The organism is Chryseobacterium jejuense, from assembly GCF_900100075.1.
Classification (GTDB): domain Bacteria; phylum Bacteroidota; class Bacteroidia; order Flavobacteriales; family Weeksellaceae; genus Chryseobacterium; species Chryseobacterium jejuense.
Map to the genome: position 1 here is coordinate 515,321 of NZ_FNEG01000003.1, position 57,671 is coordinate 572,991.

General features: G+C 36.9%; 50 protein-coding genes (2 of these 50 running past the window's edge). 14 read left to right on the forward strand and 36 right to left on the reverse strand.

Features of this window, described 5'->3' with window-relative positions:
* From BLS98_RS11515 to BLS98_RS11525, 3 genes are all read right to left on the reverse strand, one after another.
* Positions 1 to 1,342, reverse strand: partial view of an alkaline phosphatase gene (locus BLS98_RS11515; RefSeq protein WP_089736597.1) — the 5' portion only. Its footprint begins 53 nt before the window's first position; the window shows 1,342 of its 1,395 coding nt (coding positions 1-1,342); the start codon lies at positions 1,340 to 1,342; the stop codon falls past the left edge of the window.
* Between the two features lie 77 nt (positions 1,343 to 1,419).
* A complete protein-coding gene (locus BLS98_RS11520; protein WP_089736599.1) occupies positions 1,420 to 2,619 on the reverse strand; it encodes a GTP-binding protein in 1,200 nt (399 codons plus the stop codon).
* A gap of 6 nt (positions 2,620 to 2,625) precedes the next feature.
* Positions 2,626 to 2,964: a MerC domain-containing protein gene (locus BLS98_RS11525; protein ID WP_089736601.1), complete on the reverse strand. Its 339-nt coding sequence runs from the start codon at positions 2,962 to 2,964 to the stop codon at positions 2,626 to 2,628.
* 88 nt (positions 2,965 to 3,052) lie between these two features.
* On the opposite strand from BLS98_RS11525, the gene BLS98_RS11530 reads away from it, so the two are divergent.
* Complete coding sequence (locus BLS98_RS11530; RefSeq protein ID WP_089736603.1) at positions 3,053 to 3,445, forward strand: Fur family transcriptional regulator; 393 nt, start codon at positions 3,053 to 3,055, stop codon at positions 3,443 to 3,445.
* 20 nt (positions 3,446 to 3,465) lie between these two features.
* Here BLS98_RS11530 and BLS98_RS11535 read toward each other — a convergent pair whose 3' ends face one another.
* The gene (locus BLS98_RS11535; protein ID WP_089736607.1) at positions 3,466 to 4,464 is read right to left on the reverse strand and encodes a helix-turn-helix domain-containing protein; all 999 of its coding nucleotides are present in this window, start codon (positions 4,462 to 4,464) and stop codon (positions 3,466 to 3,468) included.
* A gap of 29 nt (positions 4,465 to 4,493) precedes the next feature.
* On the opposite strand from BLS98_RS11535, the gene BLS98_RS11540 reads away from it, so the two are divergent.
* Positions 4,494 to 5,762: a M24 family metallopeptidase gene (locus BLS98_RS11540; protein ID WP_089736609.1), complete on the forward strand. Its 1,269-nt coding sequence runs from the start codon at positions 4,494 to 4,496 to the stop codon at positions 5,760 to 5,762.
* A 49-nt stretch (positions 5,763 to 5,811) separates the two neighbouring features.
* Here BLS98_RS11540 and BLS98_RS11545 read toward each other — a convergent pair whose 3' ends face one another.
* The gene (locus BLS98_RS11545; protein ID WP_089736611.1) at positions 5,812 to 6,294 is read right to left on the reverse strand and encodes a hypothetical protein; all 483 of its coding nucleotides are present in this window, start codon (positions 6,292 to 6,294) and stop codon (positions 5,812 to 5,814) included.
* A gap of 178 nt (positions 6,295 to 6,472) precedes the next feature.
* Here BLS98_RS11545 and BLS98_RS11550 point away from each other — a divergent pair, with 178 nt between their 5' ends.
* Together BLS98_RS11550 and BLS98_RS11555 are read left to right on the forward strand one after the other, a co-directional pair.
* On the forward strand, positions 6,473 to 7,498 hold the full coding sequence (locus BLS98_RS11550; protein WP_089736613.1) for a serine hydrolase domain-containing protein: 1,026 nt from the start codon (positions 6,473 to 6,475) through the stop codon (positions 7,496 to 7,498).
* Positions 7,499 to 7,622: 124 nt separating this feature from the next.
* Positions 7,623 to 8,711 carry an alpha/beta hydrolase gene (locus BLS98_RS11555; protein WP_089736615.1) on the forward strand — a complete coding sequence of 363 codons (1,089 nt, stop codon included), beginning with the start codon at positions 7,623 to 7,625 and terminating at the stop codon, positions 8,709 to 8,711.
* A gap of 8 nt (positions 8,712 to 8,719) precedes the next feature.
* On the opposite strand, the gene BLS98_RS11560 is transcribed toward BLS98_RS11555, so the two are convergent.
* The gene (locus BLS98_RS11560) at positions 8,720 to 9,259 is read right to left on the reverse strand and encodes a GNAT family N-acetyltransferase (RefSeq protein ID WP_228425165.1); all 540 of its coding nucleotides are present in this window, start codon (positions 9,257 to 9,259) and stop codon (positions 8,720 to 8,722) included.
* 54 nt (positions 9,260 to 9,313) lie between these two features.
* On the opposite strand from BLS98_RS11560, the gene BLS98_RS11565 reads away from it, so the two are divergent.
* On the forward strand, positions 9,314 to 9,880 hold the full coding sequence (locus tag BLS98_RS11565) for a hypothetical protein (protein WP_139166106.1): 567 nt from the start codon (positions 9,314 to 9,316) through the stop codon (positions 9,878 to 9,880).
* Between the two features lie 1,946 nt (positions 9,881 to 11,826).
* On the opposite strand, the gene BLS98_RS11570 is transcribed toward BLS98_RS11565, so the two are convergent.
* The 12 genes from BLS98_RS11570 to BLS98_RS11625 all read right to left on the reverse strand — a co-directional run bounded on the left by BLS98_RS11570 (position 11,827) and on the right by BLS98_RS11625 (position 27,053).
* Positions 11,827 to 13,347, reverse strand: a complete 1,521-nt coding sequence (locus tag BLS98_RS11570; RefSeq protein ID WP_089736619.1) for a TSUP family transporter — start codon at positions 13,345 to 13,347, stop codon at positions 11,827 to 11,829.
* Between the two features lie 5 nt (positions 13,348 to 13,352).
* Entirely contained in the window at positions 13,353 to 16,226 is a 2,874-nt protein-coding gene (locus BLS98_RS11575; RefSeq protein WP_089736621.1) for a TonB-dependent receptor, read from the reverse strand.
* Between the two features lie 327 nt (positions 16,227 to 16,553).
* Positions 16,554 to 18,230 carry an assimilatory sulfite reductase (NADPH) hemoprotein subunit gene (cysI, locus tag BLS98_RS11580; protein ID WP_089736622.1) on the reverse strand — a complete coding sequence of 559 codons (1,677 nt, stop codon included), beginning with the start codon at positions 18,228 to 18,230 and terminating at the stop codon, positions 16,554 to 16,556.
* A 29-nt stretch (positions 18,231 to 18,259) separates the two neighbouring features.
* Positions 18,260 to 19,969 (reverse strand): diflavin oxidoreductase, encoded by a 1,710-nt coding sequence (locus tag BLS98_RS11585; RefSeq protein WP_089736624.1) that lies wholly within the window; start codon positions 19,967 to 19,969, stop codon positions 18,260 to 18,262.
* A complete protein-coding gene (gene cobA / locus BLS98_RS11590) occupies positions 19,959 to 20,804 on the reverse strand; it encodes a uroporphyrinogen-III C-methyltransferase (RefSeq protein ID WP_089736625.1) in 846 nt (281 codons plus the stop codon). The genes BLS98_RS11585 and cobA overlap by 11 nt, the downstream gene beginning before the upstream one ends.
* Positions 20,805 to 20,829: 25 nt before the next feature.
* Positions 20,830 to 21,741, reverse strand: a complete 912-nt coding sequence (cysK, locus tag BLS98_RS11595; RefSeq protein ID WP_089736627.1) for a cysteine synthase A — start codon at positions 21,739 to 21,741, stop codon at positions 20,830 to 20,832.
* 29 nt (positions 21,742 to 21,770) lie between these two features.
* The gene (gene epsC, locus BLS98_RS11600; protein ID WP_089736629.1) at positions 21,771 to 22,601 is read right to left on the reverse strand and encodes a serine O-acetyltransferase EpsC; all 831 of its coding nucleotides are present in this window, start codon (positions 22,599 to 22,601) and stop codon (positions 21,771 to 21,773) included.
* A 5-nt stretch (positions 22,602 to 22,606) separates the two neighbouring features.
* A complete protein-coding gene (locus BLS98_RS11605) occupies positions 22,607 to 23,845 on the reverse strand; it encodes a sulfate adenylyltransferase subunit 1 (RefSeq protein ID WP_089736631.1) in 1,239 nt (412 codons plus the stop codon).
* A gap of 105 nt (positions 23,846 to 23,950) precedes the next feature.
* Positions 23,951 to 24,859 (reverse strand): sulfate adenylyltransferase subunit CysD, encoded by a 909-nt coding sequence (gene cysD, locus BLS98_RS11610; RefSeq protein ID WP_262487350.1) that lies wholly within the window; start codon positions 24,857 to 24,859, stop codon positions 23,951 to 23,953.
* 11 nt (positions 24,860 to 24,870) lie between these two features.
* Positions 24,871 to 25,584, reverse strand: coding sequence for a phosphoadenylyl-sulfate reductase (locus tag BLS98_RS11615; RefSeq protein WP_089736829.1), 714 nt, complete (start codon positions 25,582 to 25,584; stop codon positions 24,871 to 24,873).
* A gap of 80 nt (positions 25,585 to 25,664) precedes the next feature.
* On the reverse strand, positions 25,665 to 26,081 hold the full coding sequence (locus BLS98_RS11620; RefSeq protein WP_089736635.1) for an RrF2 family transcriptional regulator: 417 nt from the start codon (positions 26,079 to 26,081) through the stop codon (positions 25,665 to 25,667).
* A 117-nt stretch (positions 26,082 to 26,198) separates the two neighbouring features.
* Positions 26,199 to 27,053, reverse strand: coding sequence for an AraC family transcriptional regulator (locus BLS98_RS11625; protein ID WP_089736637.1), 855 nt, complete (start codon positions 27,051 to 27,053; stop codon positions 26,199 to 26,201).
* Positions 27,054 to 27,142: 89 nt separating this feature from the next.
* Between BLS98_RS11625 and BLS98_RS11630 the strand changes: the two genes are divergently transcribed.
* Positions 27,143 to 28,123 (forward strand): polysaccharide deacetylase family protein, encoded by a 981-nt coding sequence (locus BLS98_RS11630; RefSeq protein WP_089736639.1) that lies wholly within the window; start codon positions 27,143 to 27,145, stop codon positions 28,121 to 28,123.
* Between the two features lie 43 nt (positions 28,124 to 28,166).
* Positions 28,167 to 28,553 carry a DoxX family protein gene (locus BLS98_RS11635; RefSeq protein ID WP_089736641.1) on the forward strand — a complete coding sequence of 129 codons (387 nt, stop codon included), beginning with the start codon at positions 28,167 to 28,169 and terminating at the stop codon, positions 28,551 to 28,553.
* Positions 28,554 to 28,625: 72 nt separating this feature from the next.
* Here the strand turns inward: BLS98_RS11635 and BLS98_RS11640 are convergent, their stop codons facing one another.
* The 7 genes from BLS98_RS11640 to BLS98_RS11670 form a co-directional block, all read right to left on the reverse strand.
* Complete coding sequence (locus BLS98_RS11640) at positions 28,626 to 29,120, reverse strand: GNAT family N-acetyltransferase (RefSeq protein WP_089736643.1); 495 nt, start codon at positions 29,118 to 29,120, stop codon at positions 28,626 to 28,628.
* A gap of 306 nt (positions 29,121 to 29,426) precedes the next feature.
* Complete coding sequence (locus BLS98_RS11645; RefSeq protein ID WP_089736645.1) at positions 29,427 to 31,571, reverse strand: M43 family zinc metalloprotease; 2,145 nt, start codon at positions 31,569 to 31,571, stop codon at positions 29,427 to 29,429.
* Between the two features lie 273 nt (positions 31,572 to 31,844).
* Positions 31,845 to 33,110 (reverse strand): NAD(P)/FAD-dependent oxidoreductase, encoded by a 1,266-nt coding sequence (locus BLS98_RS11650; protein WP_089736647.1) that lies wholly within the window; start codon positions 33,108 to 33,110, stop codon positions 31,845 to 31,847.
* A 16-nt stretch (positions 33,111 to 33,126) separates the two neighbouring features.
* On the reverse strand, positions 33,127 to 34,125 hold the full coding sequence (locus tag BLS98_RS11655) for a 4-hydroxyproline epimerase (protein ID WP_089736649.1): 999 nt from the start codon (positions 34,123 to 34,125) through the stop codon (positions 33,127 to 33,129).
* On the reverse strand, positions 34,122 to 35,606 hold the full coding sequence (locus BLS98_RS11660) for an aldehyde dehydrogenase (NADP(+)) (RefSeq protein WP_089736651.1): 1,485 nt from the start codon (positions 35,604 to 35,606) through the stop codon (positions 34,122 to 34,124). Before BLS98_RS11660 ends, BLS98_RS11655 begins: the two co-directional genes overlap by 4 nt.
* Before the next feature lie 16 nt (positions 35,607 to 35,622).
* The gene (locus BLS98_RS11665) at positions 35,623 to 36,528 is read right to left on the reverse strand and encodes a dihydrodipicolinate synthase family protein (RefSeq protein WP_089736653.1); all 906 of its coding nucleotides are present in this window, start codon (positions 36,526 to 36,528) and stop codon (positions 35,623 to 35,625) included.
* Positions 36,529 to 36,616: 88 nt separating this feature from the next.
* Positions 36,617 to 37,501: an AraC family transcriptional regulator gene (locus BLS98_RS11670; RefSeq protein WP_089736655.1), complete on the reverse strand. Its 885-nt coding sequence runs from the start codon at positions 37,499 to 37,501 to the stop codon at positions 36,617 to 36,619.
* Between the two features lie 186 nt (positions 37,502 to 37,687).
* Here BLS98_RS11670 and BLS98_RS11675 point away from each other — a divergent pair, with 186 nt between their 5' ends.
* Positions 37,688 to 39,082: an aminopeptidase P family protein gene (locus tag BLS98_RS11675; RefSeq protein ID WP_089736657.1), complete on the forward strand. Its 1,395-nt coding sequence runs from the start codon at positions 37,688 to 37,690 to the stop codon at positions 39,080 to 39,082.
* A 14-nt stretch (positions 39,083 to 39,096) separates the two neighbouring features.
* Positions 39,097 to 41,268, forward strand: coding sequence for a S9 family peptidase (locus tag BLS98_RS11680; protein ID WP_089736659.1), 2,172 nt, complete (start codon positions 39,097 to 39,099; stop codon positions 41,266 to 41,268).
* A 49-nt stretch (positions 41,269 to 41,317) separates the two neighbouring features.
* Here BLS98_RS11680 and BLS98_RS11685 read toward each other — a convergent pair whose 3' ends face one another.
* The gene (locus BLS98_RS11685) at positions 41,318 to 41,743 is read right to left on the reverse strand and encodes a hypothetical protein (RefSeq protein WP_089736661.1); all 426 of its coding nucleotides are present in this window, start codon (positions 41,741 to 41,743) and stop codon (positions 41,318 to 41,320) included.
* A 109-nt stretch (positions 41,744 to 41,852) separates the two neighbouring features.
* Between BLS98_RS11685 and BLS98_RS11690 the strand changes: the two genes are divergently transcribed.
* Positions 41,853 to 42,458: a DNA-3-methyladenine glycosylase gene (locus tag BLS98_RS11690; RefSeq protein WP_089736663.1), complete on the forward strand. Its 606-nt coding sequence runs from the start codon at positions 41,853 to 41,855 to the stop codon at positions 42,456 to 42,458.
* Positions 42,459 to 42,464: 6 nt separating this feature from the next.
* Here BLS98_RS11690 and mug read toward each other — a convergent pair whose 3' ends face one another.
* A complete protein-coding gene (gene mug / locus BLS98_RS11695; RefSeq protein ID WP_089736665.1) occupies positions 42,465 to 42,965 on the reverse strand; it encodes a G/U mismatch-specific DNA glycosylase in 501 nt (166 codons plus the stop codon).
* 235 nt (positions 42,966 to 43,200) lie between these two features.
* Here mug and BLS98_RS11700 point away from each other — a divergent pair, with 235 nt between their 5' ends.
* Complete coding sequence (locus BLS98_RS11700; RefSeq protein WP_089736667.1) at positions 43,201 to 43,518, forward strand: DMT family transporter; 318 nt, start codon at positions 43,201 to 43,203, stop codon at positions 43,516 to 43,518.
* Positions 43,519 to 43,662: 144 nt separating this feature from the next.
* Here BLS98_RS11700 and BLS98_RS11705 read toward each other — a convergent pair whose 3' ends face one another.
* From BLS98_RS11705 to BLS98_RS11745, 9 genes are all read right to left on the reverse strand, one after another.
* Positions 43,663 to 44,805: a serine hydrolase domain-containing protein gene (locus BLS98_RS11705; protein WP_089736669.1), complete on the reverse strand. Its 1,143-nt coding sequence runs from the start codon at positions 44,803 to 44,805 to the stop codon at positions 43,663 to 43,665.
* A 488-nt stretch (positions 44,806 to 45,293) separates the two neighbouring features.
* Complete coding sequence (locus BLS98_RS11710; protein WP_089736671.1) at positions 45,294 to 46,730, reverse strand: SusD/RagB family nutrient-binding outer membrane lipoprotein; 1,437 nt, start codon at positions 46,728 to 46,730, stop codon at positions 45,294 to 45,296.
* Positions 46,731 to 46,741: 11 nt separating this feature from the next.
* Entirely contained in the window at positions 46,742 to 49,765 is a 3,024-nt protein-coding gene (locus tag BLS98_RS11715) for a SusC/RagA family TonB-linked outer membrane protein (protein WP_089736673.1), read from the reverse strand.
* Between the two features lie 278 nt (positions 49,766 to 50,043).
* Positions 50,044 to 50,745, reverse strand: a complete 702-nt coding sequence (locus BLS98_RS11720) for a LytR/AlgR family response regulator transcription factor (protein WP_181575082.1) — start codon at positions 50,743 to 50,745, stop codon at positions 50,044 to 50,046.
* Entirely contained in the window at positions 50,726 to 51,799 is a 1,074-nt protein-coding gene (locus BLS98_RS11725; RefSeq protein WP_089736830.1) for a sensor histidine kinase, read from the reverse strand. The genes BLS98_RS11720 and BLS98_RS11725 overlap by 20 nt, the downstream gene beginning before the upstream one ends.
* A 177-nt stretch (positions 51,800 to 51,976) precedes the next feature.
* Positions 51,977 to 52,363 (reverse strand): DoxX family protein, encoded by a 387-nt coding sequence (locus BLS98_RS11730; RefSeq protein WP_089736675.1) that lies wholly within the window; start codon positions 52,361 to 52,363, stop codon positions 51,977 to 51,979.
* A gap of 476 nt (positions 52,364 to 52,839) precedes the next feature.
* Positions 52,840 to 53,343 (reverse strand): TlpA family protein disulfide reductase, encoded by a 504-nt coding sequence (locus tag BLS98_RS11735; protein WP_228425160.1) that lies wholly within the window; start codon positions 53,341 to 53,343, stop codon positions 52,840 to 52,842.
* Position 53,344: 1 nt separating this feature from the next.
* Positions 53,345 to 53,773, reverse strand: coding sequence for a rhodanese-like domain-containing protein (locus BLS98_RS11740; protein WP_089736678.1), 429 nt, complete (start codon positions 53,771 to 53,773; stop codon positions 53,345 to 53,347).
* 73 nt (positions 53,774 to 53,846) lie between these two features.
* The gene (locus BLS98_RS11745; RefSeq protein WP_089736680.1) at positions 53,847 to 54,122 is read right to left on the reverse strand and encodes a hypothetical protein; all 276 of its coding nucleotides are present in this window, start codon (positions 54,120 to 54,122) and stop codon (positions 53,847 to 53,849) included.
* 124 nt (positions 54,123 to 54,246) lie between these two features.
* Between BLS98_RS11745 and BLS98_RS11750 the strand changes: the two genes are divergently transcribed.
* The 3 genes from BLS98_RS11750 to BLS98_RS11760 all read left to right on the forward strand — a co-directional run.
* A complete protein-coding gene (locus tag BLS98_RS11750) occupies positions 54,247 to 55,353 on the forward strand; it encodes an SMI1/KNR4 family protein (protein ID WP_139166107.1) in 1,107 nt (368 codons plus the stop codon).
* A 133-nt stretch (positions 55,354 to 55,486) separates the two neighbouring features.
* On the forward strand, positions 55,487 to 57,157 hold the full coding sequence (locus tag BLS98_RS11755) for an FAD-binding dehydrogenase (RefSeq protein ID WP_089736684.1): 1,671 nt from the start codon (positions 55,487 to 55,489) through the stop codon (positions 57,155 to 57,157).
* A gap of 17 nt (positions 57,158 to 57,174) precedes the next feature.
* Positions 57,175 to 57,671: the 5' portion of an SDR family oxidoreductase gene (locus BLS98_RS11760; RefSeq protein ID WP_089736686.1), read on the forward strand. Its footprint extends 307 nt past the window's final position; the window shows 497 of its 804 coding nt (coding positions 1-497); its start codon is at positions 57,175 to 57,177; its stop codon lies off the right edge, out of view.

Here is a 57,671-nt window from a genome sequence, read left to right on the forward strand (position 1 = left end):
AAGGCTTTAAAAGCTGACTTCCCGGTCCGTATGCTGTTGCTTCTACATAATCTCCCGAATGGTCCATACTGATCCAGCCTACCGAATTCCGACTTTTCTGAATTTCAGAATAAAGTTTGAACGGTAATTTCTTATAATTGTAAAGTCCTTCTTCTTTTTCAAGTCCATTGTAAAAACTTTGTAAGTGCTTGGCTTCATCATCGTTCAGAATAAGTTTGTGGCCTTCATATATCCAATCTTTAATATCCTTGGCAGAATGATCTTTATGAATTTTATTCAGGATATATTCATTGGTATAGTGATAGTTTGAAATACTATTAAAGTTTTTGGTGGCATCCGTCCCATAAATGATTCCGGGATTGGCATTCCCATGATCTGTTGTGATGATTACTAAAGTATTTCCATCTTTTTCAGCAAAATCTATTGCTGTTTTCACAGCTTCATCAAATGCCAGCTGATCGTGAATCAATGCCGCTATATCATTGGCATGAGCTGCCCAGTCTACTTTTCCGCCTTCTATCTGAAGAACAAAACCTTCCGGATGATCCTTCATCTGATCAATAGCCGCATCTGCCATCTCTGCTAAAGTAGGTGTGTTTTGAAGTTCTTTAAGATGAGTCCTGTCAATGCTGTATGGTAAAGCTCCGGTATTGAAGATTCCTAAAATCTTGTTTCCTTTTTGAATGGTTTTGAGATCTATACCATTCTTCATAATTTGATAGTTCTTTTTTTTGTAAACAGAATAAAGGTCTTTTTTATCTTCTCTTTTTAAAGGATTAAAAAATTCATCTCCGCCACCCATCAGAATATCTATTCCCAGTTCTGCATACATTTCAGCAATTTGAGGTTCTGCATTTCTTTTGGTGGAATTAACACAAAAACCTGCAGGTGTAGCATGAGTAATGGTAACACTGGTAACACAACCCACTTTTTTTCCTGCTTTTTTATATTTCTGCCATATTGGAATATGGTTTTCTCCATTAGCACCGATATTTAATACCCCATTTTGCACTCTTATTCCGCCTCCGAAAGCTGAACTGGCAGCTGCGGAATCTGTTACGATTGAGCTTGCAGAAGCTGTATCCATTAATGCACGTGAAACTGTCTTCTCATGATATAAGTTGAGCCAACGGCTTTCCTTTCCCAATATGTTTCTGGAATAAAGATCTGCCATTGAAAGGGTTCCAAGGCTCATTCCATCGCTCACCATGAATATGATGTTTTTTGCTTTTCCGGCTCCCGGAGATGTAACCCTTTTTGTAGAACTCCAGAGTTCAGTGGGTGATAGTGATAATAATCCTGAAAGCAGTACTGAACCTTTTAGAAATTTTCTTCTATCCATATATTGTATAAATAATGCACTAATTTATTTCATATTTTCACTTAACGATACTTAGTTGCGTTAACAAAAGGTTAATTTTAAATATGTTGAGGGAAAGGGTCTTTAAATTCTGCTTTTCGATCAAATAATTCTTTTTCATGATCGCTGATAAGACAGGCAGTAAGATCTTGTAAGATTTGTTCTTTGTCCAGATCTTGTCCAATGAAAACCAGTTCATTGATTCTGTCACCCCAATTTTTATCCCATCTGCTTTCAATGAATTCCTGATTTTCTATAAAAGAAGCATATTGCGCTCTATGGCTCATAGGCATACTACTCCACCAAACTCCTGCTTTCTCCAGACGAAATGAACCTCCTGCCTGAGAAAAGTTCAAAGCATCATCAGGCCTGGAAGCCAGCCAGAAAAGCCCTTTGGCTCTTAATATACCTTCAGGATAATGATTAAGGTATTCCCAAAGCCTGTTGGGATGAAATGGTCTTTGATCTCTGAATACTAAAGAGCCTATTCCATATTCTTCTGTCTCAGGAGTATGATGATCAGTCTGCAGTTCTTTTTGCCAGCCTGCAGAAGCCTGTGCTCTATCAAAATCAAATAACTTTGTATTTAGAATATTTTGTGGATCAATTTGACCAAATTCTGATTCCAGAATGGTAGCCTCCGGATTTAATTTTTTTAGTGCAGATTTCAAAAATCCGAGCGTTTCCGGATCAATTAAATCTGTTTTGTTCAAAATAATAACATTGGCAAATTCAATCTGGTCGGTAAGAAGGTTAACAATGGTACGATAATCTTCCTCAATATCAGTGAGCCTACGGTCCATCAATCGTTCATTAGAAGAAAAATCTTTCATGAAGTTAAAACCGTCCACAATAGTTACCATAGTATCTACATAGCTGAAGCGGGAAAGATCTATTCCACTTTCTTCATCAATATAAGTAAAGGTTTGTGCTACGGGAATGGGTTCGCTGATTCCTGTACTTTCGATTAAAAGATAGTCGAAGCGATTTTCAGAAGCTAAACGTTCTACTTCAACCATAAGATCTTCTCTTAATGTACAGCATATACATCCATTGCTCATCTCAACCAGCTTTTCTTCTGTTCTTGAAAGGGTATTTTGGTTTTCAACAAGCCTTGCATCAATATTAACTTCACTCATATCATTGACAATTACAGCCACTTTTAAGCCTTGTTTATTGTGCAGAATATGGTTTAATAGAGTTGTTTTTCCGGCTCCTAAAAAACCACTCAGCACTGTTACCGGGAGTTTCTTTGTCATTTTTTCTTAATGTTTGTGATTCTTGAAATTGATAAGATGTGCTGTGATCAATCCTGCTGCTCCTACATAAATCAAAGGAAGATGCACTTCGAATATAAAATCTGCTGCTACAGAAACAGCAATAAGACCAATTGATATCCAAAATAAGAACTTAAGCCTGCGGTTGGTGATTTTTTTCGTTAATCTGTAAACGACAAGGGTTCCTATGGCAAGAAAACCAAGGTCAACATAGGGATTATGGGATATTCCGATGGGAATAATAAGCAATAAAGGAAAGACAATACAATGAATAAGGCATAAAACTGCCGCTGAGATTCCTACTGCATCAAGAATTTTAGACTTCATAAAGATCAGGATTTAAATTTGTTATTGTAACTTTGTTGCAAATGTAAATATAAAATCCTAAATAACGCAACTTTGTTGCATTAAAATAATGAAACAAGTCAGAAATACCCACGCCAAAACCGAAATTTTAAACCTTATCAACAGCTCCGAGGTTGCTTTAAGCCATTCTGATATTCAGAAGCAACTAGGCGAACTATGTAATAGAGTAACCATTTACAGAGTTTTAGAAAGGCTTGAAAATGAGGGCGCTGTCCATAGAATCATCAATGTGGATGGTGTGGTCAACTTTGCAAAATGCAGTGGTAAATGCAGCCATGAACAGCATTTTCACAATCATGTTCATTTTAATTGTAAAAAATGTCATTCTGTAACGTGTATTGAGAATGCGATACCGGAAATTAGCTTGCCAGATCATTTTATTGCAGAGGAATACAATTTTATCATCAGCGGTGTGTGCCCGAAATGTACGATTGAGGCATAAATAACTTTCGGATACATCCTTTAATTTCCTCTGTATGCAGAAGGCGTCATACCGGTGTATCTTTTGAAAAACCGACAAAACAGGGATGATTCGGTAAAATTTAGAATATCAGTAATTTCCATTACTGAAAGATTGGTTGTTTTCAATAAAGATTTGGCCTGTGCTATAACCGCTTCATTGATCCAAACCAGGATAGACTTTCTTGTCTGTTTACGTATTATGGTAGTGAGGTATTTACTGGTTAGATGCATTTTCTGAGCATAAAAGGAAACACTTCTTTCTTTTTTATGATGATGGTATAATAAATCAAAAAAAACAGCTGTTAATTCTTTAGCTCTTGTATGTTTTTGTTCCTGTTCCTGTTCACCATTAGTATTATATACATCTTTTATTTCCGCTAAAAGGGCTAACAACAGGAATTGAAGTATGTCTGCCTTACTCCTGCTTTCTTCTCTATAATAATGCATAGAAATACTTGTATGGTGTTGTCTAAAGACCTCAAAACCTTCATCATTTAACCTGATACAAGGTATTTGCCCTATTTCGTGAAAAAACATGTAATGATTGGAAAGAGAATCTCTGGAAATAAAATCAGGATCGAAAAAAATAGTGTCTATATGCAGATCATCCGATACCTCTATCGGTTCCATCATAGAGCCGGGAAGTACAACCATGAGAGTATAGGGTTCCAGTAGCCTTTTCTGAAAATTAATTTTCAGTTCTGCTTTTCCTTTTATACAGATTGCGCAGATAAAACCATTGACCGTATGCGGATAATTTGTTAATCCTTTTCGTACAGAATCTTCAGTTCTGTTTACCACAATTCCTTCTACATTCTGCAACCCAATTTTCTCAGACACATAAGTTATACTGTAATTTTCAACATCTTTCACGCTTTCCATACCATCAATTAAATTCCAGGTAAAGAAGATATTTATTTTCCAATAAAACAAACGTATTGCACATTTATTCTTCTTCTGGGATAATATCCTTCGATCATTGATCTGCTTACTTTGCATCAGCTTTAATAATTAATAAAGATTGAGTTATGAAAACAAAAATGGAAATACCATTGCCTTTATCATTGAAAGAGCGTGATCGTCGTTGGGAGATTGCACGCACCATCATGAGAAAAAATGAACTGGACACCCTGATCATTTACGGAGACAGAGAATCTGCAGCACCCGCCCCGTTTTGTATTGATCATTATTTTACCAATGACAGACTTGGGTCTGTTGTGATATTTTACAAAGAAGAAAAGCCAATTGTTATAACTTTTGCTTCTATGATGGTGGCAGATCATATGCAGGCTTCTCTTCGTGGAGATCAGCAATGGATTGAGCCTGAACAAATCTATGTTGGTAAAACTGGGTCCAATATTGGAAATATCCTTAAAGAAAAGGGCCTTTCAAATACACCTAAGATTGGAATCATTGGTTTGGAGGCTTATCCACCTTTCTATTTTGACGGAGCACTTCCCCATCGTACATGGAAAGGGATCATGGAAGCCTTTCCAAATGCTGAAATAAAATCTGTTTATATGGATTTTTTCAAAATGACTGCTCCAAAAAGTGATGAAGAACTGGCTTTAATTAAGCATGCTGCGCATATTGGGGAAGTTATGAGTGAAGCGATGCGTATGACTGTTAAGCCCGGAGTGAGTGAAGCTGAAGTAGCAGCAGCTATTACCTCGGCCTGTATTTCAATGGGAGGGTTTACGGCTGAAATATTAATGGGATCAGGACCTGAATATATTGGGTGGGGGCCGCCTGCCTGGCAATATCGGTCACAGCCTCCCCGAATTATTAAAGAAGGAGACATTGTTTTATCTGAGATCTTTGCATTGTATGGGATGTATGAAACTCAGCATCAGGCGGCAGTAGCGGTTGGAAATATACATCCAAATATTGAACGTGCAGCTCATGTCGCCCGCGAGTGTTATGAAGCAGGAGTGGATGTGTTGAAATCGGGAAAAACTTTTGGAGAAGTTGTTGATATCATGGAAAAACCACTTTTAGAAGCTGGCGGATGGCATGTACATCCTTTAATACACAGTATAAACCCTTATGGTCCTATTGGATTTGGAACAGCTCCGGGGATAGAAATATTACCACAAACTGCCCGATACGGAAATGTGGGTAGGTTACCCAATCCTGGAAGAGATTTAGTATTGCAGGAAGGAATGTGCTTTGCCTTTGAACCCAATTGTGCTTTTGGAAATCATCTTGCCAATATTGGAGGAACTGTAATTGTTGGTAGAGATAGAGGAATTGAACTCAATACAAATTCAACCCATCTGATGAGGGCAGAATATTAATAGAGGGAAAAGGTTAAAAAAATAATCCTTCCAACCGGAAGGATTATTTCTATAAAGGAGAAATATACACTTCTATTTTAGTTCCGTCATAGTTGAAAGTACCATCGGAATTAATTTTTCCAAGAACCCATTTCATATCTACCGGTACAGACCATGCAGAACCTAATGAAAACCCGTTTACGGATCTGATCTCATTACCATTTCCTGTTGTAATAGCTGAATGAAACCATGTTTTATCAATAGGTCTGTAGAAACCAATGGCTTTTCCTTTAGCAATGGGAGAATATCCATCCCATTTTTTCCCTCCAGGATAGTTGAAAGTTTCTAACCATTTTTGGCCTGCTGAACCTGCCAATTGATCTGGGCTAATGTGGGCTCCTCTCATGTACAGGGCATAAGCAACCACATCATGACATACTCCGTTACTGTACTTTGAAATATTTTCTGCTCCTGAAAGAACGGCATGAGCTACAGGTGCCCTTTCAGATAAAGATAGCTGAGCCTTCCTGGCTCCTTCTGGTGTTACTGACATATTAATACTGTTTGTTTGGTTAGCGTAAAGATAGTCATTTTAAAATTAATTGAAAATGAATGGGTTATAAGAAAAAATAGAAAATGAAGTTTGATGATTTTCAATATTTCAACCTGGCTTCAACTTTTGTAACTTTTTATGTATATGTCTGACGTATTGTATATTAAAATTCAATACCATGTTCAGAACACTATTGATGTATAGTTTTATCACTGCAATGTTCTTCTCCTGCAAAGAAAAGTCAGAAAAAGAGATTGTTCTCGACTATTACAAAGAAGGAAAATTTAATGGTACAGTTCTTATTGTTAAAGAAGGAAAAATAGTATGTGATACAGCACTGGGTTATAAACGTTTTGAAGATAAAAGTACTGTAACGAAAAATACACCATTTTGTGTGGCTTCCATTACTAAACCTTTTACAGCTGTTGGAATTATGCTATTGCAGCAGGGAAATTTATTGTCTTATGATGATAAGGCTAGTCAGTACATTAAAGATCTTCCAGGCTATGCACAGAATGTAAGTATACGGCAATTATTGAATCATACTTCCGGCTTGGCGGATTATGAAAATATTTTGAGGGTAGATAAAGATAAAATTATCAACCAGGAAGTCTTGGACTTTCTTAAAAAACAACCGGGGCTACGATTTCCATCAGGAAGCCAATTTGAATACAGTAACAGCGGTTATATTGTACTCGGTGAAATTATTGCAGCCATATCAGGACAATCCTATGGTAAATTTATTCAGGGTAAAATATTGAATCCTTTGAAGATGAATCATTCATTTATCTATGATGCTGAAACGATTCCTAATACTGAAATAGCAAAAGCTTATGATATGAATAAAAAGCCTGACGATTATTCACTCCTCACAACTGGAGATGGGAGCCTCTATTCTACTCCATGGGATCTGTATAAATTTGATACAGCTTTAAGAAAACATCAGCTTTTGAATCATGAAAATTCTAAACTTATGTATGAATTACCTATCCTAAAAGATGGGAAACCCAGCGAATATGGTTTTGGCTGGTTTGTTTCCGGCCATCATACAATGCATACGGGAGGAGTGAATGGTTTCAGGGGCGTGATCTGGAGAGATTTAAACTCTAATACTTGTATTATTGCACTTACCAATCAGGGTGATGCTTTTCCTGTTTATAAATTCCTGGATGCTGAGAAAAAAGCATTACAAAGGGATAAATAGCAAAATCTGTTTCCGAAATAAGATTGTTCTATCAATTTCATTTCCCTTCGTGTAAAAAATCTTTCTGAATATTCAAATGATCTTTCTAACTTAGTTCTTATAATCAATTATTTAAATACCAATCATGAGGTATCCAATTATATCAGTTATTACTTTATTATTTTCATTCATCGTATTCGGACAGAGTAAGAAGCCCAATAATGAATATAGTGAAGCCCGGGAAATCATCAAGGATCTAGACTCCATCGTAGCTCCAAATGGAATTCAGGAAAGGTATAAAGCCACCATCGGAGGTGTGAAACAATGGGTATATGTTCGTGGGCAGAATAAAGAAAACCCTGTGATTTTATTTGTACATGGTGGTCCGGCCTCTCCTATTGCTCCGGTGATGTGGATGTTTCAAAGGCCCATCGAAGAATATTTTACAGTGGTGAACTACGATCAAAGAGCATCCGGTAAAACATATAATGCCAATGATACATTAAGCCTGAAGAATACGATTAATATTAATCAATATGTGGATGATGCTATACAACTTGCTGAATTGATTAAAGAAAAGTATAAAAAGAAAAAAGTTCTTCTCATAGGACACAGCTGGGGAACCATTATCTCCATGAAAGCGGCACTGAAAAGACCGGATCTGTTCTATGCTTATGTTGGAATCGGACAGATTATCAATACCAGAGATAATGAACGGTTAAGTGTTGATTTCGCTGTAAAAGAAGCTACCCGACTGAAAAATGATACTGCTTTAAAGGAATTAGCTTCAATAGCACCTTATCCGGGAAATACTCCGATTACCCGGCAGAGAATCATTATTGCACGGAAATGGCCTCAGTATTATGGTGGCCTGACTGCCTATAGAAATAATTCCAGATATTTCTTTCAGGCTCCGCTTTTATCACCGGAATATTCCTATGATGATGCAGAAGCTATTGGGAAAGGAAGTTTATTTACTCTCTCAAAAGTGCTTACGGAGTTTCTTGATACAGATTTTAAAAGTGTTAAAACATTTCCTATTCCGGTTTTCATGTTTATGGGAAGACATGATTATACTACTCCATCAGAACCTACCGCTCAGTGGCTTAAGAATGTAAAAGCTCCTTTTAAAAAGGGAATTTGGTTTGAAAATTCAGCCCATCTGATTCCTTTTGAAGAACCGGGAAAAATGCTGGTTACTTTATTGAATGATGTTCAGCCTGTCTGTAAATAACAGAATCTTTATACTTCCAATTGAAAAAGGGCCATTGTGGCATTATGATAATGATCCGGACGGCCTTCTGTATCAGTCATTTTCTTATCTCCCAGATAGGTAAATCCACATTTTACGTAATAATCTGTTAGTCTTTGGTTTCCGGCAGTAGTATCCATTCTTACGTATAATTTGTCGTGTTGAGAAGCAAATTGTTTTGCCCATTCTACGATTTGCTCAACAAATTTCTGTCCGCGGAAATTAGGATTGGTAGCGATTCTATGAATGTATATTGAAGGATCTTCATTTTTTTCTTCCCAAACCTGATGATCTTCAAAGGTAATGCTCCATACACAAGCTACCTGTTCATCTACTGTAATTTTAAAATGCCGGTTTTCGTTGATTTCAGTTTCGATCATATTTCGATCAAATTTCGGCCATTGTACACCAGATACGGTTTTCTTAAAATCGGAAGCCATTTTGTATAAGCCAAGGACCGCCTCCATATCCTGCAAAGAAGTATTCGCTATCATTATTCCTGTTATGGTACGAAGATACGGAAAATGCATGGCACTCTTTCCTTATTGTTATTCAGAATGGGTATAAATACCGTTGGATTCTTTATGTTACGTTGGGAAACGCAAATAAAAATACTATTTTTATCGGCCAAAAAGAAAAGACCAAATATGCCGACTGATGCTTCTCATAAGCTGATTCCGATGACGACCTTCGTGCTTGAATATTATGCCCACGAAGGATATGCCGATCTTCAAACCTTGAGTTTGATGAATAATTATGCTAATTTTTTAAAACAATCCCTTACTTTGGGAATGTTTGTTCCTGTAGACCCTAATGGAAATGTATTAAAGGAACCCAAAAATTATGCTTCCTGGAAATCATTGGAGCATAATGACAACGATGATGAAAGGACAGATATGGCAGGTTTTGAAGAATACGGCGAATATCAGAAAGCAGAACGTAAATGCATGTTTGAAGGCTTCAGAGTAGATTATAACGGATATTCAAAAGTAAGAATCGTTGCTGCCTACGATACCTCTATAGAATTATCTTTCAATAAAAATGACTTGATCCCTACAGGTTTTAATGATGTAGAATCATTGACTGTTTTTGATGATATCTTTTTAACTTCTAATGCGTTACAATTGATTGGAATAAAGAGCAAAAAATAAACAGCCTATTATTTTTACAGTATAAAATACTGTTGATTTTGCTAAACTTCTATTTTTGTCACTTAGTAAGAGTCTCAATATGGTAAACCTAAAGATTTTTTAAAACGCAAAGTTGATGTTTGATTGCGTTAAATTTTAAGTCAGCAAAGGGCTCATCGATTTTCAATCGATTTCATGAAGCGTACTGCTACCATTAGCTTAGTCAGCGGCTTTGCCGTAATCTTTGCCTCCTAGAATCATAAGCTTATAAAATAAAATCTTTGCGTTACATTCAAATTATTATCATGATCTTTTATAAAATGCAAAGTTGATGTTAAATAGTTTTTTACTTAATACTTTTGTCTTGAAACAAAAGTATTCAAAAGTTCAAGACTGGAATCCTCCACTAAAAATTTCAATGTACTCCTAAAATTCCCAAACTCGTATGGATCCCTCGGTTCTGCTTCGATTCAAAATTGTAGCCATGCTCAGACAGTGGGAATTTTTTAACGGATTCCATTTAAATTTTCTTAACGTTCCTGATTCCTAGGTCAATTAAAGGGTTTATTAATTACTATTTTTCATTTAATTAACCCATTCCTAATCATTTTAATGGCTATTATTGGTTTATAGCTTCAATGAAATAGCTACTATGATCTTGTGGAACCTCCACTTTTGTCACTCTGTAGGAGTCTCAATATTATCGTAAACCTAAAGATTTTTAAAACGCAAAGTTTATTTGTGATTGCGTTAAATTTTAAGTGAGCAAAGGGTTTATCGATTTTCAATCGATTTGATGAAGCGTACTGCTACCATTAGCTTAGTCAGCGGCTTTGCCGTAATCTTTGCCTCCTGAAATCATAAACTCAGAAAATAAAACCTTTGCGTTACATTCAAATTATTATCATGATCTTTTATAAAACGCAAAGTTGATGTTAAATAGTTTTTTACTTAATACTTTTGTCTTGAAACAAAAGTATTCAAAAGTTCAAGACTGGAATCCTCCACTAAAAATTTCAATGTACTCCTAAAATTCCCAAACTCGCATGGATCCCTCGGTTCTGCTTCGATTCAAAATTGTAGCCATGCTCAGACAGTGGGAATTTTTTAACGGATTCCATTTAAATTTTCTTAACGTTCCTTATTCCTAGGTCAATTAAAAGGTTTATTAATTACTATTCTTCGTTATAATCAACACATTCTAAATCATTTTAATGGATCTATTATTGGTTCATAGCTTCAATGAAATAGTTACTACGATCTTGTGGAACCTCTATTTTGTCACTCCGTAGGAGTCTCAATATCGTAAACCTAAAGATTTTTAAAACGCAAAGTTGTTGTTTGATGCTGCTAAATTGTAAGTGAGCAAAGGGTTCATCGATTTTTAATCGATTTGATGAAGCGTGCTGTTACCATTAGCTTAGTCAACGGATTTGCCGTAATCTTTGCCTCCTAGAATCATAAGCATAGAAAATAAAATCTTTGCGTTACATTCAAATTATTATCATGATCTTTTATAAAATGCAAAGTTGATGTTAAAAAGTTTTTTACTTAATACTTTTGTCTTGAAACAAAAGTATTCAAAAGTTCAAGACTGGAATCCTCCACTAAAAATTTCAATGTACTCCTAAAATTCCCAAACTCGTATGGATCCCTCGGTTCTGCTTCGATTCAAAATTGTAGCCATGCTCAGACAGTGGGAATTTTTTAACGGATTCCATTTAAATTTTCTTAACGTTCCTGATTCCTAGGTCGATTAAAAGGTTTATTAATGAGTAATCTTCATTTAATCAATTAATTTTCAATTATTTTAAGGGTTGTTGTTAACTCGCTATTCCAATAAAATAGATGCTTTGATCTTGTTCAACTTAGTATTTCTAGAAGTTGATCCAAACAAATATTTGTGAAAAAATAAAGCAAGTACTTTTCTGGCTTTAATAACTTCCCTCTTCCTGCTTCAGGCTTCCTTACTTTAGAAATGTTTTGACAATGGTCACCAGGCTCATCAGAATAACAACTACTCCTACAACCACAAACATCTTCTTTGTAGGAAGTTTAGAAGTAAGCATCGCAGAAAACGGAGCGGTAAAAACGCCACCTAACAGGAGCCCCAAAACAATATTCCAATGGTGAATTCCAATGGTAAAGATAAAAGTGATGGCACTTGTTACTGTCAGTAAAAATTTAGCAACGGTTGAACTTCCCACAACATAGCGGGGAATTCTTCCTTCTTTAATTAATGTTCCGGTTACTAATGGACCCCAGCCACCTCCGGCAAAGGAATCTATAAAACCACCAACGAGTCCCAATATTCTCAGATTGGTTCTTTTTTTGGTTTTAATGCGGTTTTTACTCTTATCCTTAAAGGCATTTCTAAGAATATTTACTCCTAAATACAAAGTATAACAGGCAATGATGGGCTTTACAATATGCGCATAATGTTCTCCATAATGAGACAGAGTTAATGCTCCAATGATAGATCCCACGATAGCTAATGGAAATAACACCCAAACCATTTTTTTATTGACATTTCCCAATTTGTAATGGCTAAATCCTCCGGCAGCGGTTGTAAAAGATTCTGCAGAATGAATACTTGCACTTACAACAGGTGGCGGAACGTTCAGTAATAATAATATGGTAGTACAAATTACACCATATCCCATACCCATAGATCCGGCGACAATTTCAGCCATAAATCCGGCAAATAACATCCAGTAAAAGATGTGGCCATCTTTGCTGAGAAAAGTCTGAATGTCATCAGAAAGATCAAACTGATAAACAACAAGACCCAATATTCCCAAAAGAAGCATAACTCCTATAATGGCAAGGTAAATATTGGCTTTTCTCTGAGCTATTTTAGTAATACTGATGAGCTTTTCTATCTCCAGGTCATTTTTTGCAGGAGCTGCTTTTCCATCAGATAGATATTGGGTAGTAATTTTGTTAAGTTCAGTGACTTTGTGATTAAAATCTCCTTTTAACTGATTGCGGATGTTCTGCATATTATCCAACACTAGATCCATTTCATCCGGAATGGTTTCTGTGAAGGTTTCTCTGAGTCTTTTAGCAATAGTTGGTGATTTTCCATTCGTAGAAATCGCGATCTTAAGGCTTCCTTTTTTAACAATGGAACCTAAATAGAAATCACAAAGATCAGGCTTGTCTGCAATATTGACCAATACATTTTGTTTGTGAGCACCTTCACGGATTTGTGCAGCCAGTTCAATATCATTTACAGCGATAATCGCCACATCGGTATCATTAAAATCATCATCATGATAAGCTCTTTCATATATTGTAAGATTGATGAACTGATGCTGTAAGGCTCTCACTTCAGGAATGATTTCCTTTGCAACCAATCTTATGGAAGTTTCAGGAGAATTACCCAATACTGATTCCAGTTTTTCAAGGGCAATTTTTCCGCCTCCGATGATGAGTAACGATAATGTTTCAAGTTTTAAAAATACGGGATATAAGGAATTGCTCATCTTGATTACAGTTTTAAGTCATACGTAAAAGCGAGATAATATAAACCACCAATTTCAGGGCCGGCAGCATATTGGAAATAACGTCTGTTCAGGAGATTGGTTGCTCCAATTTTTACATTGGCGTGAATCTCAGGAATTTTCCAGCTAGCCTGAGCATCTATCGTATAGTAAGCAGGAATTTTGCCTGAAGCTAAAGGACTTTCCCAGTCAAAACTATTCTGCCATCTTGCCACAACCGTAAATCCAATATTCTTGATAATTTCTCTGTTTCCCACACTTACATTCACCATCCATTTTGGGGTATTAAAGGCTGTAATAAACAGATCTGAAGTAGTATTGGAAGCCAGATCGTTATAAGATACATTAGCATTGACATTGTAATTTTTAATCACATTATATCGGATACCAAAGGAAGTTCCATAGCTTTTATAAGTACTGTTACTATTGGTATAAACTCTGTATCGGTCTTGCTTGCTTCTGTCCAGCATAGCAAGAACGGCTGTATTACTTCCAACCTGACTGTTTTTAGGAACGGCTACTTCTACCTGTCCAAGAAACCCTTCATAAATGTTGTAGTAAAAATCCCAGTCCAGCGCCAGTTTATTATTAAAGAACACCGATTTATACCCTATTTCAAAGGAATTGATCTTTTCCGGCTGTAATTTTTGCAGATTGGCAACGGCTAATAACTGTTTATTGTCCTGTGCGGCCTGACTTTGGCTTTTTCCACCGTCTACATCAGCATTCACTGCAGCAGTAAACCTATCAATTGATGCTAAGGTGTAAGAATTTTCCAGATAGCCTAATCCGTCATTTACTTTTGTCAATCCACCTACTCTTCTTACATTTCCGTTATTCACAAACGAAAGAGCTTCAAATAAGGATGGAAAACGGTACCCGTTTTGAAAGGATGCTCTGAAATTGTGCTGTTTAACAGGAGAATACACAATGCTGATTCTTGGATTAAGTTTGGCTTCAAATTCAGGATTTCTGTCGATACGGAGTGCCGCATTAATTTTTAATTTTTCATCAAAAAAAAGCTTGGTAATCTGTGCAAAGGCCCCGTATTTCTGATAGATAACATCCTTTCCGAAAGTTCCGTCGGATAAAGGAATATTTCTTTCAGTAACAGGTCTGTTAAAATCTACAAAATTGTTTCCATCTGGAGTTATGCGGTACAAACGATAATCTATTCCGGCTAAAAGACTAAAAACCTTTACAAACCTGGTGAAATCATAAGTAAGTTCACCCTGATAAAATCTGGATTTCTGTTCCAGTTTGGCACCTCCTGTTGCAGGAGCTCCAGCGACTCCTCCATTGGCTGAATCCCAGTTGTTGATTCCAATGATGGTATTTTTTAGCTGCTCAAAGGCTGTTGTTCCGGGTACTGCTCTATTTTTATCAGCTTCACGACGGGCAAGAATAAGAGCTTCATTCAGGTTGGTTCCTGCATTAAGATTATTTTGAAGAGCCGTTTGAAAGATATTCTTCCAGTTATTGTTGGAAAGATTGGTCAGATCAAGATTATCAGCCAAAGGTTTCAGATTATAGGAGTCTCCGGTATTTTCTATGGAAACATAGGCCCTGAAAGTAAGTTCTTTGCCGGTAAGCTCTATCTTATGATTTTGAACCGTAGCATTTTGTAAACGGATTTTATTTCCTCTTTGAAAAGTTCCGTCCAACAATCCGTAACGGTAAACGTAAGAAGCTTTCCATTGATCTCCAAAACGATAGTATAATCCGGCATCAAATTTTATATTCTTAACCTCCGGACTTACCAGATCTTTTTCCAGATATCCTGTTCTGGAAACATTGAAGGTTGTAGGTTTTCCGTTATAATCTACTTTTACCGCTACCCTGTTGTTTCTTTCATCCCCATATTTATTCCAAAGATCTTCTGCCGGATTATTAGCTAAAGAAAAATTAGGATTGGCGGTAATCAGTGAATTAGGGTTCTGATCGGTTTGATTATTGGAGATCCAGTCTGTTCCAGTAAAATAGGAAGCATTCACTTTAACTGCAAAGTTTTTATTGAATACTTTGGCAAATCTGATAGCACTTTCCCCCAGAGAACTAATCTTATGATTGTAGTTATCTACATGATTCACTCCGCCACGGAAATAAACGCTTATTCCTTCAGAAGTAAATGGATCTTTGGTCTGAAGGCTTGCCAATCCATTGATGGCATTCATTCCGTACAATGCGGAAGCGGCTCCCGGAGTGACTTCCATAGACTGGATATCCAGTTCTGTTGGGCCAATCGCATTTCCCAATGGAACTCCTAAAGTTGCAGACTGTACATCTACCCCATCCACCAACTGCATAAATCTGAAGTTGTTTGGAGAGTTAAATCCTCTGGAATTTGGGATTTTCAAGGTAAGGCTGGACGTTAAAAGCTGTAGTCCTTTTACATTTTCAAGGGTTTCATAAAAGGATGCTGCCGGACTTTCCCTGATCGTTTTAATATCAATTTTTTCAATAGCGATCGGAGATTTCAGTATTTTTTCCGGAATACGGGATGCTGAAATAACGACATCATCAATAATGGTATTCTGAGGATTCAGCCCAATGGTAAGTTTGTTGGAAAGCGAAAGAATCTCCACAGTTTGACTGGAAAATCCATCTTTATTAATAATCAGACGAAAAGGAATGGTTACTCTTGTTCTTATTTTAAAGTTCCCGAGCTGATCTGTTGATGCGGTGTCCTGCGTATTTTCAATCTGTACTTTTACAGCATCAAGCCCTTTTTGGGTACCTGTATTTCTGATGATTCCGCTTAATTCGATAAGCTGCTGTGCTTCTGCCAGATTGCAGAATAAAAATGTAAATAATATAACTCCTGTTTTAGGCAGGAAATATCCCTGTCTTTTGTTTTTCATTGTTCTTCTATTTTAGGTGAGTAAGAATGGAGCTGTTTGAGATTTTTACCACAAAAGGACAAAAGATGTTAACCACCCCGTCAAAAATTCTTTGAATTTTTGCCACCCCTCCAGAGGAGGGGAATATGAAGTCCTTCAATTGTAATGCTTGTGAAAGTTGGTGGTTTTCACAAAGCTTTTGTGACTTTTGTGGTTAAAATAGAGTTCAAACAGCTTGAATATGTTGTCAGTATTTAAAATCAACAACACATACACATTCGTTCACCTAGAAGAAATGGTTGATGTTTTTTTAGTTTTTTCTGGTCATAAAAAAGGCTAGTCATATTTTCAGTTTAAGGTTTGTAAATAACGGTATGAAAAATCACCAAATGTTTCTTCTGTATGTTTTTCCTGAACATAGATTCCGAAAAGCTCATCCAGAGTAGTCAGAATTTCTTCTTCGCCAATATTTTCTCTGTATTTTGTATTTAATCGCATTCCCAAGCGGTCTCCTCCAATGTGGAGATTGTATTTCCCGTAAGCTGTTCCTACAAATCCGATTTCAGCATTGGGAGATCTTCCGCATCCGTTAGGACATCCGGTCATTCTGATGGTAATATCATCTTCTATAAGGCCATGCTTTTCTAGAATAGGTTCTATTTTGGTAACCAGCGACGGCAAATAACGCTGTGCTTCCGCAAGAGCTAATGAACACGTATTTAAAGCAACACAAGCCACAGAATTTTTACGTAAAGCACTTGCTTTTTCAGTAGCATCTGAAATTCCATATTCCTTTAAAAGACTTTCTATAGTTGCTTTATCTTCTTCATTAATATCAGCAACAATCAGGTTTTGATTACATGTAAATCTGAAATTGACATTAGCCGTTTGAGCAATCTTTAACAATCCGGATTTTAAAGGATACCTTTCAATGTCAAGAACTCTTCCATGTTCCACAAACACGGTATAAAACCATTTTCCCTCATGATTCTTCGTCCATCCGTAACGGTCTTTTCTCTGTTCGAACTTAAATGCTCTGGCAGGTTCAAAACTGAATCCCGTTCTTTGTTCTACCTCGGTTCTGTACTGATCGATACCCAGTTTATCAATCGTATATTTTAACCTTGAAAGTTTTCTGTCACTTCTATTCCCGAAATCACGCTGTACAGTGATAATTTCATACACTGCTTTTAAAGCTTTTTCTTCTGAATCTACGAATCCAAGAACAGAAGCTAATCTTGCATAGGTTGCTTCATTGCCGTGAGTTGCACCTAATCCACCTCCCGCAGCAATATTGTATCCTACAATCTGATTGTTTTCAATGATGGCAATCAAAGCAATATCATTAATAAATACATCTACATCATTATTGGGTGGAACGGCAATTCCGATCTTCAGCTTTCTGGGAAGATATCTGTCCTGATATAAAGGATCTTCTTCTGTTTTTCGGTCTACAAGCAGTTCATCATCAATCCAGACATCATAATAAGACTTAGTTTTCGGAAGGCACATTTCACTTATTTTACCTGCCAACTCATACGTTTGCTGATGCAAAGGTGATTCTGATGGGTTTGCTGTACACGTTACATTTCTGTTCACATCACCACAAGCCGCAATAGAATCAAGGTGATTCAGGTTGAAATTCTGAATGGTTGGTCTTAAATGAGATTTTAAAATACCATGCAGCTGAAGCGTTTGTCGGGTTGTTATTTTGATGGTTCCGGTAGAATGGTCATTGGCAATATCATTCACGCCAATCCATTGGTCTGATGTTAAAAATCCACCGGGAAGTCTTAGTCTTATCATGTAGGAATACAACCATTCCAGTTTTTTGGAAACACGCTCTTCCCTTCTGTCCCTGTCGTCTTGCTGGTACATTCCATGGAACTTGATTAGGGTTTGATCGTCTTCTCTTATGGCTCCTGTAAAATCATCGGCAAGGCTTTCCTTTAAGGTTCCTCTGAGTCCGTTGCTTTGGGTTTTAATTCTTTCTACTGGGGAAAGATTATCTTTATGGTTCGTCATTATTTTTCTTTTAAGGGTACAGGTATTTTTTAATAGACATCTTTAGCATATCGGCCGTTGAGTTCCATTTCTTCCAGATAATGAACAGCTTCTTCCTGACTGCGTTTTCCATGATGCTGAATAATATGTAATAGTGTATTTTCTACATCACGGCTCATAGGATCCTTGGTTCCGCATACGTAAACAGAGGCTCCGTTTTCAAGCCAGTAAAAAACTTCCTGAGCTTTTTGTTCCAGCTTATGTTGAACATATACTTTTTCTGCTGTATCTCTTGAAAAGGCAAGATCCAAATGAGTTAAGCTTCCTGTTTTAAGAAAATCCTGAAGTTCTGCCTGATAAATAAAGTCTGACACAAAATTTCTATCTCCGAAGAACAGCCAGTTCTTTCCTTCTGCTCCAACAGCATCACGTTCCCAAAGAAATGATCTGAAAGGGGCAATTCCGGTTCCGGGGCCAATCATGATAATATCTTTATCCGGTTCCGGTAATCTGAAATGTCCAGCATCCTGAATATAGAACTCAACCCCTTCGCCTTCACTGAATTCGCTGAGGTAACCGCTGCACAGACCGTTGTGTTTCTGGTGGTCAATAAAGAATTCCGATCTGGCAACGGTAATATGAATTTCGTTTTCTCCATGGGCTTCCGGAGAAGACGAGATGGAATACAGACGGGGTGCCTGAGCCGTTAATATCTGAATTACTTCTTCAAATTCTTCCGCGTTTTTCACAGGATAAATTCTGAGCAGATCAAGAAGGCTTAAGCGAACTTCCGGAATGGAATGTCCCGTAATCTTTGCATATTGAGTGACTACAGTTTTCAATAAGTAGCTAATATTAAGATGCTTTTGCAAAAGTTCTTCCACCGTATCTGTAATTTTTGAGGTTTCGATTCTTTTTCTTGAATCAATTCCTGTTACAGCAATAATTTCATCCACTACAGACTTGGCATTGAATGGAATAATGCCCAATGCTGCACCGGGCTTATAGCTTAAAGCCTCTTCAGTTTCTATTTCAATGTGATAGGTTTCTTTTTCAGAGGTGATATCATTCAGATTAATAATGGCTGATACTTTCCCCAGATATTTCTTTCTTCCTGTTGAAGTTTTTTGAGCAGGTGTATTTTTAACACTGCTGGCTGAGGTTTTATTCACCGCTTCAAAAACATGTTCTATCCAGTTTTGGGCATCCTCTTGGTAGTCTATATCACATTTTTTTAATGGAATGATTCGCTGTGCTCCAAGGATTTCAAACCTAGTATCTACATCCTCTCCTGTTTTGCAGAACAGAGGATAACTACTATCTCCCAATGCGAGAACCCCAAATTTCAGAGCACTGAGGTTGATTTCATTCTCATAAATATAATCATAGAACTTCTTGGCCAACACGGGTGGATCTCCTTCTCCCTGAGTGCTGATGACCACAAAGAAAAATTCTTCTTTTGAAAGGTCTTTAGGCTTGTATTGGGATAAATCGGCTAACTTCACCTGAATTCCTTTCTTTTTGATAATTCCTGCAAGTGATGTAGCTAACTTTTTACTGTTTCCGGTTTCTGTACCATAAGCTAAGGTGATTTTCTTCACCGTATTTTGTTCCGGCAGAGTAACTTGTAAAGGTGGCTGTACAGCGGTAAGAGGTGTACCTGCTAATCCTGCGAGGTATCCGCTTGCCCAGATGGACTCATCTCTGGAAAAATCACTGGAGATTTGTTTAAGGATGTTTAATTTAGTTTCAGACAGCATATTCGAAGAAATTTTGAGTTTTGGGTACTAAGCTTCCATTTTCAACTGATTTAAAATAAAGACCTTCCTGCTCTGCATTTTCCAGCCAGGAAAACTCTTCATGAAGGTTCACCACTTTTCCTATCACCACCAATGATGGTGAAGCGAAGGATTTATTACCCAGTGTTTTGCTAAAATCCTCAAAAGATGAGGTATACACTTTCTGGTAAGGGGTTGTAGCCTGTTCAATCACCGCAATTTTTTTCTCGCTGGAAATATTCAATTGGTTGAATTTCTCTACAAGATCGGTCAGGTTGCCTTTAGACATATAGAATACAAGGGTGTCTTGGGTGGCCGCAAGTTCTTTCCAATAGTCTTTGGTAAGAATTTCAGACTTATAATACGTAAGAAAACGAACAGATGTTGAATATCCTCTGGCTGTTAAAGGCATTCCTGCATAGGCCGCAGCTCCTAAAGCAGCCGTAATTCCAGGGATAATCTCAAATGGAATATGGTTTTCTTTCAACGCCTGTAATTCATCCAGAATATTAGAAAAAATAGAAACATCTCCACCTTTAAGCCTTACCACAGTTTTATTCTGCAAAGCATGGTCTACCATTAAAGTATTGATAAGAGACTGAGGCGTAGACGCATTTTTACTGCATTCTTTTCCTACATAAATAAGCTCTGTGTCTTTGTTTACGTAAGTTTCTAAGATCTCAGGACTTACGAGACGGTCTGCAAGAACAATATCTGCTTTGGCAATAGCTTTTACAGCTTTTACTGTGATTAAATCAGGGTTGCCAGGCCCTGCACCGATAAGGTAAACCTTTGGTGATTTTATAGTTGTATTCATTGAAATCGGTCTTAGTTAAAGGATTTTAGAAGAGTCCCTCAAGAGAAAGATACCTTTCTCCGGTATCGTAATTGATGGTCAGAATTTTAGCTCCCGCCTGTATTACCGGTAAATGTTTTGCGATAGCGGCTAAAGCAGCTCCTGTGGAAACTCCAACAAAAAGGCCTTCTTTTTTGGCTGCATTAATGGCATATTCATAGGCTTCATCCTTTCCTACTGTAATCACTCCGTCTAAAAGGGTAATGTCTAATATAGAAGGGACAAATCCGGCTCCCAGCCCTTGCAATGGATGTGGTGCAGGACTTCCGCCGCTTAATACCGGTGAAAGTTCCGGTTCTACCGCAATTACTTTAAGGTTAGGATATTTTCCCTTTAATGCCTTAGCAATCCCTGTAATATGTCCGCCGGTTCCTACTCCTGTAATCACATAATCCAACCCATCTGGGAAATCTTTTAAAATTTCCTGAGCTGTTGTTTCTACGTGAATTTTTACGTTGGCAGGATTATCAAATTGTCTAGGGATCCATGAATTGGGAGTTTCTTCTGCTAATTCGTTAGCTTTCTCGATGGCTCCTTTCATGCCTTTTTCTCTTGGCGTAAGCACAAATTCAGCACCATAGGCTTCCATGATTTTACGACGTTCTATACTCATGCTTTCCGGCATTACCAGAATAAGCTTATATCCTTTTACTGCGGCTACCAATGCCAATCCTATTCCTGTGTTTCCACTGGTAGGTTCAATAATGGTGCTGTCTTTATTTAATAATCCTTTAGCTTCCGCATCTTCAATCATGGCTAAGGCAATTCTGTCTTTGATGCTTCCGCCCGGGTTGCTTTTTTCCAATTTAATCCAGATTTCATAATCTGAATTGAATAAATTATTGATCTTTACGACTGGTGTATTTCCAATGGTTTCTAGTGCATTCTGAAATTTCATATCAATACAATTTTTTGTTTTTTCTGTTTTTATATTACAAAGGTTAATGATTCCGGTAAGGGGTTGTTATCCTTTATTCTTATTTCACTTTTATTATAAACCAGGGAATTGGGTGGTACATCCTGTGTAATCCATACATTTCCCCCGATAATGCTATCCCTTCCTATGGTAGTATTTCCGCCTAAAATGGTGGCTCCCGAATAAATAATGACATGGTCTTCAATATTGGGATGCCTTTTCTGGTTGGCTTTTTCTTTGGAGACATTCAATGCACCAAGGGTTACTCCCTGATATATTTTGACATGATCGCCAATAACGGTAGTTTCTCCAATGACAATTCCTGTTCCGTGGTCGATGAAAAAGTATTCTCCGATCACTGCGCCGGGATGAATGTCTATTCCTGTTTTGCTGTGTGCATATTCTGAAATAACACGAGGTAAAACAAGTACTTCCTGATTCCAGAGCTGATGCGAGATTCTGTAAACATACGTTGCAAAATATCCCGGATACGCAAGGTATATTTCTTCTAAAGAGTCTGCTGCCGGATCAAATTCAAGGATGGATTGTGCATCCTGAACGAGATGACTGTAGATCTGTGGCAAAGCATCAAAAAAAGCATTTACCTGTATTTCGGTAAGGTCTTCGTCTTTTGTAATGGTATTAATTAGGACAAAAAGATGAGCGTGTAGCTTATCAAAATCCTGTTTCAGCCGATCGGGCGTATTGATGGGCTGAGGAAGAAACAATACTTTATACAATTCTGTAACAAAAACCTTTACTCTTGCTCTGTCAAAGAATCCATGGGTTTTATCCTGTTTGCTCTGATGAATTCTTTCGATGAATTGGTTTGAAACTGACATTTTATTTACTGAATTATGCAGGCTGCCGCTGTTGAATTAGATGTTTCATCTACTAAAATGGCAGAACCTGTTCTTTTGTTATTGATAAAACTATCATAAACCAAAGGCTGTGCTGTTCGGAGGGTTACTTTTACCACTTCATTCAGCTTTATGTCGCCTTCAGCTTTTTCCTGAGTAAGCGTATTCACATCAATTTTGTAATCAATTTCTTTTACTACGGCTCTTATCAGTCTGCTGTTTTGTTGTAGTAAATATTTGTTACCTGGTTGCAGTGATTTCTGATCCAGCCAGCATAACAGCACTTCAAGGTCTTTTTCAATGACAGGGAGTTGTTCCTCTGTAGCAAAAACATCACCTCTGCTGATATCCACATCATCTGTTACATGAATAACAACTGGCTGTCCTTCAAAAGCTTCTTCCTTCTCAACTCCGTTGATCTCGATTTTAGCAATTTCACTGGTAATTCCTGCCGGAAGAATATGGATTTTATCTCCTTTTTGAAATTTCCCGCTTAAAACCTGCCCTGCATATCCTCTGTAATCATGCAGCTCTTCAGTCTGAGGACGAATTACATACTGAACCTGAAAACGGCTGCCGGTATTTAATTCTTCATTCAGGGTTACATTTTCCAGATATTCTAAAAGCGAAGGTCCCTGATACCAATCTGTCTGAGATGATCCGGAAACGATATTGTCTCCTTTCAACGCAGAGATTGGGAAATAGCTTACATCATTTAATCCAAGACTTTCTGCAATTTTAGCATAGTCTACTTGGATGGTTTCAAATACTTCCTGTGAATAATCTACCATATCCATTTTATTGATGGCTACGGCTACTTTCTTCAGTTTTAATAATGAAGCTATGATGGAATGTCTTCTTGTTTGTTCAATTACGCCTTGTCTGGCATCGATCAGAATGACCATCAGATCAGAGTTGGACGCTCCGGTAATCATGTTTCTGGTATATTGCACATGGCCGGGAGCATCAGCAATAATGAACTTTCTCTTGGAGGTTGAAAAATATCGGTAGGCAATATCAATGGTAATTCCCTGCTCTCTTTCAGCCCGTAAGCCGTCTGTTAAAAGGGCAAGGTCTACGCCGTCATCATTTTTGTTTTTAGAATGTTTCTCCAGTACTTCTAACTGGTCTTGTAAAATACTTTTACTATCGTATAGCAGTCTTCCGATAAGGGTACTTTTACCATCATCTACGCTTCCTGCTGTTATAAATCTTAATATATCCATCTGTTTTTGTTTATGAGTAATGAATAATGGGCAATGAGTAATGGTGAACATCATAAGTAAAAAGCTGTCAATCTAATTACTTATTACTCATTGCTAATTACTTATCTAAAAATAGCCTCCTTTTTTACGGTCTTCCATAGCTGCTTCCGTCACACGGTCATCAATTCTGGTTTCTCCGCGTTCGGAAATTCTGGTGGCTACAATTTCTTCAATCACGGCATCTATGGTGATGGCTTTAGATTCTACTGCAGCGGTACAGGTCATATCTCCTACCGTTCTGTATCTTATCTTTTTTATGGTGATTACATCATCTGTTTCTAATGTGGCGTGATGAGAATTGGCAATCCATTGTCCGTTAAGGTCTACTACTTCTCGGTCATGTGAAAAATAAATAGAAGGAAGCTCAATTTTTTCTCTTCGGATATAGTTCCAGATGTCAAGCTCTGTCCAGTTGCTGATGGGGAATACTCTTACATTTTCTCCTTTATGGATTTTCCCGTTGAAAATACTCCATAATTCAGGGCGTTGAAGTTTAGGATCCCACTGTCCGAATTCATCACGAACCGAGAAAATTCTTTCTTTAGCTCGAGCCTTTTCTTCATCTCTGCGGGCTCCTCCGATACAGGCATCAAATTCAAATTCTTCAATGGTATCCAGTAAAGTGAAGGTTTGTAACCAATTTCTGCTTGGAAATTTCCCTTTAGGTTCCGTTAAACCTTTCTTTTGGATGGTATCTTCAACCTTGCGAACTACCAGATCAACTTCTAATTCATTCACAAGTTGATCTCTAAAGTTCAATACCTCCGGAAAATTATGTCCTGTATCCACATGAACAAACTTGAAAGGTATCTTTCCGTAACGGAATGCTTTTGAGGCTAAATGAGCCAGTACAATACTGTCCTTTCCACCGCTGAACAGAAGTGCCGGACGTTCAAATTGTCCTGCGACTTCCCTTAAAATGTAAATAGATTCAGCTTCCAACTGATCCAGATAATCTAAATGATATGTTGACATGTTTTTCTTTTTTATTGATGAATATGTAGACCGCATTCTTTTTTATTGGCATCTTCCCACCACCAGCGGCCTGCTCTGAAGTCTTCTCCTTCCTGAATAGCTCTTGTACAAGGTTCACATCCGATGCTTACAAATCCTTTTTTATGGAGATAATTGTAAGGCAGCTGATTGTTTTTTACATAATCTGTCACCTGCTCAGTACTCCAGTGAAGAAGCGGATGAAACTTAATGATCTGATTATCTTCATCCCATTCCAAGGCCGGCATATTCTGTCTGTTTGGAGAATGCTCAGCTCTTAAACCGGTGATCCAGATTTTATATCCTTTTAATGCAGATTTCAAAGGATGTACTTTTCTGATGGTACAGCAAGCTTTCCTCTGCTCTACGGATTGATAAAAAGAATTAGGACCATTATCTGATACAAATTTTTTCAGTTCTTCAGTGTCCGGATAATACGCTTTGATTTCTTTTTTGAAGAAGGCTTTTGTAGAAGCCCAAGTTTCGTACGTCTGCTCAAAAAGTCTTCCCGTATCCAATGTAAAAATGTCTACGTTCAGATTTTTTATCAAATGAGTGATCACCTGATCCTCGTAGCTGAAGCTGGTTGAAAATACTACTCCATCAGGAAATTTTTCTGTCAATAATTGTAAAAAGCCAGCTTGAGAAGCCTGTACATAGGTTTCCTCTTTCAGTTTTTCGAACTCGTTTTTCAGACTGTTTTCCATTTCCATTCAAATTTGTTGATGCAAATATATATAAAATTCTACAACTCCTATCAAAATGGTAGAATTTAAATGAAAAAAAATTATTTTTTGTTGATAAATGAGGTCAGAGTGGCCTCCATCATGCTTGTTCTAGTCTTTTCGCGAACGATGATTAGTTCATTTCTAAGGTAACATTCTGCTTCATCTACACAATCATCACATGCTTCATAGAAATTTAAAGATACACAGGGTGTCAATGCAATAGGTCCGTCAAAAATACGGTAGATATCTGCTAAAGATACTTCATCTGGTGATTTTAACAGGTAATATCCCCCTACTTTACCCTGCTTGCTGTTAACAAGTTTAGTTCTTTTAAGTTCAAGAAGAATTTGCTCCAGAAACTTTTTGGGAATGTTCTCATCCTGTGCAATAATAGAAGTGGACAGATAGCCTTGATTGTAATTTCTTGCTAATCTGACCATTGCTTTTAGCGCATATTTGCAACGTTTGGACATCATAATCTACGCAAGGTATAACAAATTATCTGATAAATGAAATGTTTTTACGGAATGAAAACCACAGCCGTGAAATAATCTTTATGTAAGGAATGGTTTATCAATCGAGCTTCACAGTCTTTATGTTGTTTTATTTTCTTTTTTAAAGACAGACGGAGACTTGCCTCTATAGGTTTTGAATATTTTATTGAAATGGCTAACATCATTAAAACCAAGTCTATCTGCAATTTCACTAATGTTGTAATTGCTTTGAAGCAGAAGTTTTTCAGCAGCCTTTACCTTATATTGAATGATGTGTTGTTGAATGGAAAAACCAGTCTCCTTTTTGATGTAGATACTTATATAATTGGGGGAAAGCAAAAATTCTTTAGCTAGGTTTTCTATTTTCATTTTGTCTGCATCCAGAAAATTAACATTGATATAGTATAAGATCCTGTCTATTCTGCTAAGATTTTTAGAAACCCATTTTTGATTGGTGGCATTGCTCATGGTATTTCTGGTGAGAATGGTAAAAATCGTTGAAAAAAGATCTGCTGCAATTTCTTTATTATATAAGTTTTTATGGCTGAATTCATGCAAAAGAATACGGGATAACTGAAGAAGATGCGCTCTGTCTGTTTTGCTTTTAATCACAGATTCATACACAAAAGACCGGTCCTCCATCAGTAGCCGGAGAATTTTTTGAAGTTCATTGTTCTTGTTCATCAAAAGGTTTTCCCAGATATATTCTTCCGTAAATTTTATATAGATGAAACTGGTTTTATTTTGAATAGTAAATTCATGAGCATCACTGGGTCTTAGAAGAAATACATCTCCTTTTTGATAGGGAAATGTAATGCCGTTCAGATGGTGGGAACCTTTTCCATTTTCTATGATAATCAGTTCATAGAAGTTATGATTATGGTATTCAATGTCCCAAATTTCCTTTTCGATCCGGAAAACGTTGAAGGAATTGAAGTTGACAATTCTTTTCATGAATAATGGATTTTTACAAATTTAAGATTAATTATTACAATAATAACGAATGGTTTATGAGCCAATTTTGCAGTATAAATACATGTAAAATGAAATATATAAGACAATCAGTAATGGTACTTGCCGCAACGGTATTTTTTAGTTCAGGTTTTAAAGCTAATGACAAGGTTGGAAAAGGAAATCCGGAAGAGAAAAACCGTATGGTAGTAAAGAAGCATTGGCCTAATGGTGCTCAATTGGTCATTTCTGTATCCATGCAGTTTGAAACGGGAGGTCAGCCTGAAGGAGCGGAAAGTCCTTTCAGTAATACTCCACTTCCTAAAGGGCAGCCGGATCTTCCTGCAGAAAGCTGGTATCGCTATGGTGGAAATGAAGGAATTTACCGTATGCTGGATCTATGGAAAAAGTATAACATCAAAGTAACCTCTCATGTAGTGGGAACTGCTGCCGAGAAATATCCGGAAATTGCAAAAGCCATTGCCAATGGTGGTCATGAGATTGCGGCTCACGGGATTTCATGGGATAACCAATGGAATAAAAGTTATGATGAAGAATTACAGTTTGTAAAACAGGGTGTAGATGCTGTCGCAAAAATTACAGGACAGAAAGCTGTGGGATACAATTGTAACTGGCTGAGAAGAAGTCCGAATACCCTGAAAGTATTACAGGAACTAGGTTTCCTTTATCATATTGATGATCTCAGCCATGATGAACCTTTCATTACCAAGGTAAAAGGAAAAAACTTGGTGGTAATTCCCTACACGCTTCGTAATAATGATATTGTGAATATTGAAGGGAAGCACTGGAGCCCGGATCAGTTTCTTGCCCAGCTGAAGTTTGAATTTGACAGGCTTTATGAGGAAGGAGCAACCAAAAGAAGAATGATGAGTATCAGCTTCCATGACAGGATTGGTGGAACACCTGCGATGGTTCATGCCATGGAAGAATTTATCAAATATACCAAAGAAAAGCAGGGCGTGGTTTTTATGAGAAAAGATGATATTGCTAAAATGGTGATGAATGATCCTGATACTCCGGTTGATAATAGTGAAGCTAAGTTCAATAATTAACAAGTGATTTTTCAAATTAAAACAACCACTCAAACCTACTTTTATGAATAAAAAAACAGCTTATTTTTTCCTTCGTTTATCTATGGGGATCAATTTCTTCGGACATGGACTAGTGAGACTAACCAAACTTAATGATTTTGCTGACGGGATGACGAAAAGCTTTGAAAAAAGCTGGCTCCCTCAATTGTCTGTGCAAATGTTCAGTACAGCACTTCCCTTTTTAGAATTCATCATCGGGGTGCTGCTTATCATTGGCTTTAAGACGAAAATTGCGGCTATGGCAGGCGCTTCACTGATTATCCTGCTGTTATTTGGCAGCAGTACAGTTGAAAATTGGGAAGCAATGGGCATTCAAATGATCTATGCAGGATTATTTTATCTCCTGATTTCGAGAATGGATGATAATGTTCTTTCTCTGGATAGAAAATAGGTAGTGATAAAAGACAAAGCAAGCTTGGAGTGATCTCAATCTGCTTTGTCTTCTTAACTTTTTAGTCTATTCTTAGCCTTTTGAATATAAAAAATAAGCAAGTTCCCTATCTCCTTCTATCAAATTTTCATTTCTGTTAAATCCACATTTAAGAAGTACTTTTTGAGAACCAATATTATCAAGATCTGTTACGGCAACAATATCTTTCTTTTCATCAGTTGCAAGACAGTGGCTGATAAGTGCTTGGCATATTTGGGTTCCAATTCCTTTTCCCCAGTAGTTTTCTCCAAGGATATATCCGATTTCTGTTTGGTTGGGATTATGATGGAAAACTCTGGCCAGACACATTCCAATAAAATTATCATTCTGAGCATCAAATATTCCCCATCTGCTGAATGGTCCTTCTTTATAATCTGATAATGCTTTTTCAAACATTACTTTAAATTCTTCAGGAGATTTGTAAGGCAGATAACGGGTAACATTTTCATTGGTAAACAGATCCAAAAATAAATGGAGTTCCTGAGGAGTAAATTCCTGTATGATGATGGTATCGTTTTTATAGTACATAAGAATAATTTGCGTTTGAAATTAATACATAAAATTATATTAAATAAACTCATTATTGCTGATAAAAAGCGGATAATATCCACCATAAAATAAAAATGGGCTTAAAAAATTAAGCCCATCTTATATTCAACAAGTGAATATCTAACATATCAATACTAAATTATTTCATTAAATGCATCTGTTTAAAAAGCTTTAAACCAGTTTGTAACCGCTTTGAAGTAGTAATCAGGAGGCTGGTGGCCAAGAAGGGTTCCATTTCCAGAATACTGCCCATCTTCAATATTGTATCGATATAGCGTTTTGATCCTATTTTTTAATGAATTTTTGAGAAGATTTCCCTAAAGAAGTTTCAATATCAATTAAATAAGTTCCGCTTAGGAAGTTTTTAACATCAACCTTATCACCAATAACTTTAGCATTCATTTTTCTTCCAAACATATCATAAACAGAAATTGACTTAATTTTCCCTTTTGTTTTAATATTTAATACATCAGAAACCGGATTTGGATAGATGGATGTTTCTGAGTTTGTTGTATCAACGTCTGCAGTGGATGATAATAATGCACAAGGGGTTGTAATGCTGCCATTGGGTTGTGTATTGTATGCAAACCCAGTTACAGAATAACCTGAACCATTGGCCCCAACAATCAGTTTGAAGTAGCCGTTAATATTGTAGCCTTCGAATTGGTTTCTAAAACCAACATAAGCGGTTTGGCCAGACCAGTTAGTGTATGTAGGGGTGTACACGTCAAGTTGTCCGGGAGTACCAGTTGGGTAACCTATATTATTTGCATTAGTTATAGTGGTGCAAGCCGGAATTAAACTAATATTTCTTGTTCCTGTTTCGCAAACTAATCCTTTCCAATAGGTTTCCAATTTTAATTGATTTGCTCCATAGTACCAAGCGCCATACCCTGCATCATCACTAAGTTCCGGGTTAATGATAAAATATTTCCAAGTTGCCCCGGAGTTGGTTGTAACTGTTGTAACAGTTGGGTTGGCATAACTTTCCAGAGGAGTTCCTGTAACTATTTTATAGGGATCTTTGTAAGAAAAAGTTAATGCCAAAGCTGTAGTTGATCCTAATGAAGTTACGCCTCCTGTTATAGCCGGATTTAGGAATGTAATTGATGAATTCAGGATTTGGCTTTTAGGATGACTGGTTGCTGCACCATTTATGGTAAGTGTAGCAGTAGTAGGGCTTGTAACTGCTATAGCTGCTGTTAGTCCTGCTGGTAATGAAGAAGTGAAATGTGTTCCTGAAGTAAGAGTTGTTCCATTGGGTACGGCAAATGTTGTTCCGTTTAGCGTAATCGTTGATTTAGGGGCAGATGCTACTGTTCCATCTAATGACACGGCTCCATTATTGTTTAAGTTCTCTGTAAATGTACTGTTGCTAAGGGTTAATTTAGGTGGAGTATTGGTAACTCCGGTTGCTGCTAAGTTGGCAGGCTGCCATAAATTTATTCGCGAAGGATGGTTTAATGCTGCTAGCATTCTGTCAACTTGTCCATTGGTAAACATTTTATAACAACCGGAAGAACCATTGTATCCCATATAGTTTTCAACGTTTACTTTTTGTCCAAGACAATTGTTTCCAGTTGTACATCCTAATCCGGAAGAAGTATTTTCTACAGGGGTGTCAGCAACTCCATCACCATCGTTACTTGGGTTTGCCGTTGAACATGGAATATTAAACGTGTGTTGAAGATTTAACCAATGCCCAAATTCGTGAGTAAATGTATCAGAAAACTCGTTTGAGGCTACTGTACCAGCAGCATTAAATATATAACGTCCATTATAAACAACTCTGGCTGTATTTACTGACGCCATGTATGAATCCGGATACCAGGCAACTCCCGATTGATATAAGTCCTTATCAGCATATAGATCATTTTGGATATACACATTCATATACTTTGCATTATCCCATGCATCTGCGCCAATTTCTGTATCATATCCACCTCCATTGCCATATCCGCCTTTGAAGGGATGAAAAATCACTCCGCTTGTTGCTTTTCCAGTTGGATCAATTTTAGCTAATCGAAATTCAATATTTAACACTCCTCTGATAGATTGGAAGTCGGGATCTACAGTATTTGAATCGGTGTTAATTCCATTGAAATTTAAATTGATTTGTTGCAGTAAGTCAACTACTTTTTGGTGATTTACTTTTACATTACTTTGAGATTCTCCATAAACATGGAAAACCACAGGGATGATGTAGGTTGGATTGCTAGCCCTATTATTTAATGAATTTTTGTTTGATCCCCTTTTTTTTATGAAATCTTTGGTATATCTCTCAAAATTTTCATAATCAGCCTTAGATTTAGGGTGCAGTTCAAAATGTTTTTTCATCATTTCATCTGCTTTACACTCATGAGGTCTGTTTTCTTGAGCAAAACCTATTATTGGAAATAGGGACATAAGTAATAATGATTTAATTTTCATGATTTTTTGGATTTGGGTGTTAATAAATTATTTTAATAATCAAATTGTTTTAGGTTTAATCAACCTGTTTAATTGGATCTAGAATGATTTTAACTTGTCTGTAAATTTTGATAGTCAATATCTCCCATGCTTTTGCCTACAGCTTTGCCATCCTTTATCATAAAGTTCTGTGTGATAATGCTTATCCCATGACTGTTAATTTTCTGGAAACTCTTTCTTTAAAAAAAATTAAACAGGTTTAAATAATAATTTTGTGTGTTATGTGATGTTTTTTTAACTAAATCTTTCAGGATTAAAAATTCTGATATCAACAGTTGGTTTCTCTTCATTGGCAAGCTCAGAAACTGTTTTTCCGAAAATAGGCCCGAGACTTAAGCCCATCATTCCGCCACCACCTGCAATAATCAGGTTTTTTAGTTTGGAAGACTGTCCCAGATAAGGAAGCCCATCCGGTGCGCAAGGCCTGTATCCGAACCATATTTCAGATTCTTTTGGTAATTTAACTTGAAAATCAGGCATGTATTTTGGGATAGAACTTACGATTCCTTCTACTCTCTTCATATTCACTTTATCATGATGAGAAGCCAGCTCCATAGTTCCTCCAAAACGGATTTGTCCATTCATTGGGGTTACCGCTACTCTTGCTTCCAGTAATAATGCTGCATGTTCTAATCTGTTGACTGGATTTTCAGGGGTATGCATGAAAGAATATCCTTTTCCTGGCATCAGTTGAATTTTAATCCCTGCTTTTTGAGCCAATTCGGGTAAAAATGAACCTCCGGTCATAATGAAACGATCAGCCGAAAACTTTTTGCCATTGGCGATTACTGCTTTAATGGTATTTCCTGCAATTTCGTAGCTTGTTACCTTATGTTGTGTATGGAAAATGACTCCATTGTTTTTAAGGTAAGAGATCATTTGTTTCATCAACTTCATGGGATTCATGTGACCATCACATTTGTAGTTGACACCTCCTATAACATCAAGCTGAACATTAGGTTCCAGGGTCTGAATCTCTTTTTTGTCAAGGATGTCAACAGGAAGCCCCAAATTGATGGCTTTATAGGCTAATTCTGTTTCTTCTTCGGCTACTTTTTCTGTTTTATAGAGCATCAGAATTCCGTTTTGATTCAATTCAAAATCAAATTCTTCTTTTCCTGCAATTTCATTGTAAAGGCTGCTGCTTGCGAGATTAAGATCTCTGATTGCCTGTGCAGAACGGTCTACATGGTTCTGGTTTGAGTGTTTCAGAAATTTTAATCCCCAGGAGAGTAATTGAGTACTTAGTGAAGGCTTCACATAAAACGGACTTTTACTGTCAAACATCCACCGAATACCCTGTGCAACAACTCCGGGTGCGGCCAATGGGGTAAAATGACTGGGTACAATCATTCCTGCATTGCCGTAAGAGCAATTGTTGCTAAGGTCATTCTGTTCCAGAATTTCTACCTGCCAGCCTTTCTGTAAAAGATAATATGCTGAACTTAGCCCTGCGATTCCTGCACCTATAATCAGTGCTTTGCCTTTATTTTGTGTCATAAATTCGTTACAAACTTTACATTACCTGAAATCCCAGCCAATAGGGATCTTCATCATCAATAATAATCTGGTTATAGCCGGTAATCCTTGCCCAGCCTTCTACTGAAGGAATAATAGCTGGTTTGCCATCAACAGTAGCAGTTCCTTCTATTCTTCCTATAAATTGGGAACCGATATAGCTTTCATGGATGAATTCTTCGCCTTCTTTTAACTTACCTTTAGCATACCATTGAGCCATTCTTGCAGAAGTTCCTGTGCCACAAGGAGAACGGTCTAAAGCATTTTCACCTACTAATACGGCATTTCGTCCGCTGGCCTTAGGATCTGTAGGGTTTCCAGTCCACTGAATATGGCTTAATCCAGAGATGTGCTCATTTTCAGGATGGATAAACTCATATTTTTCATTCAGCAGCTTTCTGATGATCTTCCCATAGTGAATAAGCTGGCTTGCCGTGAAATCAGAAATATCTCTAAAGTTTTCCTGAGGATCAATGATGGCATAGAAATTTCCTCCATAGGCTACATCAGCCTTTATCAATCCAAGGTCAGGGCATTCCACTTCAAGATTTTCAGCATAAAGGAAGGATTTTACGTTGGTCAGCTTTACAGATTTTACCTTTTTCCCTTCCTGTATATAATCTATGAGAATAAGTCCGGCAGGGGTTTCAAGGCGTAGTTTTCCCGGAATTTTAGGAACCACTAAGCCTTCTTCTATGGCAATGGTAACCGTTCCGATGGTACCATGTCCACACATGGGAAGGCAGCCGCTGGTTTCAATGTATAACACTCCGATATCATTTTCTTCATCAAGAGGTGGATACAGAATGCTTCCGCTCATCATATCATGGCCGCGGGGTTCAAACATTAAACCTTTTCGGATCCAATCATATTCTTTCATGAAGTGAAGCCTGCGCTCCATCATGGAATTTCCTTTTAAAATAGGCCCACCTCCTGCAACCAGACGTACAGGACAGCCACAGGTATGGGAGTCTATGCAAAAAAATGTTCTGTTCATACGGCTTCTAATTGTAATGATCCTGAATTCACTTCTCCATCTACAATTCTGCTGATTTGTAGTGGATTTTCATTTTTAAGTTCTTCCGGTAAGAATTCATCCGGCCAGTTCTGAAAAGAAATGGGGCGAACAAAGCGCTTAACGGCATCGGGTCCTACAGAAGTAAAGCGTGCATCAGTTGTAGACGGAAACGGTCCTCCATGCTGCATGGCATAAACCACTTCTACTCCGGTAGGCATTCCGTTGAATAACAGTCTTCCGCATTTATCTTTCAAAAGATTAATAAGTTCAGTATTCTCATGTACATCATCTGGAGTTGCTGCTACAGTAATGGTTAATTGTCCTTTTAATTTTTGAGCAATTTGTATACGCTCTTCCTTGCTTTCACAAGCCACAATGATTCCAAAAGGTCCGAAGACTTCTTCACTTAGTACAGGATTATTGAGGAAGATGTGAGCATTGGTTTTTATAATGGCAGCACTTCCTTTGCCTTCTTCTTTTGCTGTTGAGGCGATTACTTCAACATCAAGTTGTGCTATTGCGGTTGCTTTATGATTTTCAAAACTTTCATAGATGCCATTGTGAAGCATGTTAGCTGGTGTTATTACCTGAATTTCCTGTTTTACTACTGCAATAAAACGATCCAGAGATTCTCCTTTCACTGCAATAAAAACTCCAGGATTAGTACAGAACTGTCCTACTCCTAATGTTAATGAGCTAATATATTCTTTAGCTAAAGCTTCTGCTTTATTTTCAATCAAGTTTTCCAGTGCAAATACCGGATTAATGCTTCCCATTTCTGCAAATACCGGAATAGGATTTTCGCGACGGCTGGCAATATCAAATAAAGCTTTCCCACCACTGAATGAACCGGTAAATGCTACTGCCTGAATATTCTGATGCTGGGTTAAATACGTTCCAATCTCATAGGATGTTCCGGTAATGTGGCTGAAAATTCCTTCAGGCCATCCGAATTCTTTTACGGCATTTGTTATAGCATCAGCCATCATTTGAGACGTCTGAGGATGCGCCGGATGTGCTTTTACAATCACAGGGCAACCTGCTCCTATGGCACTTGCTGTATCTCCACCTGCTGTGGAAAAGGCAAATGGAAAATTACTGGCACCGAAAACAACCACAGGTCCTAAGCCTATATTGTATTTTCTGAGATCTCCTTTCTGCTTCTCAGGCTGAGCAAGATCAATTCTTGGCTCAATATAAATTCCTGAGGCTACAGCTTTTGCATAATTTCTCCATTGGCCTACTGTTCTTGCTTTTTCACCGGTAAGTCTTGCCAACGGTAATGAAGTTTCGGTATGAGCCGTAGTTAAAAGCTCTTCTCCTAAAGCTTCAATCTGATCGGCAACGGCATTCATGAATGCCGCTCTCTCTTTTATGGTTGTATTCTTCAGGAACTGATACGCTTCAGAAGCCATCTGAATACTTAACTCAATGTTTTCTTTTGATGTTTCTTCAATCATAGCTTTTGTTCTGGTGTTAATCTAATGTTGGACGATTCGCTCTGCCCTCTTCAATAATCTTATTCACTTTTTGAGCTTCTTCACCCTGAAGTTCAAGGCGTGGTGCTCTTACATATGGATTGCTGATTCCTTCAGCGGTAGCAGCCAGTTTGATATACTGAATAAGCTTTGGATGAATATCTAACTCTAATAATGGCATAAACCATCTGTAAATGGCTACTGCTTTATTATATTCCCCTGCTTTGGCATAATTATACATGGCCATTGTTTCATTAGGGAAAGCATCTACAAGCCCTGCTACCAATCCATCGGCTCCAAGCATTAATGTTTCAAGGCAGATGGTATCTACCCCACCAAGTATTTTGATTCTTTTTCCGAAACGGTTAATCATTCTGGTTACGTTGGCCAGATCTCTTGTAGATTCTTTAACAGCCTGAATGGTTGGGTATTCAATAAGCTCATCAAACATTTCCAGTGTTACATGAATTCCGTAATCAACAGGATTGTTATAGATAAGGATCGGAAGATCTGTGGCAGTAGCAACCGCTTTAAAATATTCTACCACTTCACGACTATCGGCTTTGTAACGCATAGGAGGAAGAAGCATTAATCCATCAGCTCCTAATTCTTTTGCTTTTTGAGCAAAATTGACTGCATTTTTGGTTGTATTTTCAGAAAGGTTAAGGATAACGGGAATTCTGTCCGCTGTAATTTTTTTAGCATATTGAAGAAGTTCAAATTTTTCTTCAGTTTCCAACACACTGGCTTCTCCTAATGTTCCGGCAAGGATAATCCCATGAACTCCGGCTTTAATCTGGGCTTCTGTATTAACAGCAAACATTTCAAAATCAATATTTCCTTCTTTTATAAAAGGAGTTAATACAGCAGGATAAATCCCTTCCCAGTTTAGTTTTGTACTCATATCAAATAATATTTATTCAAAACTAAGTGAATTTCAAAACGGTAAATGTTAATATTTTAATGAGTTCTGACCGTATTTTAACATGTAGTTATTCGTGGTCAAAAGTTGCTTCTTTATAATGCTTCAGATATTCTTTAGGAGAATATTTCATAATGGATTTAAAAACGCGGTTGAAATTGGTTAAACTATTGAATCCGCTGTTAAAGGCAACAGAGGAAATACTGTATCTGCTGCTTGACGTTAATAATCTGCAGGCCCTCTGTACTCTTAATTCATTAAGATATTGAATATAAGTAATCCTGGTGTGTTTTTTAAAGGATCTGCAGAATGCCTGCGGAGTCATACAGGCTTCTTTAGCAATGGTATCAAGAGTAAGTTTATGCTGGGTGAAGTTTTTCTTAATATAGGATTGGGCATCTATAATTCTCTGGTCATTGTCAGAAATATGATTAGGTAGATTCTTTTCTGAAGATAATGGGATATGAAGATGCCTGTTCTGCATCAGATGGTTTAGAATCTTTATAAAATCTATAATCTGTTCTACTCCTTGTGTCTTTTGCAAAGCAGCCATACTTTCTCCTACATTTGCTTTTAATTTTGAAGCGACCTGAAATCCTATTTTTGAGTGTTCAATAAAATTTTTCAATTCTTCAAACTCTGGCAAGTCAAAAAAAGCAGATATTTTTTTATTGGGATCAAAGAAAATAGAGATAGCATGAACTTTTTGTTTTTCATTTTCAGCAAAATCACCTTTGAAAACGTGAGATTGATTAGCTCCCAGATAGAAAATATCTCCGGGCTCAAAGGTGAAAAGGTTTTGTTCTATGGCGAGAGTACCATGTCCCTTAAGGATCCACATGATCTGTGTTTCGGTATGCCGATGGAAATAAGGATAGAAATTAGGCATAATATCTTCCTGAATACGGATACTTTTGTTGGTGTCGGCAGGGACTGAAAACTGAAGACTCTTCATACAATCAATACTTTATAAGACCAATGAATGGGAAGGTTAAAATATTGCCGAATTTAAGCAAAATATGAACATTAAATATCATATTAAAATACAAACTTTACATCTTCATAATTTTAATGAATAAAGGACTTCAAATAGTACAAAATCGTAACTTTAAACTTTTAAAATAAAAAGTATTCATAATATATGTTTTCAGCACAGACTTATCAAGACAGAAGAGCCGTATTGCAGGGCAATGTGGCGAGTGGAATTCTATTGTTTTTAGGAAATATAGAGAATCCTGTAAATTTTGAGCATAATCCTTATTATTTCCGTCAGGACAGTACGTTTCTGTATTATTTCGGGATTCAGGAGCCTAAGATTGCAGCGATTATTGACATTGATGAGAATAAGACGATTGTTTTCGGAGATGAACTGAGTATTGATGATATTGTATGGATGGGCAGGCAGGAAACGTTGAAAGAAAAGAGCCTGAAATCCGGAGTACAGGAAAGGTTACCGTATGCAGAGCTTTCTCAATACCTTCTGAAAGCACAATCCTCTGGCAGAAAGGTACATTATCTTCCACCCTATCAGCCTTCTAATAAAATTGTATTAACAGATCTTTTAGGGATTAAAATAGCAGAGTTGCAGCCTTCTGTGGAAATGATAAAAGCTGTTGTAAAACAACGTTCTGTAAAAGAAGCTCAGGAAATTGTACAGATAGAAGAAGCGGTTAACGTGTCTAATGAAATGCACCTTTTGGCGATGAGAATAGCTAAGCCGGGTGTTAAAGAATATGAGATTGCTAATGCTATTCAATATCTTGCTGCTAACAAAGAATGTCAGATGTCTTATCCTCCGATTGTTACTATAAATGGAGGCATCCTTCACAATCATTATCGCCTTAATACCCTGAAAGACGGAGATCTTTTTCTTAATGACTCCGGTGCTGAAACGGCTATGGGCTATGCAGGTGATTTAACCAGAACATTTCCTGTAAGCAAAACCTTTAGTACGAAACAAAAGGAAATCTATGAGATCGTTTTGAATTCATTTAATAATGCTCATCATCTTTTGAAACCGGGAGTTAAGTTTAAAGACATTTATCTGAAAGCTTCTGAATATCTGGTGGAAGGACTTGTTGACTTGGGATTAATGAAAGGAAATCCTGAAGAAGCAGTGAAAAACAATGCTCATACCCTATTTTTCCAGTGTGGATTAGGGCATATGATGGGATTGGATGTGCATGATATGGAGGATCTTGGAGAGCAATATATCGGTTATACAGAGGAAGAGCCAAAAGATACTCAAACATTCGGCCTTAAATCTTTACGTTTAGGAAAAGCTTTAGAATCCGGATATGTGGTAACGGTGGAACCTGGTATTTATATGATTCCGGAGCTGATTGATATCTGGCAGTCTGAAAATAAAAATGCGGAATTTATTAATTATGATAAAGTAAATGAATACCGAAACTTCGGTGGCGTTCGTGTAGAAGATGATTTCCTGATTACAGATGATAGCTACAAACTTCTTGGAAACGGATTGATTACTACGGTTGATGAAATTGAAAACTACAGAGCCGAATATTTAGCTTAATTGAGATCATATCTATGAAAAATATTAAAAAAATAACGGCTATTGCCTTATACTTCCTGTGTCTGTCACCATTGGCAGCCCAAAAAACACAATGGACTCCTGATGGTAACGCTTATTACTCATTTACCCAAAATGGTGTTGGGATTATTGATGTGTTGAATCCTGGAAAAGATCAGGCTTTTTTAAGCAATAATGAATTGATTCCTTCGGGAAGCTCTACGGCTTTAGAAGTACAGAGTTTTCAGGTTTCTCCTGATGGTAAAAGTCTGTTACTTTTCACCAATACCCAGAAAGTATGGCGAGACAATACCCGTGGAGATTACTGGATCTTTGATAAAAATACCAAGAAACTTACTCAGCTTGGAAAAGACCTGCCAACATCATCCTTAATGTTTGCTAAGTTCTCCCCTGATGGTAAAAAGGTAGCTTATGTGTCTAAGCATAATATTTATATTGAAGATCTTACCAATAATCAGCATACTAAAATTACCAATGATGGTACAGACCGAATGATTAACGGTACTTTCGATTGGGCTTATGAAGAGGAATTTGGGACTCAGGATGGTTTCAGATGGTCTCCGGACGGAAGTAAAATTGCATACTGGAAACTGGATGCAAGAGGAACAAAAAACTTTCTGATGATTAATAATACGGATAGTTTATACTCATTTACCGTTCCTGTAGAATATCCGAAAGTGGGTGAAAACCCCTCAGGATGCAGCATCTGGTTCTATGATCTTGCTTCAAAATCTTCTAAGAAAGCAGATATAGCTGGTGACGAGGTACAGAATTATATTCCGAGAATGGAATGGGTACTGGATTCTCAATCTATTATTCTGCAGCAATTAAACAGAAAACAGAATCAGAGTAAAATTATGGTGGCTGATGCTCAGTCAGGAAGTAGTAAAACCATTCATACGGAGACAGATCCTGCATGGATAGACATCAAATCCCGTTGGAATGACAATGATCCAAGCGGTTGGGACTGGATCAATAATGGTAAAGAGTTCTTATGGCTTTCTGAAAAAGACGGCTGGAGACATATTTATAAAATAGATATGACCGGTAAAGAAACTTTGCTTACAAAAGATGCTTTTGACGTTATAAAACCAGAGTTTTTTGATGTTCCAAATAAACAGATCTACTTCTTAGCGTCTCCTACTAATGCTACTCAGAAATATCTGTATAAAGTAAGTATGCAAGGCGGAAAAGCTCAAAGACTTACTCCGGAAATCTACACCGGATCCAATCAATATATGATATCTCCCAACGGGAAAATTGCGATGTTTAACAATAGTAGTGTCAATGCACGTTCAGCAGGTGCTGTGGTATCGTTGCCGGAACATAAAGAACTTGTAGCTGCCAAGACTGTTTTAAAAGCAGATCCTGCAAGAGCTAAAACAGAGTTTTTCCAGATCACCACACAAGATGGAGCTACATTAGACGGATGGGTTGTAAAACCTAAAGATTTTGATCCCAATAAAAAATACCCGATTGTTTTCATGGTGTATGGTGAGCCGGGTTCACAAACAGTAACGGATAATTTTAACGCAGGGAAAAATGGGTTGTATATTGGAGATATGGCCAAGGATGGCTATCTGTATGTTTCTCTTGAAAACCGTGGAACACCTGCTCCTAAAGGTCGTGAATGGAGAAAATCCATTTACCGTAAAATAGGCCAGCTTAATATTCGCGATCAGGCGATGGGTGCTAAAGCTCTATTTGCAAAATGGTCTTATGTAGATACTTCCAGAGTGGCCGTATGGGGCTGGAGCGGTGGTGGCTCTTCCACATTAAACCTTTTAGGACAATATCCTGATATTTACCAGACCGGAATTGCCATTGCTCCGGTAGCCAATCAATTGTTCTACGACAATATTTACCAGGAACGTTATATGGGACTTCCACAGGAAAACAGGGAAGATTTTGTTAACGGTTCCCCATTGGCTTATGCTAAAAATCTGAAAGGAAATCTTTTGTTGGTTCATGGAACCGGTGATGATAATGTACATTATCAGAATACGGAAGTATATATTAATGAACTGGTAAAATATAATAAGCAGTTTCAATTGATGTCTTATCCTAACAGAACTCACTCTATCAGTGAAGGGGAAGGAACATCGTTGCACCTGGCTACTATGTTTACGAAATATTTGAAAGAACATTGTCCTCCGGGAGGAAGATAATACATGAGAAAATCCCACATTGTTGTGGGATTTTTATTTTTTAGCCTATTTATTTTCTTTTAAATACAATATTCCAGGTTATTTGAAAAGGTTCACCTTTGTATTTGTCAGTTTCCCGCATAACAATTTTCATTGTTGTTTTGTCTAATTGGGCGATTTCAAATTTTCTTTCATAATTGCCACCTTCGAATAAAGATAAGACTTTATCATCATTAGGATCCAATAAATATGAAAAGTAAAGCTGAGCACTATCGGTAATAGAACCATCTGCATTAAACTGCATGAAGTCACTGCTGCTTAATCTATAATTTTGTACTGTTCGTTTTCCATTGGCTTCAACTCCCTCAGATGTTGAAAGTATGGGCTGCCATTTTCCAACAATCATTTTTTGATAAGATTGCTGATAAGGACTATTGAATGACAGTACTATCAAACAAAAAGTAAATAAAAGCAGAGCCAGATTAAAGGACTTCATTATATTTTGGATTTGAATGAATATCAATAACTAATTTCCAAATGTAGTAACAAATCTGCTTGATTATAGAAAATTGTTTTTATATCTTTAAATTCATAAAATCCTTAAGTTGAAACTACCACTCTCCTATTATTCCAATCAAGACGTTCTTTTTCTGGCTCAGGATCTTCTGGGAAAAGTACTTTTTACAAATATTACTGGCGAAATAACAGCTGGAATTATTGTAGAAACAGAAGCTTACTTTGGGGTGAAAGACAAAGCTTCTCATGCCTATGGCGGCCGGAGAACTGACAGAACTGAAACATTGTACAATCACGGTGGAGTTTCCTATGTGTATTTATGTTATGGGATCCATCATCTTTTCAATATTGTGACTTCTGTGGAAGATGATCCTCACGCTGTTTTGGTGAGAGCCGTTGAGCCATTGATAGGAAAAGAAATTATAGAGATCAGGAGAAATATGCCAGCTTCCAAAGCCGCAATTTCAGCCGGTCCAGGATCTGCTGCTAAAGCATTGGGAATTGATCGTTCATTCAATAAAAAAGATCTTAGCGGAACTGAAATCTGGATTGAAGATCACGGGATTCAATATCCTTCTGATGATATTGTTGCAGGACCTCGTATAGGAGTGGCTTATGCACAGGAAGATGCATTGTTACCTTGGCGTTTTTTTGTGAAAGGAAATAAATATGTAAGCAAGCCTAACAAAATATAGACCTTACTACGGATGGATGACCTTATAAAGTTCTTTATAATACCCAATAAGATCCTCCAGAGAAAATCCACGATTCAAGCCACTGGTATTAGGTAAAACCCATACTTTAGCACCATAGAAGTCCTCTGGTTGTTGTCCCCATGGGATTTCTTTCTTTTTAGAAAAAGCTTTATACGCAGCTTTACCCAGAAAAGCTACATATTGAGGCTGGAACTTCGTTATTTTGGTTGTGAAAGCTTCAAGAGCATCATCAAATTCATTCTTCGAAAGTTCGTCAGCACGGGAAGTCGCTCTCGCAACAGCCGTTGTTAAGCCACATCCAAATTCTAAAATAACAGTATCATTCACTGCTTCAATTTCGTAAGGTGTAAATCCGGATTGATGAAGAACTTTCCAAAATCGGTTGCTTCTCCCTGAAAAATGATGCCCGTCATTTGAAGATTTCAAACCGGGATTAATTCCACAAAAAATAACATCCAGATTAGGAGCAATGATATCTGTTAACATTTTTCTTTTTTATAGTTTAAAGGTATTACTATTTCAGATATTCAGAATTAGATTTGAATATAAAAAATGTAACGCTTCGCACTCAGTATAATACGTTTTATCTGTGTTTTTTGCAGGATCACTCAGTTTATTCCTTTACGTATGAATAGGTTCTGATAATTTTACACAGTAATATGAAGGATGGAATACTATAGAATAAAGAATATTTCCATTCCTGATCATTAAAATAAATAGTATGAACTGGATTGCATTAATTATCGCAGGAATATTTGAAATTGGATGGCCGCTGGGCCTTAAGTTATCTCAGCAGCCTGACAGTAATAAATGGAGCTGGATTCTATTTTCAATAGCATGTATGACGGTGAGTGGCGCATTTCTATGGTATGCCCAGAAAAGTATTCCTATCGGGACGGCATATGCAGTGTGGACAGGAATCGGTGCGGTAGGCACTTTATTGGTTGGAGTTTTCTTTTTTCAGGACTCTGCAAATATTTTCAGATTATTGTCTGCCTTACTCATTGTGGTCGGAATTGTCGGTCTCAAGCTATTTTAATAAAAATTGGCTTAAGATTATTCCTAATCATTAAGCCAAAATATTAAAAAAGCATTCTGTTAGACTTGTAAAGAGCCACTTAAAAGAGGTGTGTACATACTTCTATTTTTCAATCTTAAAAATTGTTATGATTTCATTTATAGTTTAAAACAATAAATTAAAAGTTTCTTTGGCGTTAAGAACTGCCACAACTTTTGGAGACCAGGTATTGAGGAGTATGCAGACTGTTACCTTTTGCTTTGGAAAATAGTACGCTTTACCTCCAAACCCAAAAACATGACCGTCATGTCCTAATGCTTCCCCTTGATCCGTTTCTAATCTCATAAGTCCCAAACCATATTGTTTATTATATTTTAAGTCCGGTTCTAACCTGGCAGGATCGTTATCTACATATGTTTTCAGTTGCTGCATTGAAGCTGAGGAAAGTAACTTACTGGTTAAAAGTGCCTCTGTAAATTGAGCGATATCAGATGCTGTTGATATGATTCCTCCATCAATAGCCCCCTCTCCACCGATTCCGTTATTATCAACCCAGGTAACATCATTCAAATCCTTTCCGTCGGCATTTTCAGTATAATAAGATCTTGTCAATTTATCCGGAAGGGTGGTCGAGGCAAATGTATTTCTAAGACCAGGAGGAGCAATTACTTTTTCATTGATTACCTGATAAGCAGGTTTTCCTGTTACTTTCTTGATAATTAAGGAAAGCAGTAAATAATTTGAATTGCTGTAATAGCCTTTTCCTACCGGATCATCAGCCGGTTTATCATAAATCATCTGAAGGGTTTGCTCAGCCGAATAATTAACAATACTTCCATTGAAAACACCCTGAGACACATCTTGCAAATAATTTCGGATACCCGATCGGTGATTAAGACATTGCTCAATGGTGACGTCATTGGCATTCGAAATATGATCTGTAATACTCTTTGGAAGGTACTTGTTAATTTTGTCTTTGATACTAAGAAGACCTTCTTCCTGTAATTTTAAAATAGTAGCAGATGCAAACATTTTTGTCATACTACCAACCCTAAGTCTGTGATCCGTTTTCATGAGGATATTTTTCTCCCTGTCGGCAAGACCTCCGGAGCCTGTCCAGATTCCTTCCGGTGAAATGACTGCTACATTTACTCCTACAGCGCCTGCCTGCATAAACCGATCAACAATGCGTTGATATTTTTCAGCATTAGGATGAGTACCTGATGGATTTGATGGATTTTCATTGTCACACGAATTCACAAAAAAGAAAGCGACAATCAGAGCCGTTACGAACTTTAATTTTTTCATAGGAAAATGTTGATATTTGGTTATTGATGATATTCAAATAGTAGTTTCCTATCATGTATACGTAACGCTTTCTTTGCCGGATAAAAGTACAGATATGCTATGAATAAAAAAAATTAAATTTTGTTATTATTATAATCCACCGGGCTGAAAACATATATGTTTCCTCATAAAAATGGCTTAAGATTATCACTTATCTTAAGCCAAACTTATTATCCAATACTAGAATAATAAATCAACCAAATTATATTTATTTTTCAAAGATGAATAAATGAAGCGTAATCCGGGGAAAACATCTATAAAAGGAAAATTATGGTCTATGAATGGCTGAATAGTCCATAAAAAAACCTGCATTGTTACAATGCAGGCTTACATAATAGATATGAAAAAATAGAAAAACTTATTGTTGAAGTAGCTATTGGTCCTTATTATAACAATAATCATTAATTAATAGGTTCAACATTAACTTCCAGCTTCCCTCTTTCAGCTTTTTACTGAACATCCCAAAAAACTTTGGTAGTGAGCTTATCGCCACCGATAGCTGCTGCAGCTTTAGCATAATTAGTCCCATTGGTAGTAGCCTCTAACGTTGGATATTGAAGCCTCACAGGAACCTTTCCACCTGCATTGGCAATAGCAGTTGGTGGAGCCTGTAAAACAGGGTAATCTAATCTGCGGTAAAAATTCCAGGATATTACAGGATGATTGTACATGGCAACCCAGGCCTGTTCTCCGATCGATTTTTTCCAGTTGGTAGCATCATAAGGGTTGTTTGAAAGATAAGACTGTGCATCCTGAGCCGAAAATCCCCATTCCAGAAAAGAGGCCTGTACAGCATTCTGATAAAGAGCATCAGGGCTTCCACCAATTCCGAATCTGGCTGCGGCTTCTGCCATATAAAAAGCCACTTCGGTATGAGTCATTATTTTTCCAGGTGTAACAGGAATGTATGCAAATAGTCCGGGAGCAGAAAAATCTGTAAAAACACCTGATAAACCGATTACCTGACCGATATATTGGCCATGTACATCATGAAAATATTGGGTTCTTCTGGGATCGGACGTGGTATTAAGGAAATCTATAAAAGGTTTTCCGCCAAAAAAATCGTTTCTCCCACTATTGGCTAGGTTTTCAAACAATGGATTAAAGTTCGGGGTTTCTGCCTGATATCTGAAATTAGCATTATCCGTTTCATTGGTAATGACTCCTCCGGTAATGGCTGCATTGATAGTAGATTGAGCCAATGAAGGATTAACGTCTGAAAGTGCAATTCCTAATTTTAGAAGCAACGAATTTCCAAATTTTTCCCATTTTCCTATATCACCTTGATAAAAGATATCTCCTGATCCGAAGCTTCCTTCTCCTTCCTCCAGACTATTGATGTCTGCTTGTAGACGGGTAATTAATTTTTCATAAATCTGTGTATCATCATCGTAGATAGGAAGAGGATACTTCTCATAATTAAGAGCCTGACTATATGGAACGTCACCGAAAGTATCAACCATGGTTTGAAATGTGTATACTGAGAGAATATCAATAATAGCTAATTGATTCTGTCTTTTTGCAGGCCAGGCATTCACTTCTGAGGCTGTCGGCTGAAATTGTTCTATAAGTTCTTTAGCCTTATTCAGATTGTTAAGGACATTCACATAATTATCTGTCCAGATAGTATTAGAGACATTTCTTGCCGTAAAATTATAATTGCTCTCACTTACGTAAGTAACTTCCTGCCAGTATTGCATGGTAAGGCGGAAGTTATTCTCATTAACACTTGGAGTGGTCATATAGTCGCTCAGTTCTTTTTCTGCATAGGTGAGAAGAGGTTCAGGAACCATACTGTAGGCTACATGGGGATCATCATTTACATTGTCTGAGGTACAGCTCGTTAGTACCAATGCTAAAAGAGAGCTTATGATAATATTTTTCATGGTAATATTTTTTAAAAATTAACTTTCAGATTGAAGGCGAAATTTCTTGTAGCAGGCATTACTCCGGATTGGTATCCCTGGATACTTCCTGAAGAAAGTCCAGATTCCGGATCTGCATACGGAAGATTTTTATGAATAATCCACAAATTACTTCCTATGAGACCAAGTGTAAGATTCTGAATCCCTGCTTTTTTTAAAAATTGATTGTTGAAGGTGTAAGAAACAGATACCTGACGAAGTTTGATAAAACTTGCATCATAAACAAATGCCGCTACAGGAGGATCGGTTTCCAGAGTCTGGCTAGACATGGAACGGTCTAGACGAATTGTATTAGGAATATAATGTCCGGGATTATTAGGATCCTGCATGACCCCTGGTAAAATAACACCACCTCCGTTTTCCAACGTATTTCTGATAGGATTTCCAAGGTCATTAAAACCTACAGAATCCGGATAGAGCCCCGTTCCATAGCCATAATACTGATCCAGGGAAAATACCTTGCCTCCTTTTTTCCAATCGATCTGAAAGCTTAGATTAAAATTTTTATAAGTAAAAGAATTATTTAGACCTGCCACAAAATCAGACTGAAAGCTTCCCAAATTATGATTGCTGTCATCCGTATGCAGGTAAGCTCCATTAGTCCCTATAATTTTATTTCCATTGGGATCGTATACAAAATCCGATCCCCAGATGCTTCCATATTCTTCGTTGAGTGGAGCATTAATGGTAATCCCGCCCTGTAAGGTACCCAGAGTAATATTTTCTATGCCCTCCCGTAATGCAGTGATTTTGGTTTTGGGATTAGACCAGTTGATAGCCATGTCCCAGGTAAAATGTTCAGATTTCAATGGAGTTATATTTAAAGTAAGTTCAACCCCTTTTGTAGTAAGTTCACCTGTATTCTGAATTTTAGACAGAGAGCCCGTTGCCAGCGAAATGGGAAGTGGCAATATCTGATTAAATGCGATATTCCGAAACCATGAGAGATCTAAGCCTACCCTGTTTTTTAAAAACTGCATATTGGTTCCTACTTCAAAATTTTTAAGTTTCTGTGGAAGCAGGTCCGCATTTCTTAAAGAAGTATTGTAAGCATATACAGGATTATTCTCTAATGATGCCTGAGGAATATATCTGTTCCTTAACTGATCTGCATTGGTATCCGAACCTACTTCTGCATAAGCGGCTCTTACCTTTCCGAAGCTTAACCATTCTTGTTTCAATAGATTGGAAAATACAACACTGGCAGAAACCGAAGGATAATAATACACCTGTTTTTCTTTAGGTAATGAGGTAGACTGATCTCTTCTAAAAGTTCCTTCCAGATAATACGTATTTTTATATCCTAAAGAAGCCTGCACAAAAGCTCCGTAAATGTATTTTGTATTGTCTATGGTAATAGGTTTGGCAGGAGTAGCAACCGAATTGGAGATGGTATAAAGATCCGGAATATATAAACCACCTGTTGTTGTTTGTGCATTGGAATAATTGGACTGAACATTGACATTTCCACCCAATAAGGTCTGCAGATTTAGATCCTCTGTAATATTCTTTTTATAAGTAGCAATCAGATCATAATTGGTTTCTGTAAAACGGAGATTAGTCACAGCATAACCCGACGGTTGTTCTATCAAATTAAAGCTGAAAAAGGCTGGCATGGAACCTACCGCTTTTCTTTCTTCGGTAATCATTGTATATCCGTCAATACCTACCCTTCCCAGAATGTTGATGTTTTTTGAAAGATCATAGCTCAGACTGAAGTTTCCTGCAAAGCGATCTCTTTTGTCATTTTGGTAATTCTGATACCGGGAGAAATAAGGATTATCCCAATAAGAAGGAGAAAGATTATCAGGTCCTTTTATATTCCATGTGTAGTTTTTATTGTAAGTATCATACAGGTATTTCTGATACTGAAGGTCTATATTGGTTGCCCACCATTGGCGGAATCCGGTCATAATATTATCAGTATATCCTGTGGAATTTCGTCCTTTGGTTCTTTGCGTAATATAATTGGCAAAAATAGTGGCTGTAAGTTTATCCGTAATCTTATAAGATGCATTTCCTCCAAAATTGTTTTTCATTAAAGAGGAATTAGGCATAATGTCCGTAGCGTTGGTATTAGAATAACTCAGTCTGAAAGTTGCTTTGTCATTTCCGCCACTTAAAGCTATATTATTGGTTTGGTTAATAGCCTTTTCAAAGAAGGTAATCGGTCCATTTTTAGCCGCTATCCATGGTGTTTTTTTTCCAAAATTTTGAGAACCAGGAATGAATGCATCATACTGCCATACCGCAAGATTGGGATCATAAGGAGCTCCATAAGATGCATCATGCCAAAAAATCGCCATAGGTGAATTCTGATACAACGGAAACACATTTCCCCAATATCCCTGTCCGTACTGAGTCTGGTATTCAGGGAAGGTAGATTTGTCAACCGTAGAAACAGAAATACTTCCACTGTATTCCAAGCCGACACCTTGCGTATTTTTCTTTCCTTTCTTAGTGGTGATAATAATGGCTCCGTTTTGAGCTCTGGATCCATATAAAGCTGTTGCAGCAGCTCCTTTTAATACATTTACGGTTTCAATATCATTAGGATTAATGTCCGAAACAGGGCTTCCGTAATCATACCCTCCAAATCCGCTCTGCTGTACTGTGGAATTGATATTCCTGTTGATAATAGGAACACCGTCCACTACAAAAAGAGCCTGATTATCTCCCAAAATAGATTTATATCCCCTTGAAACAGCATCTATAGATCCTCCAAAGTTGGTAGACTGTCTGATTTCAAGCCCTGCTACTTTTCCTGATAAATTATTCAAAAAATTGGTAGTGGGATTTTTGTTGATATCTTCACCTTTAACTTCCTGTGTAGAATACCCCAGAGATCTCTTTTCTCTTTTGATACCCAGCGCGGTAACAACAATCCCCTCTATGTTCTGGGTTGTAAGGGTGTCTTGCTTGCCTTGGCTGAAATAGGTTTCGCTTCCGATAAAAAAAGCGACGCCTGCACTTAAAAGTTTCAACTTGTATTTCATAATTATTGATTTTGTTTATTGTTTAATCAAAATTCAATAATTGGTGAAGAATATGATGAAATCTATATATCAATAGCGGAATGCGGTCTACTAAAATATGAGTAATGAGTAATGAGTAATGAGTAATGAGTTGCGGAAATTATTTTGCTTATTGGCTAAATAGAAAGATAGGAAGCCACCTTTTAAGGAATGAACATTCCATTCCTTAAAAGGGTGGCAAAAATTCAGAGAATTTTTGCCAGGGTGGTTTTAAAAAGCACAGTACTTCATTACCGGCACTACAAATCAATAAACGGCTTGTAAGTTCTTCCAATAGGCAGATTTTTTCCTTTAATCTGCACAACAGTTGCAGATTTAACCTCTATTTTAGGTTTGGAAATAATATAAGATTTATGAATACGCGTAAACATGTTTGGATTAAGACTTTCCTCTATTTTGCTAATAGGCATTTTGAAGGTGAATGTTTCCGTTTTGGTATGAATATGAATGTATTCCCTTAAACTTTCGATATAAAATATATCCTGAAGAATGATTTTAATTTGCTTTTTGCCACTGCTGATGAAAATATGATCACGCTCAGCTATTTCCAATAAGGCATCTTCCGCTTCTATTAAATATTTAAACTTCTCAACAGCTGTAACAAAACGCTCATAAGGAATAGGTTTCAGCAAATAATCTGCGATATCCAGTTCATATCCTTCTATGGCATATTGATGATAAGCTGTTGTCACAATCACAAATGGAGGATTCTTTAGTTTTTTCAAAAAATCAAAACCTTTTACCACGGGAAGATGAAGATCTAAAAACATAAGATCTACTTCATGAATGCTCAAAAGATTGCTTGCGTACACCGCATCAGAGCACTTACCTATAAGATTCAGTTCCGGATCCCGGGAAATAAATGTTTCCAGAATTTCTGCCGCAATCGGTTCGTCTTCTACAATAATGCAATTGTATTTTTTAGAGGTTAGATGGATCATTGAAGTCAATTTTGAGGTGTACAATATATCGGTCAGTTTTATTCTCCACAGTCAGTTTGTGTTTAGGATATAGCAGTTCAAGCTGTCGGCGGATGTTTTTCAGTCCTATTTTAGTAGAATGCTGATGAGGTTTTTCTTCTTTTGAATTTTCAATGCAGTAGGTAAGAATTCTGTCTTTCAGTTCAATATCAATGGAGATGAACGCATTTCCCAGACTTTCAGAAACTCCATGTTTAAAAGCGTTTTCAACAAATTGAATTAGGATAAGCGGTGAAATTTCCTGAGAAGGATTATCAATGCTTTCCTGTAGATGTACACTAAGGTGATGATGTCTAATTTTCTGAATTTGTATAAAATCCTTAATATTTTCAATATCTTTTTCAATCGAAATGTTTTTTTCAGCAGCTTCATAGATATTGTACCGCATGATTTTGGAAAGCTGCAGAATTACATCAGGCGTTTCATCTGCCTTTTTAAGAGCCATTCCGTAGATATTATTCAATGTATTGAACAAAAAATGAGGATTGATCTGGGCTTTTAACATGGTAAGTTCCTGATCCAGTTTTTCCGATTTCAATTGGGAAATCTGATCTTTCAACAGGTTTTTCTGTCTCGTAATTTCTATCCCAAAAACCAATCCTACCATAAAAATAAGATCCATAAAGGAATTGAATGCAACTAATCCATTGATAAAACTGGAAGGTTGTTTTCCGTCCAAAGTCTCTGTAACTCCATAGATATAAGGATAAATAATATCATGAGTAAAAAAACGATGACCTAATACTGCTAGTATAACAATCAGAGCGCAGAGAATATATTTAAAAATCTTGTTAATATGAACCTTTTCATATACATACAACAAAGAATAAGCAAGAGGAATTTTAACCAAAAGGTAGCCCAGTTCAAGAATAACCGTATTCTGAAGCCTTAACTGCCATTTGAAACTTGGAAACTGATATCTGGACCAGTAAAAGTCAAGATAAACCTCCAGGATATAATACAATATCCAAAAAAGCAGATGAATGTATAGCTTAGATTTATGATCTGATTTCAAACTTACTGTCATTTAAAAATATAAAATAATAAGATCCAGTCAAATATAGAAATATAAAGTCTACCAATTTCTGCTATTCATCTACAAACAGCTTTTAATTATTTTATTAAACCAGTAAGAAAGCTTTTTGAATCTTAATAGTTCAAAATAAATATTCAATGCCATAGTCATGGAATGTTATGGATTGATATTTTTTAAACGAAACTCAGGAAGTATGAGATTGATAAAACTGAATATCAGCAAGACGTTAAACTCAATCCCATTGGTTCCACCTCCTACCACAAACCAACCATTTCCCCAATGGATATAATAGATTCCCAAAGCAAAAATGACAATGTTACAGAGCGCAACAGGCTTTATAAACTGATCTCTCCAGATAAGAAAAACAGAAACAAGATGAATAAGCTTTATTATCCAGGCAAGATAAAGCCCTATTGGAGAGAATCCTATATTATCCAGATAGTTGATGCCAAAATTGTTAACATCTCCACTAAAAATAGAGATTGCACTGTGCATAAGCAAGATGACTGATAATGCACATCTGAGGAAGTAGTTCTTTTTCATGAAACGAATATAGATATCATGAAGAAGTAATAGGTTTTATCGTATATCAATTGCTTCTAATAGCATATGAAATTCTTTTTGTATAAACTTCATTATCAAGTTTAAAATCATCTATTTTTTTATTAGGATAATTAAATGTACATCAAATTATTCTACAGCTATTCCTCTACCTCTAACTCATTTTTTTTATTAACTAATTGTTACTTAATTAAAAGCAAAATTTAACATTTAAATTATTCCCTTTATTGTGATTTTTATAAATTTAATTCTTATTTTTACAGCATTAATAAAAGAAAATAATAAAACCCGACTTAAAAAAACTTATATCTTAATCAGTAGTAACATAATTCCCTCCAATGTTCTTCTGATTAATCATGAAAAATTATTCGGCTCCGATTCTAATACACAAATAGCAATCAAATGCAAAAAGAGTGGCCATCCTGACCACTCTTTTGTATATTTTATCCTTTTTGAGGCTAATTATTGCTTAGATTCTTCTTTAAAAACTCTTCCAGTTCCTTTTCATGAAGATTTTTAGCAATAATGGTTCCTTCTCCATCTATAATTACATTAAAAGGAAGTTCATCTATTTCATAAGCTTTTGCAACCGGGCTTTTCCAGAATTTTAAATCACTGATCTGTATCCAGTTGATATTAAATCGTTCAATCGCTTTCTGCCAACTCTCTTTATTTTTATCCAAGGAAACCCCCAGAATTTCAAACTTCTTGGCTTTAACCTGATCCGAATAGGTGTCATATAATTTTTTCAGTTCAGGCTGCTCTCCTACACATGGAGCGCACCAGGTAGCCCAAAAATCAACAAGAACCAGCTTCCCTTTTAAACTTGAAAGTGAAAATGAAGAGCCGTCTGGTTTAACCATTGTTATTTCAGGAGCCTTCTTCCCTACTTCAATTTTGTTTTGAGCGAATACAAATCCTGAAAACAGGACTAAAAACACTATGGTAAAACTCGTTTTCATATTAATCATTTGTTGGATAGTCTTTATCCAGCCAATCGGTTTTTATATTTTTAGGAAGATTTAAAAGCTTGGCATTTTTAAAGCCCATTTCCATCAATAAGTTGAATGCAGGACGGATATTTGGACATTTTACAAAAGGACAGCATCCACAATAGATTACAATTTCCTTATTTTTAGGAATATCTTTAAGATAATTTCTCAGTTTTTCCAGATTCTCAGGTTCATGGGTTGGACCTATGTCTACAGAACCTTTGATAATTGCCTCAGGGCCCACTGAAATAATCAATACATCTTTGGTTTTGTGTTGTACAATTCTTGAGGCTAATAATGCCGGATCCATCAGCTGGCTGTCTTTCCAGGGATCCTGTGTTTGCTGTGCCTGACTGAAAATGGAGCAGACAAAACACACCATGATAAACAAATACTTCATACTTCTATTTTTCACAAATATAAATGATTTATTGAATTGTAATAGGCTATACGCGTGTATTATTCAGCTTTTATTAAGTGTTCTTATTCTTTTTAGGAGTAATATGGATCACATTAGCAGCTCCAGGCTCTATAATCAGTTGAGTTCCTAGTCCTCTCTCCTGCTCCCGTCCCTGAATGGCTGAGCCTGTTGCCAATGTCAGTTTTCCCTGAAAAGCAGGATGTGGCGGGATCACAGATATTTCAATTTCTTCTTCTTCAAGCTGTATGATGATGGAGGTAGCATCAATTTTATGACGGGTTCCGTCTTTAGCTATTGTAAACACCGCATAAGGTTTAGATTCTTCCATTGTAATGATTTTTAACAAAGATAAAATTTCAAATGAATTCTCTTTTTGTATTTTAGTGGTGAAAAATGAATCACAGTCAATAATTGACAACAATTTCAATAATTTTAAAGTACTCTTTCATTCTATGAAAATCACTCTTCCTAACCATTGGTCAGATTTTATAAAGACTTTTGCAAAAAAACATAAAGAAGACATTCTTTATGATGTGGTGCGTGTATTCCGGACTGAAGAAGAAATTCAGGAACGCTATGATACCCATGAATTTGAAGAATACCTTCCAGATTATATTCCTGTAGCAGATGATTCTGGTGGTCAGGTGGCCATTATTTCAAAAAATAATAAGGATACAAAAGTCTATCTGAGTTCATATGGTGTGCTTCAGAAAGAGCTTTTAGAAGTTTTAGATCGTGATTTAATGCACTGGATGCAAGGGAAATTTCCTTTTGATAGAGTACAACATGTACTATCTGCTGCTGACATTGAGAAAAGAGAAAAAGAAAACAGTTTGTTAGTGCAAAAAGTGTCTTCATTTCCTGTTATTACAGCGTTTTTGAAAGATCCGGTTTGTATTGAAGGCCTTGCATTACCTGAAAATTATGCCTCTGTAGAGCATATTTATTATTTTCAGGATGGATATCAATACAATTCAGTAGAACATAAAGCTTTGGTAAGTGATGTTCCGGGAGAATTCAAACCAAGTTGGATTGTTTTGGCTTCCAACTATTTTGCTGATCCTTTTTTTATTGATCTGAATGAAGCCAAACAGGAATTTCCTGTGTATTTCGCTTGGCACGGACAGGGAAATTGGGAACCAGTAAAAATCGCTGAAAATTTGACTGAATTTCAGAACGTCTTGCTTCAGATTCAAAATGTAAGGTTTGACAAAGCAGGATTAATAGAGTATTTTGATGAAAATATAGATCTGGAAAATCCTTTATGGGAAGAAGTATATACCAGTATTGAAGAGGAAGAAGAATGTGTTTCAAACTCAATAGAAACTGATGAAGCAATGGGCTCAAAAGCAAACTTGTACATTACTGATATTGGTCCCAATAAAATGAAGGTTATTGCTTTACTGAAAAAAGAATTCAGCCTCTCCGGAACTGAAGCTCTTCAACTCAGTAAAAATCCAAAAATATTATTCAGAACAGGCTATACTAAATGGCTGGAGTATGATCGTAAGTATCTGGAAGATCTTGGGGCAACGGTAGAATTTGAGACTTTGACCTAAAAGGGACACGGAGATCTGTAAATCTCTGGTTATTACAATATTTTCTTATAGTTTTTGAAAGTGTTTTGCTTATTGAAGTACAAATATTTTATACATTTATATAAAGTATTGTGAATCAAAAAAACACCTTATCATGGAAGAAACATTCCAACCTGATGCCATTATTATAGGAACCGGATTGGCAGGACTTACTGCTGCAATGGAAATTACAAATGCCGGGAAAAAAGTACTGTTATTGGATCAGGAAACTGAAGAGAACATTGGTGGACAGGCATTCTGGTCATTCGGAGGACTTTTCCTTATTAATTCTCCTCAACAGCGAAGAGTGGGAATTAAGGATTCTTATGAATTGGCTCTACAGGATTGGAAAGGAACAGCAGGTTTTGACCGGGATGAAGACTACTGGCCCCGAAAATGGGCAGAAGCCTATCTAAAGTTTGCCGCAGGTGAAAAATACGAATACATTTCCAAATTGGGTATCAAACTGATGTTTATGGTAGGCTGGGCAGAACGAGGTGACGGATCAGCCACTGGCCACGGAAATTCTGTTCCCCGTTTTCATGTAAGCTGGGGAACCGGAACAGGTGTAATAAAACCTTTTGTGGAAAAAGCATATCAGGCCAAAGAAAAAGGACTGTTGCAGATGAAATTCCGGCATAGAGTCACAGAACTGGTTAAAGTTAACGGAAAAGTAACTGGTATTAAAGGTGATATTCTTGAAAACGATGCTCAGGAAAGAGGTGTTGCCACCAATAGAAATATTATTTCTCAATTTGGATATTCCGCAGCTCATATTATCATTGCTTCAGGCGGTATAGGAGCCAATCACGAATTGGTAAGGAAAAACTGGCCTGAAAGATTGGGAACACCTCCGGAAAACATGGTTTGCGGAGTTCCGGCTTATGTAGATGGTAAAATGATTGGTATTGCTGAAAATGCAGGAGCCAATATCATTAATCGCGATAGAATGTGGCATTATACGGAAGGTTTACAAAACTGGAATCCCATCTGGCCCAATCACGGAATAAGAATATTGCCAGGGCCTTCTTCCCTATGGTTTGATGCTAAGGGAAAGCGTCTTCCTGCTCCTTTCCTTCCCGGATTTGATACGTTGGGAACATTAAAATATATTCAGGATACAGGCTATTCCTATTCATGGTTTATTCTGACACAAAAAATTATTAAAAAAGAATTTGCGCTTTCAGGTTCAGAACAGAATCCGGATATTACTAATAAAGACTACGCCCTTTTTCTGAAGCGGATTTTTGGTAAAAAAGCTCCAGGCCCTGTTGAGGCTTTTAAAGAACACGGTAAAGATTTCATCGTTTCAGATAATCTTAAAGATCTGGTTGATAAAATGAACCAGCTTTCCGGTGATCACCTTCTGAACTATGAAAAAATAAAATCTCAGATTGAAGCCAGAGACAGAGAACTGGACAATAAGTTTTCAAAAGATACACAGGTAAATTATATCAGAAGTACCAGAAGCTATTTAGGAGACAAGCTTGGAAGAGTGGCTGCTCCCCATAAGATTCTTTCTCCTGAAAACGGGCCTTTAATAGCGGTACGGCTTAATATTTTAACCCGAAAAACACTTGGCGGAATAAAAACCAATCTGAACGGACAGGTTTTAAGAGAAAATGATAGCCCAATTGAAGGACTTTATGCCGCAGGTGAAGCTGCAGGTTTTGGCGGTGGCGGGATGCATGGTTACAGAGCATTAGAAGGAACATTTCTTGGTGGATGTATTTTCTCAGGAATGAAAGCCGGAAAGTATATTGCAGGATTAAAAAAGGATAATTAAAATGAATAACACTTCGAATGAGTAATTATTATAATGATAAAGTAGTCTGGATTACAGGAGCATCATCAGGAATTGGAGAAGCTTTAGTAAAAGAATTGGCTCAAAAGAGCAATGCAAAAATTATTCTTTCCTCCAGAAACGAAGAACAGCTCTATGAAGTGGCAGAAAGTGCCGGTCTTACGGTTAACCGATATGCTGTGATTCCTTTAGATCTGAAAAACTATAAAGAAATGCCCGAAATAGCAGCCAAAGCAGCGAAAGTCTTTGGAAAAATAGATATTCTCATCAATAATGCAGGATTATCCCAACGTTCTTTAGCTATGGAAACCGATATAGAAGTAGATAAACGCTTAATGGATGTTGATTTTATTGGAACCGTAGCTCTAACCAAAGCAATTGTACCTTATATGATTCAAAATAAAGGTGGGCAGATTGCGGTAGTTTCAAGTCTTATGGGAGTATTCGGAGCACCTATGCGGAGTGGTTATGCTGCGGCAAAACATGCTCTTCATGG

Coding starts and splice junctions, on each gene's coding strand:
- BLS98_RS11520 (WP_089736599.1), bottom strand. CDS start 2,619: ATGACAAAGAAACTCCCGGTAACAGTGCTGAGTGGTTTTTTAGGAGCC.
- BLS98_RS11525 (WP_089736601.1), bottom strand. CDS start 2,964: ATGAAGTCTAAAATTCTTGATGCAGTAGGAATCTCAGCGGCAGTTTTA.
- BLS98_RS11530 (WP_089736603.1), top strand. CDS start 3,053: ATGAAACAAGTCAGAAATACCCACGCCAAAACCGAAATTTTAAACCTT.
- BLS98_RS11535 (WP_089736607.1), bottom strand. CDS start 4,464: ATGCAAAGTAAGCAGATCAATGATCGAAGGATATTATCCCAGAAGAAG.
- BLS98_RS11540 (WP_089736609.1), top strand. CDS start 4,494: ATGAAAACAAAAATGGAAATACCATTGCCTTTATCATTGAAAGAGCGT.
- BLS98_RS11545 (WP_089736611.1), bottom strand. CDS start 6,294: ATGTCAGTAACACCAGAAGGAGCCAGGAAGGCTCAGCTATCTTTATCT.
- BLS98_RS11550 (WP_089736613.1), top strand. CDS start 6,473: ATGTTCAGAACACTATTGATGTATAGTTTTATCACTGCAATGTTCTTC.
- BLS98_RS11555 (WP_089736615.1), top strand. CDS start 7,623: ATGAGGTATCCAATTATATCAGTTATTACTTTATTATTTTCATTCATC.
- BLS98_RS11560 (WP_228425165.1), bottom strand. CDS start 9,259: ATGCATTTTCCGTATCTTCGTACCATAACAGGAATAATGATAGCGAAT.
- BLS98_RS11565 (WP_139166106.1), top strand. CDS start 9,314: ATGTTACGTTGGGAAACGCAAATAAAAATACTATTTTTATCGGCCAAA.
- BLS98_RS11570 (WP_089736619.1), bottom strand. CDS start 13,347: ATGAGCAATTCCTTATATCCCGTATTTTTAAAACTTGAAACATTATCG.
- BLS98_RS11575 (WP_089736621.1), bottom strand. CDS start 16,226: ATGAAAAACAAAAGACAGGGATATTTCCTGCCTAAAACAGGAGTTATA.
- cysI (WP_089736622.1), bottom strand. CDS start 18,230: ATGACGAACCATAAAGATAATCTTTCCCCAGTAGAAAGAATTAAAACC.
- BLS98_RS11585 (WP_089736624.1), bottom strand. CDS start 19,969: ATGCTGTCTGAAACTAAATTAAACATCCTTAAACAAATCTCCAGTGAT.
- cobA (WP_089736625.1), bottom strand. CDS start 20,804: ATGAATACAACTATAAAATCACCAAAGGTTTACCTTATCGGTGCAGGG.
- cysK (WP_089736627.1), bottom strand. CDS start 21,741: ATGAAATTTCAGAATGCACTAGAAACCATTGGAAATACACCAGTCGTA.
- epsC (WP_089736629.1), bottom strand. CDS start 22,601: ATGTCAGTTTCAAACCAATTCATCGAAAGAATTCATCAGAGCAAACAG.
- BLS98_RS11605 (WP_089736631.1), bottom strand. CDS start 23,845: ATGGATATATTAAGATTTATAACAGCAGGAAGCGTAGATGATGGTAAA.
- cysD (WP_262487350.1), bottom strand. CDS start 24,859: ATGTCAACATATCATTTAGATTATCTGGATCAGTTGGAAGCTGAATCT.
- BLS98_RS11615 (WP_089736829.1), bottom strand. CDS start 25,584: ATGGAAAACAGTCTGAAAAACGAGTTCGAAAAACTGAAAGAGGAAACC.
- BLS98_RS11620 (WP_089736635.1), bottom strand. CDS start 26,081: ATGATGTCCAAACGTTGCAAATATGCGCTAAAAGCAATGGTCAGATTA.
- BLS98_RS11625 (WP_089736637.1), bottom strand. CDS start 27,053: ATGAAAAGAATTGTCAACTTCAATTCCTTCAACGTTTTCCGGATCGAA.
- BLS98_RS11630 (WP_089736639.1), top strand. CDS start 27,143: ATGAAATATATAAGACAATCAGTAATGGTACTTGCCGCAACGGTATTT.
- BLS98_RS11635 (WP_089736641.1), top strand. CDS start 28,167: ATGAATAAAAAAACAGCTTATTTTTTCCTTCGTTTATCTATGGGGATC.
- BLS98_RS11640 (WP_089736643.1), bottom strand. CDS start 29,120: ATGTACTATAAAAACGATACCATCATCATACAGGAATTTACTCCTCAG.
- BLS98_RS11645 (WP_089736645.1), bottom strand. CDS start 31,571: ATGAAAATTAAATCATTATTACTTATGTCCCTATTTCCAATAATAGGT.
- BLS98_RS11650 (WP_089736647.1), bottom strand. CDS start 33,110: ATGACACAAAATAAAGGCAAAGCACTGATTATAGGTGCAGGAATCGCA.
- BLS98_RS11655 (WP_089736649.1), bottom strand. CDS start 34,125: ATGAACAGAACATTTTTTTGCATAGACTCCCATACCTGTGGCTGTCCT.
- BLS98_RS11660 (WP_089736651.1), bottom strand. CDS start 35,606: ATGATTGAAGAAACATCAAAAGAAAACATTGAGTTAAGTATTCAGATG.
- BLS98_RS11665 (WP_089736653.1), bottom strand. CDS start 36,528: ATGAGTACAAAACTAAACTGGGAAGGGATTTATCCTGCTGTATTAACT.
- BLS98_RS11670 (WP_089736655.1), bottom strand. CDS start 37,501: ATGAAGAGTCTTCAGTTTTCAGTCCCTGCCGACACCAACAAAAGTATC.
- BLS98_RS11675 (WP_089736657.1), top strand. CDS start 37,688: ATGTTTTCAGCACAGACTTATCAAGACAGAAGAGCCGTATTGCAGGGC.
- BLS98_RS11680 (WP_089736659.1), top strand. CDS start 39,097: ATGAAAAATATTAAAAAAATAACGGCTATTGCCTTATACTTCCTGTGT.
- BLS98_RS11685 (WP_089736661.1), bottom strand. CDS start 41,743: ATGAAGTCCTTTAATCTGGCTCTGCTTTTATTTACTTTTTGTTTGATA.
- mug (WP_089736665.1), bottom strand. CDS start 42,965: ATGTTAACAGATATCATTGCTCCTAATCTGGATGTTATTTTTTGTGGA.
- BLS98_RS11700 (WP_089736667.1), top strand. CDS start 43,201: ATGAACTGGATTGCATTAATTATCGCAGGAATATTTGAAATTGGATGG.
- BLS98_RS11705 (WP_089736669.1), bottom strand. CDS start 44,805: ATGAAAAAATTAAAGTTCGTAACGGCTCTGATTGTCGCTTTCTTTTTT.
- BLS98_RS11710 (WP_089736671.1), bottom strand. CDS start 46,730: ATGAAAAATATTATCATAAGCTCTCTTTTAGCATTGGTACTAACGAGC.
- BLS98_RS11715 (WP_089736673.1), bottom strand. CDS start 49,765: ATGAAATACAAGTTGAAACTTTTAAGTGCAGGCGTCGCTTTTTTTATC.
- BLS98_RS11720 (WP_181575082.1), bottom strand. CDS start 50,745: ATGATCCATCTAACCTCTAAAAAATACAATTGCATTATTGTAGAAGAC.
- BLS98_RS11730 (WP_089736675.1), bottom strand. CDS start 52,363: ATGAAAAAGAACTACTTCCTCAGATGTGCATTATCAGTCATCTTGCTT.
- BLS98_RS11735 (WP_228425160.1), bottom strand. CDS start 53,343: ATGAAAACGAGTTTTACCATAGTGTTTTTAGTCCTGTTTTCAGGATTT.
- BLS98_RS11740 (WP_089736678.1), bottom strand. CDS start 53,773: ATGAAGTATTTGTTTATCATGGTGTGTTTTGTCTGCTCCATTTTCAGT.
- BLS98_RS11745 (WP_089736680.1), bottom strand. CDS start 54,122: ATGGAAGAATCTAAACCTTATGCGGTGTTTACAATAGCTAAAGACGGA.
- BLS98_RS11750 (WP_139166107.1), top strand. CDS start 54,247: ATGAAAATCACTCTTCCTAACCATTGGTCAGATTTTATAAAGACTTTT.
- BLS98_RS11755 (WP_089736684.1), top strand. CDS start 55,487: ATGGAAGAAACATTCCAACCTGATGCCATTATTATAGGAACCGGATTG.